Below are 56,412 nucleotides of genomic sequence, written 5' to 3' on the forward strand. Positions count from 1 at the left end.
GAGCCTGGTGTTCGGTTTCTCGCCGCTGTTTGCGGTGCTGGTACCGGCCGGTGTCTGCGCCCTGGCCGGGGTCTGGTTGCTGCGCCGGGCCGGTTGATTGTAGGAGCCGGCTTACTGGCGATTGCATCGCTGCGGTCATCCAGACCCACCGCGGCGTCCCCATCGCCAGCAAGCCGGCTCCTACAAAAGTCGCCAAAAACGCCCCTGTCGCAAGACCGGGGCGTTTTTGTAGGCGCCGTCTGACCTGCAAACGTGACGCTTGCGCCGTGGATCAGGTACAATTCCCGGCTATTTTTCGGCGGGCTATGCCTGCAGCCTTTTTGAGTGTTGATCCGTGAGTGATTTGAGTCATATCCGCAATTTCTCCATCATCGCCCACATTGACCATGGCAAGTCGACGCTGGCCGATCGCTTCATCCAGATGTGCGGCGGCCTTGCCGAGCGCGAAATGGAAGCCCAGGTGCTGGATTCCATGGACCTGGAACGTGAACGCGGGATCACCATCAAGGCCCACAGCGTCACCCTGTATTACAAAGCCCGCGATGGCATTAACTACCAGCTGAACTTCATTGATACCCCGGGCCACGTCGACTTCACCTATGAAGTCAGCCGGTCGCTGGCGGCTTGTGAAGGTGCGTTGCTGGTGGTCGATGCCGGTCAGGGCGTCGAGGCGCAGTCGGTTGCCAACTGCTACACGGCGATCGAACAGGGCCTGGAAGTCATGCCGGTGCTGAACAAGATCGACCTGCCACAGGCCGATCCGGAGCGCGTCAAGGAAGAAATCGAAAAAATCATCGGCATCGATGCCACCGACGCGGTCGAGTGCAGTGCCAAGACCGGCCTGGGCGTCGATGAAGTGCTCGAGCGTCTGGTTCACACCATTCCCGCGCCGACCGGCAACATCGAAGATCCGTTGCAAGCGTTGATCATCGACTCCTGGTTCGACAACTACCTTGGCGTTGTTTCCCTGGTTCGTGTGCGCCACGGTCGGGTGAAGAAGGGCGACAAGATTCTGGTCAAGTCCACCGGCAAGATCCACCTGGTGGACAGCGTCGGTGTATTCAACCCGAAGCACACCCCTACCGTCGACCTGAAGGCCGGTGAAGTAGGCTTCATCATCGCCAGCATCAAGGACATTCACGGTGCGCCAGTGGGCGATACCCTGACCTTGAGCTCGACGCCGGACGTCGATGTGCTGCCAGGCTTCAAACGCATTCAGCCGCAGGTGTACGCCGGCCTGTTCCCGGTCAGCTCCGACGACTTCGAAGACTTCCGCGAGGCGCTGCAAAAGCTCACCCTCAACGATTCGTCCTTGCAGTACACACCGGAAAGCTCAGACGCACTGGGTTTCGGCTTCCGTTGCGGCTTCCTCGGCATGCTGCACATGGAAATCATCCAGGAGCGCCTGGAGCGCGAATACAACCTGGACCTGATTACCACGGCGCCGACGGTAATCTTCGAGCTGCTGCTCAAGACCGGCGAGACGATCTACGTCGATAACCCGTCCAAGCTGCCAGACCTGTCTGCCATCGAAGACATGCGCGAGCCAATCGTGCGCGCCAATATTCTTGTGCCGCAAGAGCACTTGGGTAACGTCATTACCCTGTGTATCGAAAAACGTGGCGTACAGGTCGATATGCTGTTCCTCGGCTCCCAGGTACAAGTGACCTACGACCTGCCGATGAACGAAGTGGTGCTGGACTTCTTTGATCGTTTGAAATCCACCAGTCGCGGCTATGCTTCTCTGGACTACCATTTCGATCGTTACCAATCGGCCAGCCTGGTGAAACTGGACGTGCTGATCAACGGCGACAAGGTCGACGCTCTGGCGCTGATCGTGCACCGTGACAACTCGCACTACAAAGGTCGCCAGTTGACCGAGAAGATGAAAGACCTGATTCCGCGGCAGATGTTCGACGTGGCAATCCAGGCCGCCATTGGCGGTCAGATTGTGGCGCGTACAACCGTCAAGGCACTCAGAAAGAACGTATTGGCCAAATGCTACGGTGGTGACGTCAGCCGTAAGAAAAAGCTGCTGGAAAAGCAAAAGGCCGGTAAAAAACGCATGAAGCAGGTCGGTAACGTGGAAATTCCACAAGAAGCCTTCCTTGCCGTGCTCAGGTTGGATAGTTAGGTCCTATGTCACTAAATTTCCCGCTGTTGCTGGTCATCGCCGTGTTCGTCTGCGGCCTGTTGGCGTTGCTCGATCTGCTGTTCCTGGCGCCACGGCGCCGGGCTGCCATCAACTCCTATCAGGGGAGCGTCAGCCAGGCTGACATGGTAGTGATCGAGAAACTGAACAAAGAGCCGCTGCTGGTCGAATACGGCAAGTCGTTCTTCCCGGTGTTGTTCATCGTGCTGGTGCTGCGTTCGTTCCTGGTGGAACCGTTCCAGATTCCTTCCGGCTCGATGAAGCCAACCCTGGATGTCGGTGACTTCATTCTGGTGAACAAGTTTTCTTACGGGATCCGCTTGCCGGTGATCGACAAGAAAGTCATCGAAGTCGGTGATCCGCAGCGCGGCGATGTGATGGTGTTCCGCTACCCGAGCGACCCGAACGTCAACTACATCAAGCGTGTAGTGGGCCTGCCGGGCGATCAGATTCGCTACACCGCCGACAAGCGTCTGTTCGTCAATGGTGAGTCGATTGCCGAACAACTGGTCGGCTCCGAGCCGGGCACGTTGGGTAGCGCTGAGCTCTACAAGGAAAAACTTGGCGCCGCCGAGCACCTGATCCGCAAGGAAATGAGCCGCTACCGCGCAACGCCGGACCATTCGTGGACCGTGCCGGCCGGGCACTACTTCATGATGGGCGACAACCGCGACAACTCGAACGACAGTCGCTACTGGGATGATCCGAGCATTCCCAAGGATCTGCTGGGCATGGTTCCCGACAAGAATATCGTCGGCAAGGCCTTCGCAGTCTGGATGAGCTGGCCGGAACCCAAACTCGGTCACCTGCCGAATTTCTCGCGGGTTGGTCTGATCAAGTAATCACACACGGCGCTGTTGAACACAGCGCCGAATGCATTTCTGGAGTCGGCACAATCGGCGACAGGAGCATGAAAACAACGATATTCAGGACGTTATTTTTGAACACAGCGTTAATTGTCCCAAGCCTGCGCCGCATCAAGGCCCTGGCGGTGGAATCCAACCACGAACTCAGCGTGGGTAAACCGTGAGCGTCTCCTTAAGCCGTCTCGAGCGTCAGCTCGGTTACACCTTCAAGGATCAGGAACTGATGGTCCTGGCCCTGACTCACCGCAGTTTTGCCGGGCGCAACAACGAACGCCTGGAATTCCTCGGCGATGCCATCCTCAATTTCGTCGCCGGCGAGGCGCTGTTCGATCGCTTCCCGCTGGCCCGTGAAGGCCAGTTGTCGCGTTTGCGCGCACGCCTGGTGAAAGGTGAGACCCTGGCCGTACTGGCTCGTGGTTTCGACCTGGGTGAATACCTGCGCCTGGGCTCCGGCGAATTGAAAAGCGGCGGTTTCCGTCGCGAGTCGATTCTGGCCGATGCCCTCGAAGCGCTGATCGGTGCGATCTACCTGGACGCCGGCATGGAGGTGGCGCGCGAACGCGTGCTGGCCTGGCTGGCCGGAGAGTTCGAAGGCCTGACGCTGGTCGACACCAACAAAGATCCGAAAACCCGCCTGCAGGAATTCCTGCAGTCCCGTGGTTGTGAGCTGCCGCGTTACGAAGTGGTGGATATCCAGGGTGAGCCGCATTGCCGGACGTTCTTCGTCGAATGTGAAATCATCTTACTGAATGAAAAAAGCCGAGGTCAGGGTGTGAGTCGTCGTATTGCCGAACAGGTAGCGGCCGCCGCAGCACTGATTGCCCTGGGTGTGGAGAATGGCAATGACTGATTCAACCGCAACTCGCTGTGGCTATGTTGCCATCGTCGGCCGTCCCAACGTGGGCAAGTCCACGCTGCTGAACCACATTCTGGGTCAGAAACTGGCGATCACCTCACGCAAGCCGCAGACCACCCGCCACAACATGCTGGGCATCAAGACCGAAGGCGACGTTCAGGCGATCTACGTCGACACCCCGGGTATGCACAAGGGCGGCGAAAAGGCCCTGAACCGTTACATGAACAAGACCGCTTCGGCGGCGTTGAAAGACGTCGACGTGGTGATCTTCGTGGTTGACCGTACCAAGTGGACCGACGAAGACCAGATGGTCCTCGAGCGCGTTCAGTACGTGACCGGTCCGCTGATCGTGGCGCTGAACAAGACCGACCGCATCGAAGACAAATCCGAGCTGATGCCGCACCTGACCTGGTTGCAGGAACAGCTGCCGAACGCGCAGATCATGCCGATCTCGGCCCAGCACGGGCACAACCTTGACACGCTGGAGCGAGTGATCGCCGAGCACCTGCCGGAAAACGATCACTTCTTCCCGGAAGATCAGATCACCGACCGCAGCAGCCGCTTCCTTGCGGCGGAACTGGTACGCGAAAAAATCATGCGTCAGATGGGCGCCGAGCTGCCGTACCAGATCACCGTGGAAATCGAAGAGTTCAAGCAGCAGGGCAAAACCCTGCACATTCACGCTTTGATCCTCGTTGAACGTGACGGTCAGAAGAAAATCATCATTGGCGACAAGGGCGAGCGCATCAAGCGCATCGGCACCGAAGCGCGCAAGGACATGGAGCTGCTGTTCGACTCCAAGATCATGCTCAATCTGTGGGTCAAGGTGAAAGGTGGCTGGTCTGACGACGAGCGCGCCTTGCGTTCGCTGGGTTACGGCGACCTGTAAATCGTCCAGCAGCACATCGATTCAATTGTAGGAGCGAGCTTTTGTGGCGAGGGAGCTTGCTCCCGTTCGGCCGATCCGCGCCCGGGCGAAGCAGTTGTAAATCCTGGCATCGCGGTTTTACCTGAAACACTGAGGTGCATGGTTTTGGGGCCGCTTCGCAGTCCAGCGGGACGGTGCGGCGTTCCGACAAGCTCCCTCGCCACAGTGGATCTCCAGAGATTCGGAAACTGATGTCATCCAGCCCGCCCATCGGCCAACCCGCCTACGTGCTCCATTCCCGCGCCTACCGCGAAAGCAGTGCGCTGGTGGATTTCCTCACGCCGCAAGGTCGGCTGCGGGCGGTGTTGCGCAGTGCGCGGGGCAAGGCCGGGACGTTGGCGCGGCCGTTCGTGCCGCTGGAAGTCGAGTTCCGTGGCCGGGGCGAACTGAAGAATGTCGGCCGCATGGAAAGCGCCGGCGTTTCCACCTGGCTCAATGGCGAAGCGCTGTTCAGTGGTCTCTACCTCAACGAATTGCTGATCCGCTTGCTGCCCGCCGAAGATCCTCATCCCGCGGTTTTCGATCACTACGCCGCGACCTTGCTTGCCCTGGCCGAAGGTCGACCACTGGAACCATTGCTGCGCTCCTTCGAATGGCGACTGCTCGATGATCTCGGTTATGGCTTCGCGCTGAATACCGACATCCATGGCGACCCCATTGCGCCGGACGGTCTCTACCGCTTGCAGGTGGATGCGGGTCTTGAGCGGGTTTACTTGTTGCAACCAGGCCTGTTCAACGGTACCGAACTGCTGGCCATGGCCGATGCCGACTGGTCCGCGCCCGGTGCGCTGTCCGCCGCCAAGCGCTTGATGCGTCAGGCGTTGGCCGTTCACTTGGGTGGGCGTCCATTGGTTAGTCGTGAGTTGTTTCGAAAGCCGTAGTCTCCCCGTATGCTGTGCACCGAACTTCCCCCTTCTTCAGGAGCGCTTCCGTGACCACCAGCAATCGCATTCTTCTTGGCGTGAACATCGACCACGTTGCCACCCTGCGTCAGGCCCGGGGTACTCGTTACCCGGATCCGGTCAAGGCAGCGCTGGACGCGGAAGAGGCGGGCGCTGACGGCATCACCGTGCACCTGCGTGAAGACCGCCGGCACATTCAGGAGCGCGATGTCCTGCTGCTCAAGGACGTGCTGCAAACCCGCATGAATTTCGAAATGGGCGTCACCGAAGAAATGATGGCGTTCGCCGAGCGTATCCGCCCGGCGCACGTTTGCCTGGTGCCGGAAACCCGTCAGGAACTGACCACTGAAGGCGGTCTGGACGTAGCGGGGCAGGAAGCGCGGATCAAGGCGGCGGTGGATCGCCTGGCGAAGATTGGCTGCGAAGTGTCGCTGTTCATCGACGCTGACGAGCGGCAGATTGAGGCGTCCCGCCGTGTCGGCGCGCCGGCCATTGAATTGCACACCGGGCGTTACGCGGACGCCGAGACGCCAACCGAAGTTGCTGAAGAGCTCAAGCGTGTGGCCGATGGCGTGGCATTCGGTCTGGCCCAAGGCCTGATCGTCAACGCCGGCCACGGTTTGCACTATCACAACGTCGAGGCTGTTGCGGCAATCAAGGGCATCAACGAACTGAACATCGGCCATGCGCTGGTGGCCCATGCGTTGTTCGTCGGGTTCAAGTCGGCAGTGTCGGAGATGAAGGCGCTGATTCTGGCGGCTGCAAAAGCTTAAAGCCAAACACAAAACAGTGTGGGAATGAGCAGGCTCGCTCCCACAATTTTGATGGGGGGTGGCTATTAGAGCGGTGGGGTTTCCTGGCTCGGCTTGGTCTTGTCGACCCCCGGCACATGCAGGTTGCCCTCGGCGACCTGGGTGCCTTCGAGCTGCGGCTGCGTGACCCACGTCAGGATGTCGTAGTAGCGACGGATGTTCGCCACGAAATGCACCGGTTCGCCGCCACGGGCGTAGCCATAACGAGTCTTGCTGTACCACTGCTTCTGCGAAAGGCGGGGCAGTATTTTCTTCACGTCCAGCCATTTGTCCGGATTCAACCCTTCCTTGGCCGCCAGTTTGCGCGCGTCATCCAGGTGACCGCTGCCCACGTTGTAGGCGGCCAGCGCGAACCACGTACGATCCGGCTCCTGGATCGACTCGTCCAGTTGATCCTTCATGTAGACCAGGTATTTCGCGCCGCCCATGATGCTCTGCTTGGGGTCTAGGCGATTGGAAACGCCCATGGCTTGCGCCGTGTTCTGGGTCAGCATCATCAATCCGCGCACGCCGGTCTTGGACGTGACCGCCGCTTGCCACAGCGATTCCTGATAACCGATCGCCGCCAGCAGGCGCCAGTCGACTTTTTCTTTCTTGGCGGACGCCTTGAAGTGCTGTTCGTATTTGGGCAGTCGTTGCTGCAAGTGCTGGGCGAAGGTGGTGGCGCCCATATAGCCGAGTACGTCGACATGCCCGTAGTAGCGGTCTTTGAGGCGTTGCAGGGTGCCGTTTTGCTTTACTTTGTCGAGGTAGGTGTTGATTTCGTTAAGCAGGCTGTTGTCATCGCCGGCGGCCACGGCCCAGCTCTGGTTGCTGGCATCACCGAGGTCGAAGGCGACCCGCACATTGGGGAAGTAGACCTGGTTCATCGCCACTTCGTTGGAGTCGACCAGGGTCAGGTCGATCTGACCTTCGTCGACCATACGCAGCAGGTCGACGACTTCAACTGCGTCGGACTCTTCGTATTCAATGCCGGGATATTTCTTTTTCAGCTCTGCCAATTGCTCGGCGTGGGTGCTGCCCTTGAGCACGATGATCTTCTTGCCGACCAGATCGCCTGCGTCGGTCGGCCGCGACTGGCCGTTGCGATAGATGATCTGCGGGGTGACTTCGAGGTAGGAATGGGAAAACCGCACCTGCTTTTTGCGGTCCTCGCTGCTGACCAGGCCGGCAGCGGCCAGCACCGGGCCATTTGGCTTGCCCACCTGATTGAACAGGTCGTCGAGATTGTCGGCGGTTTCGATCTTGAGTTCGACCCCCAGATCGTCGGCGAAGCGCTTCACCAGCTCGTATTCGAAGCCGGTTTCACCATTGCGATCCTGAAAGTAGGTGGCGGGGCTGTTCCGGGTAATCACCCGCAGCACGCCATCCTCCTTTACGCGCTCCAGCGTGTTGGGTTTATCAACACAGCCACTGAGCATCAGGAAGAGTCCGGTTGCGATCAGCCATTTGGCGTACCGCGGACGCAAAGCCGTTGGGAAAAACATCTGCGCAGTATACGCAAAGGACCACGAGCGCCATATCTCGACAGAGAAGGGCTTGTCTGCTAGGGCTTCAAAAACCCGCTTGGAGCCCGCAGGAATGGGCCCGAACAGCATTTTTTGACAGAAAAAATAACCCCCGGCGCGCACCTGTTCAGGGCCCGAATACCCGGCCCGACGTTCGGGTGCAACCGCGTGCACCGTTTCGGGTGATGTCGCGGGCGGTTTAGGCTAGAATGCACGGCCTCAAAGCACACCCCTTCCCGAGGCTGTCCCGAAGATGTTGATCCTGCGCGGCGCTCCTGCCCTTTCTGCCTTTCGCCACAGCAAACTCCTTGAGCAACTGAGCCAGAAGGTTCCAGCTGTCAGCGGCTTGTATGCTGAATTCGCTCACTTCGCCGAAGTTACCGGCGTCCTGACCGGCGACGAACAGCAGGTGCTCGCGCGCCTTCTGAAGTACGGCCCTAGCGTTCCGGTACAAGAGCCCACTGGTCGTCTGTTCCTGGTATTGCCGCGTTTCGGCACCATTTCGCCGTGGTCCAGTAAAGCCAGCGATATCGCTCGCAACTGCGGCCTGACCAAGATCCAGCGCCTGGAACGCGGCATTGCGTTTTACGTCGCCGGCCAGTTCAGCGACGCCGAAGCGCAGCTGATCGCAGACGCGCTGCACGACCGCATGACCCAGATTGTGCTGGGCAACCTCGAACAAGCCTCCGGCCTGTTCAGCCACGCCGAACCCAAGCCCCTGACCGCGATCGATGTGCTGGGTGGCGGCCGCGCCGCGCTGGAAAAAGCCAACACCGAGCTGGGCCTGGCCCTGGCCGAAGACGAAATCGACTACCTGGTCAATGCCTTCCTTGGTTTGAAGCGCAACCCGCACGACATCGAACTGATGATGTTCGCCCAGGCGAACTCCGAGCACTGCCGTCACAAGATCTTCAACGCCAGTTGGGATATCGACGGTCAGAGCCAGGAAAAAAGCCTGTTCGGCATGATCAAGAACACCTACCAGATGCACAGCGAAGGTGTTCTGTCGGCTTATAAGGACAACGCCTCGGTCATCGTCGGTTCCGTGGCCGGTCGTTTCTTCCCGGACCCTGAAACCCGCCAGTACGGCGCGGTGCAGGAACCGGTGCACATTCTGATGAAAGTCGAAACGCACAACCACCCGACCGCGATTGCCCCGTTCCCGGGCGCATCCACCGGTAGCGGCGGCGAGATTCGCGACGAAGGCGCCACCGGTCGTGGCGCGAAGCCAAAGGCTGGCCTGACCGGTTTCACCGTGTCGAACCTGCAGATCCCGGGCTTCGAACAGCCGTGGGAAGTGCCATACGGCAAGCCCGAGCGCATCGTTACCGCGCTGGACATCATGATCGAAGGCCCGTTGGGCGGCGCTGCATTCAACAACGAATTCGGCCGTCCGGCGCTGACCGGCTACTTCCGTACCTTCGAACAGTCGATCACCACGCCCCATGGCGATGAAGTTCGCGGTTACCACAAGCCGATCATGCTGGCTGGCGGCATGGGCAACATCCGTGAAGAACACGTCAAGAAAGGCGAAATCGTCGTTGGCTCCAAGCTGATCGTGCTTGGCGGCCCGGCGATGCTGATCGGTCTGGGTGGCGGCGCGGCTTCCTCCATGGCCACCGGCACCAGCTCGGCAGACCTGGACTTCGCTTCCGTACAACGTGAAAACCCCGAGATGGAGCGTCGTTGCCAGGAAGTCATCGACCGTTGCTGGCAACTGGGCGACAAAAACCCGATCAGCTTCATCCACGACGTCGGCGCGGGCGGTCTGTCCAACGCCTTCCCGGAACTGGTCAACGATGGCGACCGTGGTGGCCGTTTCGAACTGCGCAACATTCCAAACGACGAGCCGGGCATGGCCCCGCACGAAATCTGGAGTAACGAATCCCAGGAACGCTACGTTCTGGCAGTCGGCCCGGCGGACTTCGAACGCTTCAAGGCGATCTGCGAGCGTGAGCGTTGCCCATTCGCGGTAGTCGGCGAAGCCACTGCCGAGCCGCAACTGACCGTGACCGACAGCCACTTCGGCAACAGCCCGGTGGATATGCCGCTCGAAGTGCTGCTGGGCAAAGCCCCGCGCATGCACCGTTCGGTGGTTCGTGAAAACGAGCTGGGCGACGATTTCGATCCGTCGACCCTCGACATCGCCAACTGCGTCGAGCGCGTCCTGCATCACCCGGCCGTGGCCAGCAAAAGCTTCCTGATCACCATCGGCGACCGCACCATCACCGGCCTCGTGGCCCGTGACCAGATGGTCGGCCCGTGGCAGGTTCCGGTGGCCGACGTTGCCGTTACCGCCACCAGCTTCGACGTTTATACCGGTGAAGCCATGGCCATGGGCGAGCGCACTCCGCTGGCCCTGCTGGACGCTCCGGCGTCGGGCCGCATGGCCATCGGCGAAACCCTGACCAACATCGCCGCCTCGCGCATCGCCAAGATCTCCGACATCAAACTGTCGGCGAACTGGATGTCCGCTGCCGGTCACCCAGGTGAAGACGCACGTCTGTATGACACCGTGAAAGCGGTCGGCATGGAACTGTGCCCTGAGCTGGGCATCACCATCCCGGTGGGCAAGGACTCCATGTCCATGGCCACTCGCTGGAACGACGAAGGTGTCGATAAGGCTGTCACTTCGCCGATGTCGCTGATCGTGACCGGTTTCGCGCCAGTGGCTGACATCCGTCAGACCCTGACCCCGCAACTGCGCATGGACAAGGGCACCACCGACCTGATCCTGATCGACCTCGGTCGCGGCCAGAACCGCATGGGTGCCTCGATCCTCGCTCAGGTTCACGGCAAGCTCGGCAAACAGGCACCGGACGTCGATGACGCCGAAGACCTGAAAGCCTTCTTCGCCGTGATCCAGGGCCTCAACGCCGACGGTCACCTGCTGGCTTACCACGACCGTTCCGACGGTGGTCTGCTGACCAGCGTGGTGGAAATGGCGTTTGCCGGCCACTGTGGCCTGAGCCTGAACCTCGACGGTCTGGCAGAGACTTCCGCCGATATCGCCGCGATCCTGTTCAACGAAGAACTGGGCGCTGTGATCCAGGTTCGCCAGGACGCCACCGCGGATATCCTCGCGCAGTTCAGCGCTGCTGGCCTGGGCGACTGCGTATCGGTGATTGGTCAGCCGATGAACAACGGCGAGATCAGCATCACGTTTAACGGCGATACCGTATTCGAAGGTCAGCGTCGTCTGCTGCAACGTCAGTGGGCTGAAACCAGCTACCAGATCCAGCGTCTGCGTGATAACGCCGACTGCGCCGAACAAGAGTTCGACGTGCTGCTGGAAGAAGACAACCCGGGCCTGAGCGTCAAGCTCAGCTATGACGTCAACCAGGACGTCGCCGCGCCTTACATCAAGAAAGGCATTCGCCCACAGGTTGCCGTGCTGCGTGAGCAGGGCGTCAACGGTCAGGTGGAAATGGCGGCCGCGTTCGACCGTGCCGGTTTCAACGCGATCGACGTGCACATGAGCGACATCCTGGCTGGCCGTGTCGACCTGAACGACTTCAAGGGCATGGTCGCTTGCGGCGGTTTCTCCTACGGCGACGTACTGGGGGCCGGCGAAGGCTGGGCCAAGTCCGCGCTGTTCAACAGTCGCGCTCGCGATGCCTTCCAGGGCTTCTTCGAACGTACCGACAGCTTCACCCTCGGCGTGTGCAACGGTTGCCAGATGATGTCCAACCTGCACGAACTGATCCCGGGCAGCGAGTTCTGGCCGCACTTCGTGCGTAACCGTTCCGAGCAGTTCGAAGCCCGCGTGGCCATGGTTCAGATCCAGGAGTCGAACTCGATCTTCCTGCAGGGCATGGCCGGTTCGCGCATGCCGATCGCCATCGCCCACGGTGAAGGCCATGCCGAATTCGCCAGCGAAGAAGCCTTGCTGCAAGCCGATCTGTCGGGTTGCGTGGCAATGCGTTTCGTCGACAACCACGGCAAGGTCACCGAGAAATACCCGGCCAACCCGAACGGCTCGCCGCGCGGTATCACCGGTTTGACCAGCCGCGACGGTCGCGTGACCATCATGATGCCGCACCCGGAGCGTGTGTTCCGCGCGGTGCAGAACTCGTGGCGTTCGGAAGACTGGAACGAAGACGCACCTTGGATGCGTATGTTCCGTAACGCTCGCGTCTGGGTGAACTAAGAGCGGGGAGCTGATTGCCGTGTACAAGCTCTGCTTTTTTGTTCCGGCCAGTCATGTTGAAGTGGTCAAAAGCGCTGTATTCGCCGCCGGTGGCGGGCGGATCGGGGCTTATGACCACTGTGCGTGGCAGGTGTTTGGCTTGGGTCAGTTTCGTCCGCTGGAGGGCAGTCAGCCGTTCATTGGCGAGGCTGGGCAGGTCGAGCAGGTTGAGGAATGGAAGGTTGAGCTTGTGGTCAGCGATGAGTTGATCCGGGCGGTGGTGGTGGCTCTGAAAGAGAGCCATCCCTATGAGACGCCGGCTTACGAGGTATGGCGGTTAGAGGATTTTTGATTCTCTGGCCGCTGCAATGAGAAACCCGCTGATTCTTCAGCGGGTTTTTTATTGCTCGGGATTTAACCTCTGACCTGATCCGTGATCTTCTGATCTATTTTTTCGAAGCCGACCGAAGGTAGCAGCCAGAACACACTTGATCATTCCCACGCTCTGCGTGGGAGTGATCATTATGGGGGGAAGTTACGGGCGGATTTCGATCATCGTGCCGTCCGGTACCAGGCCCCAGACTTCACGCATGTCCATGTTGCGCATGGCGATGCAGCCATCGGTCCAGTCCAGCGTGTGGAACAAGTCTTCCGGATTGTCTTCGGTGTCCGGGGTACCGTGGATCATGATCATGCCGCCAGGCTCGACGCCTTCGCGCCGGGCGCGGGCGGAGTCGCTGATGTTGGGGTAGGAGATGTGCATCGCCAGGTTGAAACGTTCGCTGGTCTTGCGCCAGTCCAGCCAGTAAAGGCCTTCGGGGGTGCGTTTATCACCTTCCATCAGTTTTGGGCCGATGGGGCGTTTGCCCAGGGAAATGCGATAGGTCTTGAACGGCTTGCCGTCGTTGATCAACTGCAACTGATGGGCAGATTTGAGAACCAGAACTTTTTCGATGACTTTGCCGTCCGGGGCGGCCGCGACGGAAGCCTGGGAGACTGCGACGAACGATAAGCAAAACAGGGCAAGCAACCAGCGCATTGAAACGATATCCCTAAGAGGTGTCGCGACTATTTTATTTATAGATGGTTTTTTACTAACAAGTGCTTAGATGATGGCAGGCTGAGCGAGTGGCGGGATCGATTCGGACCGCACGGGGTAGACCTCGGCCCGCCGGTCAGCGAAGAAGCATTCTAATGTACGGCCCACCGTGCGGAAAGCCAGTTCGCCCCAAGGAATATCGGCCTCTTCGAACAGCTGCACTTCCAGGCTCTCGGGGCCTGCGCGAAAATCCAGATCCACAAGCTCGGCGCGAAAGAACACATGCACCTGACTGATGTGCGGCACATCGATCAGCGTATAGATGCTCAGGTTGCGTACCCGGGCGCAAGCTTCTTCGGCGGTCTCGCGAATGGCGGCCTGTTCGATGGTCTCACCGTTTTCCATGAAACCGGCGGGCAGGGTCCAATAACCGAGCCGTGGCTCGATGGCGCGACGGCACAGCAATACCTTCGAACCCCAGGTCGGCACGCAACCGGCGACGATATTGGGGTTCTGGTAATGAATGGTATGACAGCTGTCGCAGACAAAACGCAGGCGCGAATCGCCTTCGGGAATGCGCTGGGTTACCGGGTTGCCGCATTGACTGCAATATTTCATGCTTGGGTTCCTGAATGCTGCGCCTATCTTGGCGTGCAGCGGTGTCGGTCGGCAAGTTGTCGTTTCGCGACATGAGGCTTTTCGGGGGTTGGGCGGCCGGTGCGATTGGTGCATGATGCAGGGTAAGGCACAGATCGAGAAGACTCATGCTGGACGAGCTACTGCACCGGGTAAGCAATCACACACCGCGTACGCTGGAAACCGACCGACGTTTCCCCGAAGCCGCGGTATTGGTGCCCATCACGCGCAGTGACGAACCTGAACTGGTCCTGACCCTTCGCGCCAGCGGGCTCTCGACCCATGGCGGTGAAGTCGCTTTTCCCGGCGGTCGACGCGACCCTGAAGACCCTGATCTGATCTTTACCGCTCTGCGCGAGGCCGAAGAAGAAATCGGCCTGCCGCCGGGGCTGGTCGAAGTGATCGGCCCACTGAGCCCGCTGATCTCCCTGCACGGCATCAAGGTCACGCCCTATGTCGGCGTGATTCCGGATTTCGTCGAATACCTGGCCAACGATGCCGAGATCGCCGCAGTGTTCAGCGTGCCTCTGGAATTCTTCCGCAAGGACCCGCGCGAGCACACCCACCGCATCGACTATCAGGGCCACAGTTGGTACGTGCCGAGCTATCGTTATGGCGAGTACAAGATCTGGGGGTTGACGGCGATCATGATCGTCGAGTTGATCAACCTGCTCTATGACGCGAAAATCAGCCTGCATCAACCGCCCAAGAGTTTTATCAACACCTGAAGCCATCGCTCGTATGGCGTGAATCCTGCTTTTCGCTAGTGAGCCAGCCTGGTCGTGAGGACAACAAGATGAAATACCGCCTGGGCGACGCCCGCGTCGAGACCCACCCGCAGAGCTGGGTCGCACCCAATGCCGTGCTGGTGGGCAAGGTCAAACTGGAAGAGGGCGCCAACGTCTGGTTCAACGCCGTGTTGCGTGGCGACAACGAATTGATCCTGATCGGCAAGAACAGCAACGTGCAGGACGGCACCGTGATGCACACCGACATGGGCTATCCGCTGACCATCGGTACCGGCGTGACCATCGGTCACAATGCCATGCTCCACGGCTGCACGGTGGGCGATTACAGTCTGATCGGCATCAACGCAGTGATCCTCAACGGCGCGAAAATCGGCAAGAACTGCATCATCGGCGCCAACTCGCTGATCGGTGAAGGCAAGGAAATTCCGGACGGCTCGCTGGTAATGGGCTCGCCGGGCAAGGTGGTACGCGAACTGACCGAGCCGCAGAAGAAGATGCTCGAAGCCAGCGCCGCGCACTATGTGCACAACTCGCAGCGTTATGCCCGCGATCTGGTCGAGCAGGAACAATGAGCACACCTGAACGTGAGCGACCGGTCCCGTCGCCGTGCGTGAACATTTGTGCGCTGGATGAGGATGACATTTGCACCGGGTGTCAACGCACGGTGGAAGAGATCACCCGCTGGAGCCGGATGGACAACGAGGAGCGGCGCAAGGTGCTGGGGTTGTGTCATGAGCGGGCGAAGTCGAGTGGGCTGATCTGGATGTTGCCTTCCAAATCCGATTCCTGATTTTTTGTGGTAGCGCGGCTTTTGTGGCGAGGGGGCTTGCCCCCGTTGCGTTGCGAAGCGGCGCTAAACCTGCGACTTCATTCTTTCAGGCGTACGGCGTTTGCTGATTTCACGACTGCTGCGCAGCCGAACGGGGGCAAGCCCCCTCGCCACAGGTTATCTGTGCGCTGAAGATGAAGTACCCTGTGCACAAAATTGACAGGTATCTCCCGTCCATGCTCTTCCTGATCGCCTACATCAGCAGCGTCGTGCTGATCAATTACGCCTTTTCCACCGCCCCGCACCTGGACATCATCTGGTCGGCCTGGGGTGGCCTGGTGTTCGTGCTGCGCGACATGGTGCAAACCCGCTTCGGCCATGGCGCGATCGCGGCGATGCTGGTGGCGCTGGGGCTGTCTTACGTTACCTCCGATCCCTCAATTGCTCTCGCCAGTGCCACGGCGTTCGCCGTGTCCGAGTGCATCGACTGGCTGGTGTTCAGCCTCACCAAGCGCCCGTTGCACGATCGCCTGTGGATAAGTTCGGCCCTGAGCATCCCGCTGGACACCTTCATCTTCTTCGGCATGATCGATGCGCTCACACCGGGCGTGATCTTCACTGCGCTGGGTTCGAAGTTCGCGGGCGTCACCGTGGTCTGGTTGGCCATGGCATGGCGCCTGCGCAAACAGGCTGTCGTCAGCTGAAGCCAAACCCTCAGGTTCATGTAAAATGCCGCGCTTTCTCCCCATGGGAAGCGCGCTTCCCTCGATGATCCGCTCCTTTGAGGACCTGAGATGACCCGTATCGGAACTCCATTGTCGCCAACCGCGACCCGCGTATTGATGTGTGGCTGTGGTGAGTTGGGCAAGGAAGTGGTGATCGAGCTGCAACGCCTGGGCGTTGAAGTGATTGCCGTGGATCGCTACGCCAATGCGCCGGCCATGCAAGTCGCCCATCGCAGCCATGTGATCAATATGCTCGACGGTGCCGCCCTGCGTGCGGTGATCGAAGCCGAGAAACCGCACTTCATCGTGCCGGAAATCGAAGCCATCGCCACCGCGACCCTGGTGGAGCTGGAGTCCGAAGGCTTCACCGTGATCCCGACTGCCCGCGCCGCACAGTTGACCATGAACCGCGAAGGCATCCGTCGCCTGGCCGCTGAAGAGCTGGACCTGCCGACATCGCCGTACCACTTCGCCGACACCTTCGAGGACTACCGCAAGGCAGTCGAAGACCTGGGCTTCCCGTGCGTGGTCAAACCGGTCATGAGTTCCTCGGGCAAGGGCCAGAGCCTGCTGCGCAGCGTCGATGACGTGCAGAAAGCCTGGGATTACGCTCAAGAAGGCGGCCGCGCCGGTAAAGGTCGCGTGATCATCGAAGGCTTCATCGACTTCGACTACGAAATCACTCTGCTGACTGTGCGTCACGTCGGCGGCACTACGTTCTGTGCGCCTGTCGGTCACCGTCAGGAGAAGGGCGACTACCAGGAATCCTGGCAGCCACAAGCCATGAGCCCGGTTGCTTTGGCCGAATCCGAGCGCGTCGCCAAAGCGGTCACCGAAGCCTTGGGCGGTCGTGGTCTGTTTGGCGTCGAGTTGTTCATCAAGGGTGATCAGGTGTGGTTCAGCGAAGTCTCGCCGCGCCCGCATGACACCGGTCTGGTGACCCTGATTTCCCAGGACCTGTCGCAGTTCGCACTGCACGCACGGGCGATCCTGGGCCTGCCGATTCCACTGATCCGTCAGTTCGGCCCATCGGCGTCGGCGGTGATTCTGGTGGAAGGGCAGTCGACTCAGACCGCTTTCGCCAACCTGGGTGCAGCGTTGAGCGAGCCGGATACTGCGTTGCGTCTGTTCGGCAAGCCTGAAGTCAATGGCCAGCGGCGGATGGGGGTTGCGTTGGCTCGCGACGAGTCTATCGAAGCTGCTCGTGCAAAAGCGACCCGTGCTGCTCAGGCTGTTGTAGTCGAGCTGTAAACCGAGGCGCGGCATTCGCGGGCAAGCCTCGCTCCTACAGGGATCACGTCAAGACGCAAGTGCGTTCGACAAATGACCCGTAGGAGCGAGGCTTGCCCGCGAAGCTTTTGGCTTCAGGCAACCCGATTCAAATCGTTATTGCGTGTCTCCTTCAGGCACAGCACTGCGATTAAGCTTAGTACTGCCGCCCCCGACACATACCCGCCGACATAACTCAAGCCACCCATCGCCACCAGTTTCTGCGCAAAGAACGGTGCCGCCGAGGCACCGACAATACCGCCCAGGTTGTAAGCCGCCGATGCGCCGGTATAGCGCACGTGGGTCGGAAACAGCTCCGGCAGCAGCGCGCCCATCGGCGCAAACGTCACGCCCATCAGAAACAGTTCTATGCACAGGAACAACGCCACGCCCCAGGTCGAGCCATGGGTCAGCAGCGGTTCCATCAAGAATCCGGACAGAATCGCCAGCACGCCGCCGATGATCAGCACCGGCTTACGCCCGAAACGGTCGCTGGCCCAGGCCGACAGCGGTGTTGCGGCCGCCATGAACAGCACCGCGAAACACAGCAGGGCGAGAAAGGTTTCCCGGGTGTAGCCAAGCGTCGACACACCGTAACTCAGCGAAAACACTGTCGAGATGTAAAACAGTGCATAGCACACCACCATCGACCCGGCGCCCAGCAGCATCGGTGCCCAGTATTGGCTGAACAGCTCGACCAGCGGAATCTTCACCCGCTCCTGGCGAGCCACGGCGTTGGCGAACACCGGGGTTTCGTGGAGCTTGAGGCGTACGTACAAGCCGACCATCACCAGCGCGGCACTGAGCAGGAACGGAATCCGCCAGCCCCACGAACGGAACTGCTCGTCGTTCAGGCTCATGGCCAGGGTCAGGAACAGGCCGTTGGCCGCCAGAAACCCGATCGATGGGCCGAGTTGTGGAAACATGCCGAACCAGGCGCGCTTGCCTTTGGGTGCGTTCTCCGTGGCCAGCAATGCGGCGCCGCCCCATTCGCCGCCCAGTCCCAGGCCTTGGCCGAAGCGCAGCACGCAAAGCAGGATCGGCGCCCAGGCGCCAATGCTGTCGTAACCCGGCAGTACGCCGATCAGCGTGGTGCACACGCCCATCAGCAGCAAGGACGCAACCAGTGTCGATTTGCGTCCGATGCGGTCACCAAAATGGCCGAACAACGCCGAACCCAGCGGCCGCGCAAGGAAAGCGATGCCGAAGGTGAGGAATGCCGACAGCATCTGCGCGGTGCCGGAGGTTTGTGGAAAGAACACCGGGCCGATCACCAATGCTGCGGCGGTGGCATAGACGTAGAAGTCGTAGAACTCGATGGCCGTGCCGATGAAACTCGCGGTAGCCACGCGGGTGGCGGAGTTCGTCGGTTGGGCAGGCGCGGTGTCGCTGAACGTTGTGCTGGTCGTCATGTCGTTATCCCTGACAGTCATGTGCCCCAGTGGAGCGAATTATTATGGTCGAATACCCAGGGATGTGGGTTGAGGATCGGTCGCTGTTCAAGGTAGGAACAGTCGCCGCAGTGGTACGGATGGTGTCGAAGATCTGGCCGGAACCTGCTGCATGCGGGGTAAGCATGTGGTTCGGTGGGAGGCTTGGGTAAGCCGGCTCGATTATAGGAAGGTGGCTAACTATCGAACAAGAGGGGCGGTTGTTTTAACCCGTTAACGGATAAACGCAGGCGCTGAGCTGGTATGCCAGATCAGCACGCGCGTGACGCGATTTTCTTCAGTCTCCAGAATCTCCAGCCGGTATCGTCCGATCTTCAGGCACACCGCGCTGTCCGGAATTGTCTCCAGCGCCTCGGTCACCAGGCCGTTGAGGGTTTTCGGACCATCGCTGGGCAAATGCCAGCCGAGGCTCTTGTTCAGTTCGCGGATGGACGCTGCGCCATCAATCACCAGTCGGCCATCGGCCTGCGGGTGAATGTGCGGGTTATCCAGGCTGTGCTGGCTTTCGAACTCTCCGACGATTTCTTCGAGAATATCTTCCAGGGTCACGATACCCAGTACTTCCCCGTACTCGTCGACCACCATGCCCAAGCGCCGCTGCTGCTTGTGGAAATTCAGCAATTGCAGTTGCAACGGTGTGCTTTCCGGCACGAAGTACGGTTCGTGACTGGCCGCCAGCAGCGCTTCCACAGTCAGGCTTGAATCCGGCAACAAATGACGGATCTGCCGGGTGTTGAGCACCGCTTCGACCTGGTTGATGTCGCTGTGGAATACCGGCAGGCGGGTGCGCCTGTTGTGGCGCAGTTGCTCGATGATTTCTTCGAGGGGGTCGTCCAGGTTGATCCCGTCGACGTCGCTGCGTGGCACCAGAATATCGTTGACCGTGATGTTATCCAGTGCGTGGATACCTGACAGTGGGCGATAAGCTGCATGTTCGTGATCGTCGTGCCGATCTGCCGGTGCCTCGTCTTCGCTTTGCTGCACCACGTTGATTTTGCGGGCGAATGGACGCATCAGCAGTTGGCTGATGCCATTAAGTAGCCATGCGGCGGGATAGACGATTTTCAGCGGTATGCCGAGCAGTGTGTTGCCCAAGGCCAGGACGGCATCCGGGTGGCGGGCGGCGAGGGCGCGTGGCAGATAGTCGGCGAACACCAGCAACATTGCGCCGGCACCGAGGCAGGCAATCCAGGGGCCGTTTTGCGCCCAGGTGAAAATCGCCAGCAAGGTGCTGATGACCACCACCAGCGCGCGGCACAAGGTGTTGCAGAGGATCAGGCTGTTGAGCGGGAAGCTCAGCTTGGCCACGGGTTTGTCGCTGGAACGCGAGGCCGTGCGCTGGGCCAGTAATTGCTGTTGCGCAACTTCGATGGCGGTAAACAGCCCCGACCATAAAATCAGCAGGGCCAGCACCGCGAGCATCGGTCCTATGGGCAAGTCGTCCATTAATGCCGCCCGTCAGATGTGCAGAATGTATTCGCGGACCAGTTTGCTGCCGAAATACGCCAGCATCAGCAGGCAGAAACCGGCAAGGGTCCAGCGGATGGCTTTGTGTCCGCGCCAGCCGAGACGGTTGCGCCCCCAGAGCAGCACGCTGAACACGATCCAGGCCAGGCACGCCAGCAGGGTTTTATGCACCAGGTGCTGGGCGAACAGGTTCTCGACGAACAGCCAGCCGGAAATCAGCGACAACGACAGCAGGCTCCAGCCGGCCCAGAGGAAACCGAACAGCAGGCTTTCCATGGTTTGCAGCGGCGGGAAGTTCTTGATCAGCCCGGACGGATGCTTGTGCTTGAGCTGATGGTCCTGAACCAGCAGCAGCAAGGCCTGGAACACCGCGATGGTGAACATGCCGTAAGCGAGGATCGACAAGAGAATGTGGGCGAGAATGCCTGGCTCTTCGTCGATGACCTGCACCGTGCCGGCGGGGGCGAACTGTGCCAGCAACACTGTTGCGGCGCCCAGCGGGAACAGCAATACAAGCAGGTTTTCCACTGGAATCCGTGAGCAGGCCAGCAGGGTCAGGGCGATGACCGCTGCGGCAATCAGGCTGGCGGCGCTGAAAAAGTCCAGGGCCAGGCCGACCGGAGTCAGCAGATAGCTGATCAGGCTGGCGCTGTGGGCCAGCACGGCCAGTACGCCGAGCGTGACCAGCAGGCGTTTGTTCGCCTTGGCACCGGTGGCCAGGCGAGTGCCTTGATAGAAGGTCGCAGCGGCATATAAGCAGGCGGCGGCGAGGGTGGTAAGCAAGCTGGGTGACAAGGGGAGCATAAATCCTGTTAGGCAGGCCCGAAAGGCGTTGAGTTTGGCATAGAACCCATACGGCACGAAAGACCATACAAGCTGACGGCGAGGTGTCCGCCAGACGCAGTCTTCGCTATAATCCGCGACCTGCCCACGCCGCAGGCTCGCCGAGCACATGTTGATTCCGGTCTGGGCCGCCATTATCCCGGTCTACACAGGGCCTGAAAGGATCGCGCAATGTTTGAAAACTTAACCGACCGTCTCTCGCAGACGCTGCGCCATGTCACCGGCAAGGCCAAGCTGACCGAAGACAACATCAAAGACACCCTGCGCGAAGTGCGCATGGCGTTGCTCGAAGCCGACGTCGCCTTGCCGGTGGTCAAAGACTTCGTCAATTCGGTGAAGGAGCGCGCTGTCGGCACCGAGGTGTCGCGCAGCCTGACGCCGGGCCAGGCCTTCGTGAAGATCGTCCAGGCCGAACTCGAAAGCCTGATGGGCGCGGCCAACGAAGATTTGAACCTGAGCGCCGTTCCACCGGCCGTGGTTCTGATGGCCGGTTTGCAGGGTGCGGGTAAAACCACCACCGCCGGCAAACTGGCGCGCTTCCTTAAAGAGCGCAAGAAGAAGTCGGTCATGGTCGTGTCCGCGGACGTTTACCGTCCGGCGGCGATCAAGCAGCTGGAAACCCTGGCCAACGACATCGGCGTGACGTTCTTCCCGTCCGACCTGAGCCAGAAGCCGGTTGACATCGCTCAAGCGGCTATTAAAGAAGCCAAGCTGAAATTCATCGACGTGGTCATCGTCGACACCGCCGGTCGTTTGCACATCGACGAAGAGATGATGGGCGAGATCAAGGCGCTGCACGCCGCGATCAATCCGGTCGAAACCCTGTTCGTGGTCGATGCCATGACCGGCCAGGACGCCGCCAACACGGCCAAGGCCTTCGGTGATGCATTGCCGCTGACCGGTGTGATCCTGACCAAGGTCGACGGTGATGCCCGTGGCGGTGCCGCACTGTCGGTACGTGCCATTACCGGCAAGCCGATCAAGTTCATCGGTATGGGCGAGAAGAGCGAAGCGCTCGAGCCGTTCCACCCTGAGCGTATCGCATCGCGCATCCTCGGCATGGGCGACGTGCTCAGCCTGATCGAACAGGCCGAAGCGACCCTCGACAAGGACAAGGCCGACAAGCTGGCCAAGAAGCTGAAGAAGGGCAAGGGCTTCGACCTCGAAGACTTCCGCGATCAGCTGCAACAGATGAAGAACATGGGCGGTCTCGGCGGCCTCATGGACAAACTGCCGAATATCGGTGGTGTGAACCTGGCGCAGATGGGCAATGCCCAGGGCGCGGCAGAGAAGCAATTCAAGCAGATGGAAGCCATCATCAATTCCATGACCCCGGCCGAGCGCCGCGACCCTGAGCTGATCAGTGGTTCGCGCAAGCGCCGGATCGCCATGGGTTCCGGCACCCAGGTGCAGGACATCGGTCGCTTGATCAAGCAGCACAAGCAGATGCAGAAGATGATGAAGAAATTCTCCGCGAAAGGCGGAATGGCCAAAATGATGCGCGGCATGGGCGGTATGTTGCCCGGCGGCGGCATGCCCAAGATGTAAAGAATTCGCGCAGGAGCTTGCTCCTGCGCCGACCCACACGGACGTGGGATCTCCAGCAAACCCGCACTTGGCGGGAGCTGACTGGCCATCTTCAGCGATGGCTCTATAGCAAATCTGGATGGCACGCCGATAGGCGCCGGAAAAAGACATTTGCAAAAGTCCGGATATTCCTTAGAATATGCGGCCTTTCGGGCACCTATGCCCGCTGTGCATTTAGATTTGCAGCACCGACTACAGGAACGATGTTCACATGCTAACAATCCGTCTTGCCCTTGGCGGCTCCAAAAAGCGCCCGTTTTACCACTTGACCGTAACCGACAGCCGCAACCCGCGTGACGGTTCGCACAAGGAACAGGTTGGTTTCTTCAACCCTGTTGCTCGTGGTCAAGAAGTTCGTCTGTCCGTGAACCAAGAGCGCGTAGCCTACTGGCTGAGCGTTGGTGCACAGCCTTCTGAGCGCGTTGCTCAGTTGTTGAAGGAATCTGCTAAGGCTGCGGCCTGAGCAATATGAACGCGACGCCAGCTGTTGCTGATGATTTGATCGTTATCGGCAAGATTTATTCTGTTCACGGCGTTCGCGGCGAAGTGAAGGTGTATTCCTTTACTGATCCGATTAAAAACCTGTTGGACTACAAAACCTGGACGCTCAGGCGCGAAGGCAGCGTAAAACAGGTCGAGCTGGTCAGCGGACGCGGGAACGACAAGTTCCTGGTCGCAAAGCTCAAGGGTCTTGATGATCGTGAAGAAGCTCGTCTTCTGGCTGGTTATGAGATCTGCGTGCCGCGCAACCTGTTCCCTGAATTGACCGATGGCGAGTACTACTGGTACCAGCTGGAAGGTCTGAAGGTCATCGATACTCACGGGCAATTGTTCGGGAAAATCGATCATCTTCTGGAAACCGGCGCCAATGATGTAATGGTGGTCAAGCCTTGCGCTGGCAGCCTGGATGATCGCGAACGCCTGTTGCCGTATACCGAGCAATGCGTGTTGGCCGTCGATCTGGCAGCGGGCGAGATGAAGGTGGAATGGGATGCGGACTTCTAAACGTGGCTAACCTGCGCGTAGAAGTGATCAGTTTGTTTCCCGAGATGTTCTCCGCCATCAGCGAGTACGGCATCACCAGTCGGGCGGTGAAACAGGGGTTGTTGCAGCTTACCTGTTGGAATCCGCGAGACTACACGACGGATCGACATCACACTGTGGATGATCGCCCATTTGGCGGTGGTCCGGGCATGGTGATGAAGATCAAGCCCCTGGAAGATGCTCTGGTTCAGGCCAAGGCAGCAGCCGGGGAGGCGGCGAAGGTAATTTACCTGTCCCCCCAAGGCCGTCAACTGACACAGTCGGCGGTGCGCGAGTTGGCGAATCTGGATGCATTGATCCTGATTGCCGGCCGCTATGAAGGCATTGACGAGCGTTTTATTGATGCTCATGTCGATGAAGAGTGGTCGATTGGCGACTATGTACTGTCTGGCGGCGAGCTGCCGGCGATGGTCCTGATCGATGCGGTTACACGACTGCTGCCTGGAGCTTTAGGGCATGCGGACTCCGCTGAGGAAGATTCCTTTACGGATGGTTTGCTGGATTGCCCGCACTACACCCGACCGGAGGTGTATGCGGATCAGCGTGTTCCCGACGTATTGCTAAGTGGCAATCACGCGCACATCCGGCGTTGGCGTTTACAGCAGTCCCTTGGTCGGACCTATGAACGACGCGCCGATCTTCTGGAAAGCCGCTCGCTTTCTGGAGAAGAGAAGAAGCTGCTCGAGGAATACATCCGCGAGCGGGACGATAGTTAACAACGTATCGATGGTAGATCCGACGATTTACCTTAGGAGCACAGCATGACTAACAAAATCATCCTTGCACTCGAAGCAGAGCAGATGACTAAAGAGATCCCTACCTTTGCCCCGGGCGACACCATTGTCGTTCAGGTGAAAGTGAAGGAAGGCGATCGTTCGCGTCTGCAAGCGTTCGAAGGCGTAGTTATCGCCAAGCGTAACCGCGGCGTAAACAGTGCTTTCACCGTTCGTAAAATCTCCAACGGTGTTGGCGTAGAGCGTACTTTCCAGACCTACAGCCCGCAAATCGACAGCATGGCTGTCAAGCGTCGCGGTGATGTACGTAAGGCCAAGCTGTACTACCTGCGTGACCTGTCCGGTAAAGCAGCTCGCATCAAGGAAAAACTGGCTTAAGTCCAGCTTCCGATGCCGAAAGCCTGGCCTGTTCAGGTTGGCTTTTCAAGAAAATGCCTCGTATCGAAAGATGCGGGGCATTTTTCGTTATGGCTGCATATATAAAAAACTGCGGCGCTCTTTCTGTAGCTGCTGCCGAAGGCTGCGTCTGGCTGTAGCAGCTGTCGAGCTCCAGCGAGGCTGCGTCCGGCTGCGAAGCAGTCGTGAATCCGGCTAATGCGGTCTGTCTGGCGTGCCGTAATCTCTGATTATGCGACTGCTGCGTCCGAGCGCAGGCTTCGCCAGCTGCTACGGATTGCGTTACGGCTTAACTTGGTCGTATTAGTCGCACAAAAGAAAACGCCCCGAACCAGTCGGGGCGTTTGCTTTAAGTGTTGCGGCTTTTTGGGCTTGGGTGCTTAGCGCTTCAGCGAAGCTGGCAGGTGTGGCTGGATCGCTGTCAGTACTGCCTTGAAGCACTTGGTGTTGCCGGCAACGACGTGACCTTTCTCCAGGAAGTCGTGACCGCCGGTGAAGTCGCTCACCAAGCCGCCGGCTTCCTGGATCAACAGGGCGCCTGCAGCCATATCCCACTCGGACAGGCCTGACTCCCAGAAGGCGTCGAAACGGCCGGCAGCCACGTAGGCCAGGTCGAGGCTTGCCGAGCCGGCGCGGCGGATGCCGGCGGTCTGGCCAACCAGGGCGCGGAACATGCCCAAGTAGTTGTCGAGGTTGTCCATCTGGTCGTCACGGAACGGGAAGCCGGTACCCAGCAGGGCGCCGTCCAGGCTGGTACGGCCGCTAACGCGCAGGCGACGACCGTTCAGTTGAGCGCCGCGACCACGGCTGGCGGTGAATTCTTCCTGGCGAACCGGGTCCAGAACAACAGCGTGTTCCAGGCGGCCGCGGTATTTGCAGGCGATGCTGACAGCGAAGTGAGGAATGCCGCGCAGGAAGTTGGTGGTGCCGTCCAGTGGGTCGATGATCCACAGGTATTCTTCGCCTTCGATGCCGGTGCCGGCGTGCAGGCCGGTTTCTTCACCCATGATCGAGTGATTCGGGTAGGCCTTGCGCAGTGCGTCGATGATTTTCTGTTCGGCGGCGCGATCCACCTCGGATACATAATCCTTGGCGTCTTTTTCGTCGACCTTGATGGTATCCAGGCGCTCGATGGAGCGGAAGATCAATTCACTGGCGCTGCGGGCGGCGCGCAGCGCGATATTCAGCATGGGCTGCATGGATGTGTCACCTAAGGTTGTTAAAGAAAGCCGGGCATTCTATCAGAAAGTTTCTACAGGAGAAGGTCGACGTTCGCTTTCATGGCTTAACGGTAGGAGGAGCTGTAAGATTCGGCTCCCCCATTCAATGTTCGAGAGCGCCTCCCTTGCTGCAAAACATTCGTGTCGTCCTGGTCAATACCAGTCATCCCGGAAATATCGGCGGTGCTGCGCGTGCCATGAAGAACATGGGCCTGTCGCGACTGGTGCTGGTCGAGCCGCGGTTGTTCCCGCACCACGAGGCCGATGCGCGTGCGTCCGGCGCCGGGGACATCCTTGAAAACGCGCAAGTCGTCGCCACCTTGGAAGATGCCTTGGTCGGCTGCAATCTGGTGCTGGGTACCAGTGCTCGTGATCGTCGCATTCCCTGGCCGTTGCTCGATCCCCGTGAGTGCGGTGCAAGGGTGGTCGAGGAGGCGGGGCAGGGTGCCGAGATCGCATTGGTGTTCGGTCGTGAAGATTCCGGCCTGACCAACGAAGAGCTGCAGCGATGTCATTATCACGTGCACATTCCATCAGACCCCGAGTTCAGTTCGCTGAACCTCGGGGCGGCGGTGCAGGTGTTGAGCTATGAAGTGCGCATGTCCTGGCTAGCGGCCCAGGGTCAGCCGAGCAAGGTCGAGAAGGAGGAAGTGGCGTCCACCAAGAGTGGTGAGCTGGCGACCATGGATGAGCTGGAGCGATTCTATGAGCACCTGGAGCAAACCCTGGTGGCCATCGAATTCCTCGATCCGGAAAAGCCACGGCACTTGATGGCGCGCCTGCGCCGGTTGTACGGACGCAGCTCGGTCAGCCGAGCGGAAATGAATATATTGCGTGGCATCCTCACGGAAACCCAGAAGGCGGCCCGTGGCGAGCTTCTAAAGCGGAAGGATTAATGATGTTCGAGCGTTTGCGTGAAGATATCCAAAGTGTTTTTCATCGTGACCCGGCGGCGCGTAATGCTTTTGAGGTCCTGACCTGCTATCCGGGCATGCATGCCATCTGGATCCATCGCCTGTCATCGCTCCTGTGGCGCACAGAGCTGAAATGGCTGGCGCGGCTGGTGTCGAACTTCGGTCGCTGGTTGACCGGGATCGAGATTCATCCGGGGGCCAAGGTCGGTCGTCGCTTCTTTATCGACCATGGCATGGGCATCGTTATTGGTGAGACTGCCGAGATCGGCAACGATGTCACCCTTTATCAGGGCGTGACCCTTGGTGGCACCAGCTGGAACAAGGGCAAGCGTCACCCGACCCTGGAAGACGGCGTGGTGGTTGGCGCGGGCGCCAAGGTGCTCGGCCCATTCACTGTCGGTGCCGGGGCCAAGGTGGGTTCCAATGCCGTGGTCACCAAGGCAGTTCCGCCGGGTGCGACGGTGGTGGGGATTCCGGGGCGGATTATCGTCAAGTCCGACGATGAGCAGGATGCCAAGCGCAAGGCCATGGCCGAGAAGATCGGCTTCGATGCCTACGGTGTCGGCGAAGACATGCCGGACCCGGTGGCCCGGGCGATTGGTCAGTTGCTCGATCACTTGCAGGCGGTCGATGGGCGTCTGGAGGGTATGTGTGGAGCGCTGAAGGATCTGGGCAGTAATTACTGTGCCAAGGATCTGCCTGAACTGCGTGAAGAAGACTTTGCCTGTGTGAAGGGCAAGGACGAAAGCAGGGCCAGCTGATTCACGGCAGGGTCGCATTCAGGCATTTGCACCGCGCTGGTTGGTGTGCCATTGCACCGTAGACCCTGCTATGATGCGCGCGCTCTTTTGCGGGTAAACCTGAGTAATACGCTAGGTCTTATAGTTGACTTAAATACTCGGGAATTGCATACTCGCCCCATTCCGAACTCCGTGGTAATTGTCCATGCGACTGACTACAAAAGGCCGATACGCCGTGACCGCCATGCTTGACCTGGCGTTACACGCGCAGCACGGGCCGGTGTCCCTGGCCGATATCTCCGAGCGCCAAGGCATCTCCCTGTCCTACCTCGAGCAGCTTTTCGCCAAATTGCGCCGTAGCAATCTGGTGTCCAGTGTTCGCGGTCCGGGCGGTGGCTACCAATTGTCCCGCGACATGCAGGGCATCCAGGTCGCCCAGGTAATCGATGCGGTCAACGAATCGGTCGATGCAACCAAGTGCCAGGGCCAGGGCGATTGCCATTCCGGCGACACCTGTCTGACTCACCATTTGTGGTGCGATCTTAGCCTGCAGATTCACGAATTTCTGAGCGGTATCAGCTTGGCTGACCTTGTAACTCGCCGTGAGGTGCAAGAAGTAGCCCAGCGTCAGGACCAGCGTCGTTGCAACAGCAAGGCGCCACGCCTGGACAAGATTGAAGCGTCCGCCGTCGAATGACAGCCAAAGAGCTAGCGGCACGCCAGCCAGCCTGATTTAGGAGATAGTCCATGAAATTGCCGATTTACCTTGATTACTCTGCGACCACCCCGGTTGATCCGCGTGTCGCGCAAAAGATGAGTGAATGCCTGCTGGTCGACGGAAACTTCGGTAACCCGGCGTCCCGTTCCCACGTGTTCGGCTGGAAAGCCGAAGAGTCCGTCGAGAACGCTCGTCGTCAGGTCGCTGATCTGGTTAACGCCGACCCGCGTGAAATCGTCTGGACCTCCGGTGCCACCGAGTCCGACAACCTGGCAATCAAGGGGGCGGCGCATTTCTACTCCACCAAAGGCAAGCACCTGATCACCACCAAGATTGAGCACAAGGCTGTCCTCGACACCATGCGCCAACTGGAGCGTGAAGGTTTCGAAGTGACCTACCTCGATCCTCGTGAAGATGGCCTGGTCACTCCGGAAATGGTCGAAGCTGCCCTGCGTGACGACACCATTCTGGTATCGGTCATGCACGTGAACAACGAAATCGGCACCATCAACGACATCGCCGCCATCGGTGAGCTGACCCGCTCCCGGGGTATTCTGTTCCACGTCGACGCCGCTCAGTCCACCGGCAAGGTCGAGATCGACCTGTCGAAACTGAAAGTTGACCTGATGTCGTTCTCTGCCCACAAAACCTATGGCCCTAAAGGCATCGGCGCGCTGTACGTCAGCCGCAAGCCGCGTGTGCGCATCGAAGCGACCATGCACGGCGGCGGTCATGAGCGTGGCATGCGTTCCGGCACCCTGGCGACTCACCAGATCGTCGGCATGGGCGAAGCGTTCCGTGTGGCCAAGGAAGACATGGCTGCCGAGAATGCACGCATCAAAGCGCTGAGCGACCGTTTCTTCAAACAGGTTGAAGGCCTGGAAGAGTTGTACGTCAACGGCAGCATGACCGCCCGCGTACCGCACAACCTGAACCTGAGCTTCAACTACGTCGAAGGCGAGTCGCTGATCATGGCGCTCAAGGATCTGGCGGTTTCGTCGGGTTCGGCCTGCACCTCGGCATCGCTTGAGCCTTCGTACGTGCTGCGCGCCCTGGGCCGCAACGACGAACTGGCACACAGCTCGATTCGCTTCACCTTCGGCCGTTTCACCACCGAAGAAGAAATCGACTACGCCGCGCAGAAAGTCTGCGAGGCCGTCACCAAGCTGCGCACTCTGTCGCCGCTGTGGGACATGTACAAAGACGGCGTCGACATTTCGAAAATCGAGTGGGCGGCACACTGATATTCAAGTCGCCGCAACCGGGCCCTGCGAATCCACGATTGGCAGGGCTTCAAGAGCGACTCCTGATGAGTGAGGATTAAGAATCATGGCTTACAGCGAAAAGGTCATCGACCACTACGAGAACCCGCGCAACGTCGGCAAGATGGATGCAGAAGATCCTGATGTCGGCACCGGCATGGTCGGCGCTCCGGCGTGCGGTGATGTGATGCGTCTGCAGATCAAGGTCAACGAACAAGGCATCATCGAAGACGCCAAGTTCAAGACTTACGGTTGCGGTTCGGCAATCGCCTCCAGCTCCCTGGCGACCGAGTGGATGAAAGGCAAGACTCTGGATGAAGCAGAGACCATCAAGAACACTCAACTGGCCGAAGAACTGGCCCTGCCGCCAGTGAAAATTCACTGCTCCGTACTCGCTGAAGACGCTATCAAGGCGGCCGTTCGCGACTACAAGCAGAAGAAAGGCTTGATCTGACTTTCAAGATTTGGCGACGAGTAAGGAGTCACCGATGGCTATCAGCATGACAGAAGCGGCTGCTCAACACGTGCGACGCTCCCTCAACGGGCGCGGCAAGGGTGATGGGATTCGTCTGGGTGTTCGCACCACGGGCTGTTCCGGCCTTGCCTATGTGCTGGAGTTTGTCGACGAGGTGGGCGCGGACGATCAGGTGTTCGAAAGTCACGGCGAGAAAGTGATCATCGACCCGAAAAGCCTGGCCTACCTGGACGGCACCGAGCTTGATTTCGTCAAGGAAGGGTTGAACGAAGGCTTCAAGTTCAACAACCCCAACGTACGCGGTGAGTGTGGCTGCGGCGAAAGCTTCAATATCTGAGGCTGCTCGTGGGTACTCCTTGTCATTTCGCTTTATTTGAGCTGCAACCGAGTTTCAATCTGGACCTCGATCAGCTGGCTACGCGCTACCGTGAGTTGGCGCGCGGCGTTCATCCGGACCGCYTTGCCGACGCTTCCGAGCGTGAGCAGCGGCTGGCGCTCGAGCAATCCGCGAGCCTCAACGAGGCCTACCAGACGCTCAAAAGCCCCCCCAAGCGCGCGCGATACTTGCTCGCATTGAGTGGTGGCGAGTTGCCGCTGGAGGTCACGGTGCATGATCCGGAGTTTCTTCTGCAGCAGATGGAGTTGCGTGAAGAGCTCGAGGATCTGCAGGACAGCGCCGACATGGCGGGTATTGCCACGTTCAAGCGCCGTCTCAAGGCAGCTCAGGATGAACTGAACCAAAGCTTCGCAGCTTGCTGGAATGATGCGGCGCAACGCGAACGGGCCGAACGCCTGATGCGGCGCATGCAGTTCCTCGACAAGCTCACCTACGAAGTGCGCCAGTTAGAAGAGCGCCTCGACGATTAACCCAGTGCCGCTCCGGTCGCACGCCTGATATACAGATAAGTCCTGATCACGATGGCCCTACTGCAGATCGCCGAACCCGGCCAAAGTCCTCAACCGCACCAGCGTCGTCTGGCTGTGGGGATCGACTTGGGCACTACCAATTCGCTGGTCGCTGCATTGCGCAGTGGTCTTTCCGAGCCTCTGGCCGATGCGCAAGGGCGGGTTATCCTGCCGTCTGCCGTGCGCTATCACGCCGATCGCGTCGAGGTCGGCGAATCGGCCAAACTGGCTGCCGCTACCGATCCTCTGAACACTGTGCTGTCGGTCAAGCGCTTGATGGGACGTGGTTTGTCCGACGTCAAGCAATTGGGCGATCAGCTGCCATACCGTTTTGTCGACGGCGAGTCGCACATGCCGTTCATCGACACGGTGCAAGGCCCGAAAAGCCCGGTCGAAGTCTCCGCCGATATCCTCAAGGTGCTGCGTCAGCGTGCCGAAGCGACCTTGGGTGGCGAACTGGTCGGCGCAGTGATCACCGTTCCGGCCTATTTCGATGATGCTCAGCGTCAAGCCACCAAGGATGCGGCCAAGCTGGCCGGCCTGAACGTGCTGCGCTTGCTCAATGAACCGACCGCTGCTGCGGTGGCTTACGGTCTGGATCAACAGGCTGAAGGCCTGGTTGCCATTTATGACCTGGGCGGTGGCACCTTCGATATTTCGATTCTGCGTCTGACCGGCGGTGTGTTTGAAGTGCTGGCTACCGGTGGCGACAGCGCGTTGGGTGGCGATGACTTCGATCACGCCATTGCTGGCTGGATCATCGAGAGTGCCGGTCTGTCGGCCGACCTCGATCCGGGCGAGCAGCGCAATCTGCTGCAAACCGCGTGTGCGGCCAAAGAAGCCCTGACTAGTGCCTCGTCCGTCGAAGTCGCATATGGCGACTGGAAGGCGGGGCTGACCCGTGAAGCGTTCAATGCGCTGATCGAGCCGATGGTTGCCCGCAGCCTGAAAGCCTGTCGTCGCGCGGTGCGTGATTCCGGCATTGAGCTGGAAGACGTTCATGCGGTGGTCATGGTCGGCGGCTCGACTCGCGTACCGCGCGTTCGCGAAGCCGTTGCGCAAGCCTTCGGTCGCGAACCGCTGACCGAAATCGACCCGGACCAAGTCGTGGCCATCGGTGCCGCGATCCAGGCCGATACCCTGGCTGGCAATAAGCGTGACGGCGGCGAACTGTTGTTGCTCGACGTGATTCCGTTGTCCCTGGGGCTGGAAACCATGGGCGGCCTGATGGAGAAGGTGATTCCGCGCAACACCACCATCCCTGTCGCCCGGGCCCAGGACTTCACCACTTATAAAGACGGCCAGTCGGCCATGGCGATCCACGTATTGCAGGGCGAGCGTGAGTTGATCAGCGACTGCCGCTCCCTGGCACGCTTCGAATTGCGCGGTATTCCAGCGATGGTTGCTGGTGCGGCGAAAATTCGCGTGACCTTCCAGGTCGATGCCGACGGTCTGCTCAGTGTCTCGGCCCGCGAATTGGGTTCGGGTGTCGAAGCCAGCATTCAGGTCAAACCGTCCTACGGCCTGACCGACGGCGAAATCGCCAAAATGCTCAAGGATTCGTTCCAGCACGCCAATGACGACAAGGTTGCCCGCGTATTGCGTGAACAGCAGGTCGATGCCCAGCGCCTGATCGAAGCAGTGCAGGGTGCTCTGGATGTCGACGGCGAACGCTTGCTCGACGCCGAAGAGCGCATGGTCATCGAATTGCAGATGCAGGAACTGACCGAATTGATGAAAGGCACCGATGGTTACGCCATTGAGCAGCAGACCAAACATCTGTCGCAAGTGACCGATGCCTTTGCTGCCCGCCGCCTGGACTCGACGGTGAAAGCCGCTCTGGCGGGGCGCAATCTGAATGAAATCGAGGAATAATTGATGCCGCAGGTCATTTTTCTGCCACACGAGAAGTTTTGCCCGGAAGGCATGGTTGTGGAGGCTGAGCCCGGCATATCCATTCTCGAGCTGGCCCATGAACACCATATCGAGATGGAAAGCGCCTGTGGCGGCGTCTGCGCGTGCACCACTTGTCACTGCATCATTCGTGAGGGTTTCGACTCGCTGGAAGAGGCTGATGAGCTGGAGGAAGACTATCTTGATAAGGCTTGGGGGCTGGAAGCCCAGTCGCGTCTGGCCTGTCAGGCAAAAGTCGGGACTGAAGACCTGACCGTCGAAATTCCGAAGTACTCGCTCAACCATGCCGCCGAAGCGCCGCACTGATTCAAGGAACTTTCATGAGCCTGAAATGGGTTGATGTGCTGGAAATCGCGATCCAGCTGGCTGAGTCAAAGCCGGATGTGGACCCGCGTTACGTGAACTTCGTCGATCTGCACCAGTGGGTGCTGGCATTGCCGGAGTTCAGTGATGATCCGACACGCGGTGGCGAGAAGGTGCTTGAAGCCATTCAGGCCGCCTGGATCGAAGAAGCAGACTGAGTCTGCACCGTACGCAGTTAGGCAATACCAAAGAACCCGCGTATAATTCGCGGGTTTAATTTTTCGCAAATTACCGTTTCTGGAGTTACACCATGGCTGTTCAACGTACTTTCTCCATCATCAAGCCTGACGCTGTTGCTAAAAATGTCATCGGCGAGATCACCACTCGTTTCGAAAAAGCAGGCCTGCGCGTTGTAGCTTCGAAACTGAAGCAACTGTCCAAAGCCGAAGCTGAAGGCTTCTACGCTGAGCACAGCGCTCGTGGTTTCTTCAACGACCTGGTTGCTTTCATGATTTCCGGTCCGGTTGTCGTTCAGGTTCTGGAAGGCGAAAACGCTATCGCTCTGAACCGTGAGCTGATGGGCGCTACCAACCCTAAAGAAGCTGCTCCTGGCACCATCCGCGCTGACTTCGCTGATTCCATCGACGCCAACGCTGTACACGGTTCGGACTCCGAAGCCGCTGCTGCTCGCGAAATCTCGTACTTCTTCGCAGCTACTGAAGTAACCACTCGCTAAGCATTGGCTTAAGAGTGAAGGTGAATCCATGACTACATCGACTGTAAAAACCAACCTGCTGGGTCTGACTCAACAGGAAATGGAAAAATTCTTCGACTCGATCGGGGAGAAGCGTTTCCGTGCCGGTCAGGTAATGAAATGGATTCACCACTTTGGCGTCGATGATTTCGACGCCATGACGAACGTCAGCAAGGCCTTGCGTGAAAAGCTCAAGGCTGTTGCTGAAATTCGTGGTCCGGAAGTGGTCAGCGAGGACATCTCCAGCGACGGTACCCGTAAGTGGGTGGTGCGCGTGGCGTCCGGCAGCTGCGTCGAGACCGTTTACATTCCCCAGGGCAAACGCGGCACCTTGTGCGTTTCGTCCCAGGCAGGCTGTGCCCTGGACTGCAGTTTCTGCTCCACCGGCAAGCAAGGTTTCAATAGCAACCTCACCGCCGCGGAAGTCATCGGCCAGGTGTGGATTGCCAACAAATCCTTTGGCAGCGTCCCGGCAACCGTCGACCGTGCCATCACCAACGTGGTGATGATGGGCATGGGTGAGCCGCTGCTGAACTTCGACAACGTCGTGGCCGCCATGCATCTGATGATGGATGACCTGGGCTATGGCATCTCCAAGCGCCGCGTAACCCTGTCGACTTCGGGTGTGGTGCCGATGATCGATGAGCTGTCCAAGCACATCGATGTTTCCCTGGCGTTGTCCCTGCACGCACCAAATGACGCATTGCGTAACCAATTGGTGCCGATCAACAAGAAGTATCCGCTTAAGATGCTGCTGGAATCGTGTCAGCGCTACATGTCGTCCCTKGGCGAAAAGCGCGTACTGACCATCGAGTACACCTTGCTCAAGGACATCAATGACAAGGTCGAACACGCGGTCGAAATGATCGAGTTGCTCAAGAATGTTCCGTGCAAGATCAACCTGATTCCGTTCAACCCGTTCCCGCACTCCGGTTACGAGCGTCCGAGCAACAATGCGATTCGCCGTTTCCAGGATCAGCTTCACCATGCAGGCTTCAACGTCACCGTGCGTACCACTCGCGGTGAAGACATCGATGCCGCGTGTGGCCAATTGGTAGGGCAGGTGCTGGATCGCACCCGTCGCAGCGAACGTTATATCGCCGTGCGTGAGTTGAGCGCCGACAACGATATGCCGCAAAACGCTGCGAACAATAATTAAGAGAGGATCTCTATGTCCCTGCGCTTCGCGCTGCTTGTGCTGTTGGCCAGCCTGTGTGCTGGTTGTGTCCTGTCGGGCGATTTCAACCCGATGAAGACCAGCAAGGGCCGTGATGAAGCGCGTGCCGCCTACGTGCAGCTGGGCCTGGGGTACTTGCAGCAGGGCATGACCGAGCGCGCCAAGGTCCCGCTGAAGAAAGCGTTGGAACTGGATGACTCGGATGCTGACGCCAACGCGGCCTTGGGGCTGGTGTTCCAGGCCGAGATGGAGCCGGAACTGGCCGATCAGCATTTTCGCAAGGCGCTGTCTTCCCGTCCCGCCGATGCGCGAATCCTGAACAACTACGGCAGTTTTCTGTTCGAAGAAAAACGTTACAAAGAGGCGTACGAGCGCTTTGAACAGGCGGCCGCCGATACTCTGTATCCTGAGCGTTCGCGGGTTTTCGAGAACCTCGGCATGACCGCTTCAAAGCTGGGCCAGCGTGACCTGGCTCGCCAGCAACTGGAAAAAGCCCTGCGTTTGAACCGCCAACAGCCACGTGCCTTGCTGGAAATGGCTGAGTTGTCATTCGAAGACAGGCATTATGTGCCCGCGCGTGACTATTACGATCGTTTTAGCCTGCTCACCGAGCAAAATGCACGTAGTCTATTGCTCGGCGTTCGGCTGGCAAAAGTGTTTGAAGATCGCGACAAGGCCGCCAGTTATGGCCTGCAATTAAAACGACTCTATCCCGGTACGCCGGAATATCAGCAATACCTGTCGGAGCAATGATGAAAGCGGCGCATCCCGAAGTTGTAGCAGCGAATCGCGTTAACCCCGGTGAGACTTTGCGCCAGGCCCGCGAAAGCAATGGCTGGTCGCTGGCCGAAGTGGCCCTCAAGCTCAACCTCACCGTCAATTCCCTGAGTAATCTGGAAGCCGGCGCTTTTGACAAGCTGCCTGGCCACACCTTTGCTCGTGGCTATATTCGCGCGTACGCCAAATTGCTGGGCATGGACCAGGCTGTTCTGGTTCAGCAGTTCGACCAATCCACCGGCACCGACTCCCAGGGCAGCAACGTCCACAGCCTGGGGCGTATCGAAGAGCCGGTTCGGGTTTCCCACACCATTTTGCGAATTGTCAGCCTGCTGTTGCTGATCGCGGTGATTGGTGGTGGTTTTGTCTGGTGGCAGGATCAAACCTCATCGCGCACCAAGGACCTGGTCAGCCTGGCTCCGGAACACGTTGAAGTCGAAGGCGCCGATGGCACCACCCAGATCCATCCGCTGGACGAGCCGGAAGACCAGGCGGTTGCGCAAGGTGAGTCTGAAGGTGAAACGCCTCTGGCGTTGCCGCAGGCGGAGGAGCCTGCCAACGCCGAAGCAAGCGCGCCGGCGCCAACACCCGCTCCAGCAGCCCCGGTAGCAACACCTGCGGCTCCGGCCCACAATACTGCTCCGGTTGTCGCGACACCGGCAGCGCCAGTTGTTGCCGCTGTACCGGCAGCGGTTGCGACGGCTCCGATTGCGCCGGCCGTTGCAGCTGCTGCTCCAGCAGCTCCAGCAGCTCCAGCAGCTCCGGTTGCGGGCCAGGGCCAGGTTCAACTGCAATTCAGCGCCGATTGCTGGACTCAAGTGACCGACGGCACGGGTAAAGTGTTGTTGAGTGGTCTCAAGCGTAAAGGCGAAAGTGTTTCCGTCAGCGGCAAGCCGCCCTTTGCCGTGCGTCTGGGCTTTGCCCGTGGCGCGCAGGTCAGCTACAACGGGCAGGTGGTTGATGTCGCTCCGTTCACCAGTGGCGAGACTGCTCGCCTGAAGTTAGGTCAATAAGTCATGCACGGCGAATCTCCAATCAAGCGTCGCGAATCCCGGAAAATCTGGGTCGGTAACGTGCCTGTTGGCGGCGATGCGCCCATCGCTGTGCAGAGCATGACCAACAGCGACACCAATGACGTGGCCGCCACCGTGGCCCAGATCAATCGTCTGGAAGCCGCCGGCGTCGATATCGTTCGGGTTTCGGTGCCGGACATGGACGCCGCCGAAGCCTTCGGCAAGATCAAGCAACTGGTCAAGGTGCCGTTGGTGGCTGACATCCACTTCGACTACAGGATCGCTCTGCGCGTAGCCGAACTGGGCGTCGATTGCCTGCGCATCAACCCAGGCAACATCGGTCGTGAAGACCGCGTACGTGCGGTGGTCGATGCCGCCCGTGATCGCGGGATTCCAATCCGTATCGGCGTGAACGCCGGTTCCCTGGAAAAAGACCTGCAAAAGAAATATGGTGAGCCGACTCCGGCCGCGCTGGTCGAGTCCGCCCTGCGTCACGTCGAACACCTCGAACGCCTCAATTTCCAGGACTTCAAGGTCAGCGTAAAAGCTTCCGACGTGTTCATGGCCGTTGAAGCCTACCGCTTGCTGGCCAAGGAAATCGTCCAGCCGTTGCACCTGGGCATCACCGAAGCCGGTGGTTTGCGTTCAGGCACAGTGAAATCCGCCGTGGGCCTCGGTATGCTGCTCGCCGAAGGGATTGGCGATACTATTCGCATCTCGTTGGCGGCCGACCCGGTCGAGGAAGTGAAAGTCGGCTACGACATTCTCAAATCCCTGCACCTGCGTTCCCGTGGCATCAACTTCATCGCCTGCCCGAGCTGCTCGCGGCAGAACTTCGATGTGGTCAAAACCATGAACGAGCTGGAAGGGCGTCTCGAAGACTTGCTGGTGCCGCTGGATGTCGCGGTAATCGGTTGCGTGGTCAACGGGCCGGGTGAAGCCAAGGAAGCCCATATTGGCTTGACCGGCGGCACACCAAACCTGATTTACATCGACGGCAAGCCGTCGCAGAAACTGACGAATGACAATCTGGTGGATGAGCTTGAACGCTTGATCCGCCAGAAAGCGGCCGAAAAGGTCGAAGCCGACGCGGCTGTAATCGCTCGCGGCTGAGCCTGACTGAAGAGCCGAACGAATTTAAGGATTTAAAGTGAGCAAGTCTCTGCAAGCCATTCGTGGCATGAACGACATCCTGCCCGAACAGACTCCCCTGTGGCGTCATTTCGAAGGCACCGTTTCGCGTTTGCTGGATAACTACGGTTACAAGCAGATCCGCATGCCGATCGTCGAGTTCACCGAGCTGTTCAAGCGCTCCATCGGTGAAGTGACCGACATCGTCGAAAAAGAGATGTACACCTTCGAAGACCGCAACGGCGATTCCCTGACCCTGCGCCCTGAAGGCACAGCGGCCTGCGTGCGTGCGGTGCTCGAACACGGCATTACCGGCGGCGGCCAGGTGCAGAAACTCTGGTACATCGGCCCGATGTTCCGCCACGAACGTCCGCAGAAAGGCCGTTATCGCCAGTTCCACCAGATTGGTTGTGAAGTCTTCAACCTCGACGGTCCGGACATCGACGCCGAGCTGATCGTGCTGACCTGGCGCCTGTGGGGCGAGCTGGGTATCCGCGATGCGGTCAAGCTCGAACTCAACAGCCTGGGCACTGCCGAATCCCGTGGTCGTTATCGCGAAGCACTGGTCGAGTACCTGACCGCTCGCCTGGATCAACTGGACGAAGACAGCCAGCGCCGTCTGAAGACCAACCCGCTGCGGGTCCTGGATACCAAGAACGCCGACACTCAAGCGGTGCTGGCCGACGCGCCGAAAATGGCCGACTACCTCGACGAAGAATCCCGCGTGCACTTCGAGGGCCTCAAGGCTCGCCTGGACGCCGCCGGCATTCCTTATGTGATCAACCCGAAGCTGGTTCGCGGGCTGGATTACTACAGCAAGACCGTATTCGAATGGGTCACCGACCAATTGGGCGCCCAAGGCACGGTATGTGCCGGTGGTCGTTACGACGGCCTGGTGGAGCAGATGGGCGGCAAGCCGACCCCGGGCGTAGGTTTCGCCATGGGCATCGAGCGTCTGGTGCTGCTGCTTGAAACCCTGGAGCAGATCCCCGAAGAGATCTCCCGTCAGGTCGACGTCTACCTCTGCGCCTTCGGTGAAGCTGCCGAGCTGGCCGGTCTGACCCTGAGCGAGCGTGTTCGTGATCAACTGCCCAACCTGCGCCTGCAAATCAATGCCGGGGGCGGCAGCTTCAAAAGCCAGTTCAAGAAAGCCGACAAGAGCGGTGCGCTGTACGCATTGATCCTCGGTGACGACGAAATGGCCCAGCAAGTGGTAGGTTTCAAACCCCTGCGTGGCCAGGGCGAACAACAAAGCATTGCCTGGGATGCGCTTGCTGCACACCTGGCCACCTGCGTCGTGCAGGGTTGAAGCTGTCAAACAGCCGATTTAGCGATTAAGGAGTATTGGGGTGTCGAGTACCGAAGACGAACATGTGGCGGAGTTGAAGGAGTGGTGGACACGCAACGGCAAGCCCCTGGTTACTGGCGGCCTGTTGGCGCTGGTCATCGTGTTCGGCTGGCAGGCCTTTCAGAAGTATCAGAGCAATCAGTCGCAAGGCGCCTCGATTCTCTACCAGCAGTTGCTGGAAACCACGCTGACGCCTGACGGCAAGCCTGATGCTGCACGTGTTTCGGATCTGGCGGGCAAGCTCAACAGCGAGTTCGGGGGCACTGCCTACGCGCAATACGGCAGCCTGTTCGTGGCGAAAGTCGCGGTCGACAGCGGCAAGCTGGACGACGCAGCCAGCGAGCTGAAAGCCATTGTCGACAAACCGGCCAACCCGGCACTGGGCGAAATCGCCCGTCAGCGCCTGGCGCAGGTGCTGGCCGCGCAGAACAAGGTCGATGAAGCCCTGAAACTGCTCGAAGGCGATGCCGACAAGGCGTTCCTGGCCACTCGCGAAGAACTCAAGGGCGACTTGCTGGTGCAACTGGGTCGTACCGACGAAGCGAACGCTGCGTATCAAAAAGCCAAGGCGGCACTGTCGGATGAAGCGGCGGTCGGTGGCCTACAAATCAAGCTGGACGACCTGGCCAAAGGGGATGCGTGACGTGATCCGTTGGAAACATGCAGCATTGCTGGCTCTGGCCATTCTGGCCGCGGGTTGCAGCAGCAACAGCAAAAAAGAGTTGCCACCGGCCGAGCTGACCGACTTCAAGGAAGAAGTGGTTCTGCACAAGCAGTGGAGTCGTTCGATCGGTAACGGTCAGGGCGAAACCTACAACATGCTGGTTCCGGCGATCGATGGCGATACCATCTATGCCGCCGACGTCACCGGTGTGGTGATGGCGATGGATCGCAGCAATGGCGACGTCAAGTGGAAGAAAGATCTCAAACTGCCTGTCTCCGGCGCCGTTGGCGTGGGTTACGGTCTGGTCATGATCGGCACGCTCAAGGGTGAAATCGTTGCCCTGGATGCCAGCAGCGGTGAAGAGAAATGGCGCGCTCGCGTGACCAGCGAAGTTCTCGCACCACCGGCCACCAACGGTGACGTTGTTGTGGTTCAGACCCAGGATGACCGTCTGATCGGTCTGGATGCCTCTACCGGCAACCAGCGCTGGTTGTATGACAGCACGCCAGCGGTCCTGACCCTGCGCGGCACCAGCGCACCGATCGTCACCAACCGCCTCGCGGTGGCTGGCCTGTCGACCGGTAAAGTGGTTGCTCTTGATGTGTCCAACGGCGTGCCGGTTTGGGAACAGCGTGTAGCGATTCCACAAGGTCGTTCGGAGCTGGAGCGTGTGGTCGATATCGACGGTGGCTTGCTGCTGTCCGGCGGTACACTGTATGTCGCCAGCTACCAGGGTCGCGTCGCGGCACTGGACCTGGAAAGCGGTCGTCAGCTCTGGCAGCGTGATGCTTCCAGCTATGCCGGCGTCGCCCAGGGTTTTGGCAGCGTCTATGTGAGCCTGTCTTCGGGCACTGTTGAAGGCGTCGACGAGCGTTCCACCACTGCATTGTGGAGCAACGATTCGCTGGCCCGCCGTCAACTGTCGGCTCCGGAAGTGTTCTCCAGCTACGTTGCAGTCGGTGACCTGGAAGGTTACCTGCACCTGCTGAGTCAGGTGGACGGTCGTTTCGTCGGCCGCGAGCGCATCGACAGCGACGGCCTGCGTGCCCGTCCGCTGGTGGTGGGTGACACGATTTATGTGTATGGCAACAGCGGCAAACTGGAAGCCCTGACCATCAAGTAAAGACTATGCTTGGGGTTTAACCCCCAAGCGGCCTTGTTCTGCAAGGCTCGCAGCGCTTTCAAGCGCTGCCCCGAGCACCAGCCGCTGCCTCGCAGCGGCTTTTGTATTTTCTGAAATAACGAAGTGGAGAGCCGCATGGTTCCCGTAATCGCCCTGGTGGGCCGACCGAACGTCGGCAAGTCCACCTTGTTCAACCGCCTGACCAGGACTCGCGACGCCATCGTCGGCGACTTGTCCGGTCTGACCCGTGATCGCCAATACGGTGAGGCCAAGTGGCAAGGGCGTTCCTACATTCTGGTCGACACTGGCGGTATCTCCGGTGACGAGCACGGTATGGACGAAAAAATGGCCGAGCAGTCGCTGCTGGCCATTGAAGAAGCGGATGTCGTTCTGTTCCTGGTAGATGCCAAGGCCGGTTTTACCGCCGCCGACCAGATGATCGCCGAGCACTTGCGCAAGCGTAACAAGCGTTCCTACGTGGTCGCCAACAAGGTCGACAACATCGACCCTGAAATGGCCCGCGCCGAATTCGCCCCGTTGGGCATGGGCCACGCGATCCCGATCGCCGGTGCCCATGGTCGTGGCATCACCCAGATGCTGGAAATCGCCCTGAGCGACTTCCCGAAAGACGAAGAAGAACCGCAAGAAGGCGAAGAGGAAGAGATCGTTGCCGAAGGTGAGGAAGCCAAGCGCATTCCTGGCCCAAGCGAAAAAGACGGTATCAAGATCGCCATCATCGGTCGTCCGAACGTCGGCAAGTCGACCCTGGTCAACCGCATGCTCGGTGAAGACCGGGTGATCGTGTATGACCAGCCCGGTACTACCCGTGACAGTATCTACATCCCGTTTGAGCGTAACGACGAGAAGTACACGCTGATCGACACCGCTGGTGTGCGCAAGCGCGGCAAGATTCACGAAGAAGTCGAAAAGTTCTCCGTGGTCAAAACCCTGCAGGCGATCAAAGACGCCAACGTGGTGATCTTCGTGATGGACGCCCGCGAAGGCGTGGTGGACCACGACCTCAACCTGCTGGGTTTTGCCCTTGAAGCCGGTCGTGCGTTGGTGATCGCGATCAACAAGTGGGACGGCATGACGCCGAGCGAGCGCGACTTCGTGAAGGTCGAACTGCAACGTCGACTGTTCTTCGTCGACTTCGCCGACATCCACTTCATCTCGGCCCTGCACGGCACTGGCGTAGGTAATCTCTACGCGTCGGTACAGAACTCGTTCAAGTCCGCGGTCACCCGCTGGCCGACCAACCGCCTGACCCAGATTCTGGAAGATGCGGTCGGCGAGCACGCGCCTCCGATGGTCAACAACCGCCGGATCAAGCTGCGTTATGCCCACTTGGGTGGTGCGAACCCGCCGATCATCGTGATCCACGGTAACCAGATCGAGAAGGTGCCGAAGTCTTACGTCCGTTACCTGGAAAACACTTACCGTCGTGTGCTCAAGCTGGTCGGTACGCCGATCCGCATCGAGTTCAAGGGCGGCGAGAACCCGTACGAAGGCAACAAGAACTCGCTCACCGACCGTCAGGTCAACAAGAAGCGTCGTTTGATGTCGCACCATAAGAAGGCTGACAAGAAGCGCCGCGACAAGCGCTGATTCAAGGCCTCACTCTTTTTGTGAGGGCTTGTTGTGGCGAGGGAGCTTGCTCCCGCTGGACTGCGAAGCGGCCCCAGTATCTGCAACCGAGATCGTTCAGTTGGAACGCATCGGTTGATTTGCGACTGCTGCGCAGCCGAGCGGGACGGTGCGGCGTTCCGACAAGCTCCCTCGCCACAAGTTATGCGGTGTACATTAGAAGAAGGGTGCCGGTTGGCGCCCTTTTTTTGTGGGCGTCGTTTGGGCTATCCTCGGGCTCTCCCGTGCCGCCGTTAGAGCCGGGTGTAGCCCAGGGAATCACCGATGATCACCAGTAAGCTGCCGAATGTCGGCATCACTATCTTCACGCAGATGTCTCAGCTCGCGACGCAAACCGGGGCGATCAACCTGTCCCAGGGTTTTCCCGATTTCGACGGCCCGCAGGCCCTGCGCGATGCGGTCGGTCGGCATATCGCCAGTGGCCACAACCAGTATTCGCCGATGACCGGCTTACCGGCGTTGCGTCAGCAGATCGCGGCGAAGATCGCTCGCAGCTACGGCGCGCATGTTGATGCCGACAGCGAAGTGACGGTCACCCCCGGCGCGACCCAGGCGATCTTCTGCGCGATTCAGGCGGTGATCCACAGCGGCGATGAAGTGATCGTGTTCGATCCGTGCTACGACAGCTACGAGCCCTCGGTCGAGCTGGCCGGTGGTCGCTGTGTGCATGTGCAACTCGGCCTGAAGGACTTCGCCATCGACTTCCAGAAGCTCGCCGAAGCCCTGAGCCCGCGCACGCGGATGATCATCCTCAATACCCCGCACAACCCAAGCGGTGCGCTGATCAGCCGTGCCGAGCTGGATCAGCTGGCGGCGTTGATCCGCGACCGCGACATCTATGTGATCAGCGACGAAGTCTATGAACACCTGGTGTTCGACGGTGTGTCTCACGCCAGCGTATTGGCCCATGAAGAGCTGTATCAGCGCGCTTTCGTGGTCAGTTCGTTCGGCAAGACGTACCACGTCACTGGTTGGAAAACCGGTTATGTCGTGGCGCCGCCGGCCCTTAGCGCGGAGCTGCGCAAGGTGCACCAGTACGTCAGTTTCTGCGGCGTGACGCCGTTGCAGTACGCGTTGGCCGATTACATGGCCGAGCACCCGGAACACGTCGAAGAGCTGCCGGGCTTCTATCAGGCCAAGCGCGATCTGTTCTGCGATCTGCTGACGCCGTCGCGCTTCAGTTTTACCCGCGTGGCCGGTACTTATTTCCAGTTGGTCGATTACTCGCAGATTCGCCCGGACCTCAATGACGTCGAGATGGCGCTGTGGATGACCCGCGAGCATGGCGTCGCGAGCATTCCGATCTCGGTGTTCTACCAGACTCCACCTGAAGGCCAGCGCCTGGTGCGTCTGTGCTTTGCCAAGCGCGAGGAGACCCTGCGTGAAGCAGCGGCAAAACTATGCCTGATCTGAGTACTCTGCCCAATCTGAATCTTGCGCTGATCCAGACCACCCTGGCCTGGCACGATCGTCAGGCCAATCTGGAGCATTTCGAGCCGTTGCTGGAACAGGCTCGCGGTGCGGACCTGATCATCCTGCCGGAGATGTTCACCACCGGTTTCTCCATGGAATCGGAAACCCTCGCCGAGCCGGAAAATGGCCCCACCAGTAAATGGATGCGGGCTCAGGCAGCGAAGCTGGGCGCGGTGGTGACCGGCAGCATCATCGTCCAGGCGGCTGACGGTAGCCATCGCAATCGTCTGTTGTGGGCACGGCCGGACGGGGAGGTGTGGCACTACGACAAGCGTCACCTGTTCCGCATGGCCGGGGAGAACAATCACTACACCCCGGGCGAGCGTCAGGTGCAGTTCGAATTGAAGGGTTGGCGAGTGCGGCCGCTGATTTGCTACGACCTGCGCTTCCCGGTCTGGAGTCGCGATCCGCAAGACACTGACTTGCTGCTGTACACCGCCAACTGGCCGGGCGCACGGCGTCAGCACTGGAACCGATTGCTGCCGGCACGGGCGATCGAAAACCTCTGCTATGTGGCGGCGGTGAACCGTATCGGTACCGATGGCAAAGGCTTCGCGTATACCGGTGACAGTCAGGTCCTGGATTTTCAGGGCGAGACGTTGCTCGGTGCAGGCGATGCCGATGGCGTATTCAAGGTCGTGCTCGACGCGGCAGAACTGGCGGCATATCGCACACGGTTCCCGGCGAATCTGGATGCGGATACCTTCGAGTTCACCTGACCGATCGTTGAGCAACAAAAAAGGCCCCGAGGTTTTCACCCCGGGGCCTTTTGCATTTGCAGCGAAGCTTACGCCGCTTTCGCTTCCGGCTGGCTCAGGGAGCGGTTCAGTGCGCTGAACAGGGCCTTGAAGCTGGCAGTGGTGATGTTTTCATCGATGCCGACGCCATGTACCGCACGCTCACCATTCACCCGCAGTTCAATGTAGGCCGCGGCCTTGGCATTGGTGCCCGCGCCGATGGCGTGTTCGTTGTAGTCCATGATTTCCACCGGGATCGGCAGGCCGGCCACCAGTGCTTCCAGGGCACCGTTGCCCTTGCCGCGCCAGTGCAGGTTGGTTTCGCCCTGACCTTTGCTGGAAACTTCGACTTCCACGGCGCTGTGTCCGTTTTCTTCCTGCAGGCGATGGCTGACCAGCGCGTACGGGGTGTTGGCCTGCAAGTACTCGCTGTGCAGCAGCGCGTGGATCTGCTGGGCGGTCATCTCCAGGCCCAGGCGATCGGTTTCACGCTGCACGACCTGGCTGAACTCGATTTGCATGCGACGCGGCAAGCTGATGCCGTATTCCTGTTCCAGCAGGTAAGCGATACCGCCCTTGCCCGACTGGCTGTTGACGCGAATCACCGCCTCGTAGCTGCGGCCGATGTCGGCCGGGTCGATCGGCAGGTACGGCACTTCCCACAGGGCGTCCGGTTGCTGCTGGGCGAAGCCCTTGCGGATTGCATCCTGGTGCGAGCCGGAGAACGCGGTGTGAACCAGGTCGCCGACGTACGGGTGACGTGGGTGCACCGCAATCTGGTTGCACTCTTCGACGACTTTGCGCACGCCATCGATATCGGAGAAATCCAGCTCAGGGTTGACGCCCTGGGTGTAGAGGTTCAATGCCACGGTGACGAGATCGACGTTACCGGTACGCTCGCCGTTGCCGAACAGGCAGCCTTCGACACGGTCGGCGCCGGCCATCAGGCCCAGCTCGGTGGCGGCCACGCCGGTGCCACGGTCGTTGTGGGTGTGCAGGCTGATGATCACGCTGTCACGACGGTTGATGTGACGACCGAACCATTCGATCTGGTCGGCATAGATGTTCGGGGTCGCGCATTCGACGGTGGCGGGCAGGTTGAGGATCACCTTGTGCTCAGGCGTCGGGTTCCACACCTCGATCACCGCGTCGCAGACTTCCTTGGCGAATTCCAGTTCGGTGGCGCTGAAGGTTTCTGGCGAGTATTCGAAGGTCCACTCGGTGTCCGGCTGCTGGGCGGCATATTTGACGAACAGCTTGGCGGCGTTTACGGCGATGGCCTTGATCCCGTCCTTGTCCTGGTTGAAGACAATGCGGCGGAAGGAAGGGGAGGTCGCGTTGTACAGGTGAAYGATGGCCTTCTTGGCACCGCGCAGGGATTCAAAGGTGCGCGCGATCAAGTCTTCACGGCCCTGGGTCAGCACCTGAATGGTGGTGTCGTCCGGGATGTGGCCGCCTTCGATCAGGGTGCGCACGAAGTCGAAGTCGGTTTGCGAAGCAGCCGGGAACGAGGCTTCGATTTCTTTCACGCCGACCTGCACCAGGGTCTTCCAGAAACGCAGCTTCTTGACCGCGTCCATTGGCTCGATCAACGACTGGTTGCCGTCACGAAGGTCCGAGCTGCACCAGATCGGCGCTGCAGTGATGGTCTTCGATGGCCAGGTGCGATCCGGCAGGTTGATGGTCGGGAACGCGCGGTATTTCGAAGACGGGTCTTTGAGCATGCTCATTGGAAAATCCTTATTGTGTGGGCCGAAAAAAGGCGGCCTGCCGGTGGATCAAATGTTCTGGTAAAGCATCAGACGAGGCACCGCGATTCAGCCTGGCAGTCGTGCACTGACGAGRCACAGGCTGCGGTGCTGGCGGAGCTGAATGAGGGTGTGAGAGGTTTTCATGCCTTCAACCCTAACCGCGGGGGGAAAGGATGGCAAGCAGTCGAAAAACTTTGAGAGGAATACTCGAAAAGCGGGTTTTTGCGAGATTTTATTGCTCGTAAGAAGCAGGATCGTTTTGTCGCTTGCGCAGTGTCTCAGCCATGCGCAATCGATAGAAGAGGGGTTGAGTGGGTTGAGAGTGTTCGGTTTGCCTGCGGGTTTCGGTGATGCTCAGGCCGTCTTCGCGGGCCTGCCCGCGAAGAGGCCATCTGCCTCAACCACTGCTTATGGCTGAAACGCACCAATGAAAATCGCCGGGTCCACCCGCGCATCGTTCAAGCTGACGTTCCAGTGCATATGCGGTCCGGTCGCGCGGCCAGTTGAGCCGACTTTCCCGACCACCTCACCACGCGCCAGTTGCTGGCCGACTTTCACGTCGATCTTCGACATGTGGCAGAACATGCTGATAAAGCCCTGACCGTGGTCGACGAACACCGTATTGCCGTTGAAGAAGTAATTCCCGATCAGGATTACCTTGCCGGCGGCCGGGGTTTTGATCGGCGTGCCGGCGGGTACGGCAAAGTCGAGGCCCGCATGGGGATTACGCTCTTCGCCATTGAAAAAGCGGCGCACGCCGAACTTGCTCGACAGCGGCCCATCGACTGGTTTGTCCAGCAACAGGTTGCTCGGGGTATTCGGGCTGAAACTGCGGTAAGCCTGGATCTGCTCGGCCAACTCGCCCTCGATGCGCTTGAGATTCGCCGGGTTCGGATTGACCTGCTGCGTATTCTTCAGGGTGATGTGCTGTTCCGGGTATTTCTTGTTGCCGACGGTGAAGCTCAGGTTGCGACCACCGCTGCTCAGCGACTGGCTGCCCGGTTTGACCGTCAGCGGCACGCCGACGATGGCCAGCCAGTTGTTCTGCTCTTTGACCACCAATACGGGTTTGCCTTGATAACTGGCTTTCGGCGCCTGGGCGGAGCTGCCCAGATCAACCACTGCCACGCCGCCCGGCACCGGTTTGTTCAACAGGCGGGTGATGTAACTGTCGGCGTGGGCGTTGAAGGTCAGGCACAGCAACAGCAATGGAGCAAAAAAGCGCGGCATGGATCAATCCAGTAAAGAAAGGGTGACAGGCGTCAGGTGATTGTCTTCGACCCGCACTTGCAGTTCGCCGTCGCCGAGTTTGGCTTTCAGGCGCTGGCCGGTGTGGGTTTGCGCGGCGCTGCGGATCGCGTTGCCGCGCTCGTCCAGCAGAATGCTGTAGCCACGAGCGAGGGTCGCCAACGGGCTGACCACATGCAGCGTCTGCATCTGACTTTGCAGTTGCAGGCGACGGGATTTAAGCCCTTCGCGCATGGCCCGGGGCAGGCGCTCGGCGAGGCTGTCGAGGCGCTGGCGAAGCATCGCCAGTTGTCGCCCGGGATGTTGCCCGGCGAGGCGGGTTTCCAGGCGGATCAAGCGCTCGCGACGGGTGTTGAGGCTACGTTCGAAAGCGCGGCGCAGGCGCATGTCCAGATCATCCAGGCGTTGCGCTTGCTGACGCAGGCGTTCGCCGGGATGGCGCAAGCGCCGAGAGATGCCTTCCAGACGCAGCCGATCGCGCATCAAGCGGTCACGCATGCGCATCACCAGTCGTCGATGCAGGCTTTCGACTCGACGCACCAGATCGCTGGAGTCAGGCGCCAGCAGTTCGGCGGCGGCGGACGGCGTCGGCGCGCGAACGTCGGCGACAAAGTCACTGATCGATACGTCGGTTTCATGGCCGACGGCGCTGACGATCGGCGTCACGCAGGCATCCACGGCGCGGGCCACGGCTTCTTCGTTGAAACACCAGAGGTCTTCCAGCGAGCCGCCGCCACGGGCCAGGATCAACGCATCGAAACCACGGGCGTCCGCCAGTTTCAGCGCGCGGACAATTTGCGCAGTGGCTTCGCGACCTTGTACGGCGGTAGGGATCAGCGTCAGTTGCACCTGCGGCGCACGGCGGCGGAACACACTGATGATGTCGCGGATCACCGCGCCGGTGGGTGAACTGATGATGCCGATGCGTTGCGGGTGCGCCGGCAGCGGCACTTTGCGTTCGGCACTGAACAGGCCTTCGGCGCTGAGTTTTTCCTTCAAAGCATCGAAGGCCAGACGCAGGGCGCCGTCACCAGCCGGCTCCACGGTGTCGAGAATCAGTTGGTAGTCACCACGGCCTTCAAACAGCGAAACCTTGCCACGAACCTTGACCGCCAGGCCATCCTTCAGCGCCTGGCGAACCCGCGCGGCGTTCTGCCGGAACAGTGCGCAACGCACCTGGGCGCCGCTGTCCTTGAGGGTGAAGTACACATGGCCGGACGCCGGGCGGGCGAGGTTGGAGATTTCGCCTTCGACCCAGATGTTGCTGAACACGTCTTCGAGCAACACCCGCGCGCGGCCGTTGAGCTGGCTGACAGTCAGGACTTCCCGGTCCAGGCCGAGTCTTGCAAAGGGATCTTTAATCATGGGGCGCAGTTTAAAGGCATTCGGCGATCAATCTCCATGATCCGGCGAAAATCCCCTGTGGGAGCCCCCTCGCCACAGGTCGCTCCCCACAGGTTTGCTTACGGCAGCCGGGTGAAGTGTTCAACGAATTGCTGAACCAGCGCGGTGGGATCTTGCCGGCAGGCGAGGGCGACGGTGCTGTGGCAATCCGGATCGGCCAAGGGGAGAAAATGGATGTCCGGCGGCGCAATGTCCTGCATCGATTCCGGTAACAGCGCGATGCCGAACCCGGCCTGGATCAATTGCAGTTGCGTGGTTTTGCGTGACACCACCCGAGCCGCCCGGGGAAAGAACCCTTGGCGCATGCACAGCTCGGCAGATAGATAGCTCAGACCGCCGCGCTGTGGATGAGGGATGGAAATAAACGCTTCATCCTTCAACTGTGCCAGATCGATGCCGTGTGCGGACTTTTCCACAGCCAGCCGATGATTCGGCGGCACTGCCAACAACAGACGCTCGCTGTACAGCGGAACAATCTGCACCCCTTCACGCTGGCGCAGCACCGGCAGGCGCAACAGACCCACATCCAGGCGACCTTCGGCCAATTCTTCCAGTTGTGCTTCCGAGGACAGCTTGACGATGTCCATCGACACCCCGGCATGCAGATCCAGATAAACGCTGATGCCGCGCAGCAGTCGACCACTCATGGGCACGGTGCTGGAATGGCTCAGGCGCAAGACGCCCAGTTGACCGGTGCCCACTTGAGTGGCCATTTCGCTGGCCTTGGTCAGTTCGTTCAGCAGGTTTCTGGCCCGAGGCAAAAAGGCTTCACCCGCTGACGTCAGGCGGGGCTGGCGGGCGGTTCGTTCGAACAGTGGCGTTTGCAGGYGGGTTTCCATGTCCTTGATCTGCCGGCTCAAGGCTGACTGAGCAATAAACAGTCGTTCGGCCGCTGCGCTGAAGCTGCCGCTCTCGGCGATTTCCACGAAGTAACGCAATTGGCGGGTTGAAAGCACCAGGTATGCCTTTTTGAGATGGGTGATCGATTTTGAAGATATTAGTCGCAACGCCCGGCGCTGGCTAAAGTCATCACAGGAATAAAAGGAAGCCGTGTCGATGAATGTGCTGGAGTTGTTGAGCCAATGGCCGTGGGGTGTGGTGGATTGGTTGGTGATCGGATTGGGTGTTGCCCTGGCCTACATCGTGTTCGGCATTGCCGGTTTTGGCACCGCGCTGGTGGCGGGGCCGATTCTGATTCTGTTCATGCCGCTGTCGAAAATCGTGCCGCTGCTGGTGCTGCTGGATTTCGTCGCCGCGTTCGGCAATCTGCTGCCCTCGCGCCGAGATGTAGAGCGGTCCGAATTGCTGCGACTGCTGCCGTGCATGGCGGTGGGTTGCACGTTGGGGGTGATTTTTCTGCTGAACCTGAAATCCGATGTATTGCTGCTATTGATGGGGCTGTTTATCAGCGCCTATGCGATTTACAGCCTGTGGATCAAAACCCGTCCGACACAATTATCCGCCGGGTGGGCGGTGCCGATGGGCACGGTGGGCGGGATGTTCGGGGCGCTGTTTGGCAGCGGCGGCTTTCTATATGCGATCTATTTGAACAGTCGCTTACCCAAGGATGAGGCCCGAGCCACCCAGAGTGCGCTGATCAGTTGCAGCACCGTGGTGCGTTTGAGCCTGTTTGCCGTCGCCGGTGTGTATGCCAAGCTACCCTTGTTGGTATTGGCGCTGTGTTTGTTGCCGGCGATGGCGCTGGGGCTGTGGATCGGTCGGCGATTGATCATGAAGTTGTCCCGCGAGGCTTTCGTGCGGTTGGTGACCTGGCTGGTGCTGGCCAGCGGGATTGCCTTGATCGGGCGTTATTTGAGCACTTGACCGGATTTCGTCAGGGATTAAGCTGCCGGCCGCCCTGACAATCGGCGCACCGCAGCAACATCCCTTTGACGCAGTAGGCTTGCACCATGAATTCGCAAAGCATCATCGTCCCGAAAATCTCCACACTGCCGGTACACGAACCCCGGGCCCGGGCGGTCGTGCGGTGGCTGGTGCGCAAGAACATTATTAAAGAAGAGCTGACCACCTGTGGCCGCACCGGCAATCACATGGCCCACGCCATCGCCGACGGCGCCCGCGCCGTGGTCCTGCACCCTGAAGCGCTGCCGTTCGGCGAGCCGATCAATGGCCTGGAGATCATCACCAAGCGTTGCATCTATACACCGGCCAAGGGTTTTCTCGAAGAAGCCGGCTGCGCCGAGTGCCGTAAGGAGATCGGTGAAGCGCTGTTCGAAAGCCTGGAAGACTGGATGCCGGGGCGCACCGATAACTTCACCTGCCCTGAGTGCGGGCATGAAGACGACATCAACGGCTTTCTGTTTTTGCAGGAATGCGGCTTTTCCAACCTGGGGTTCATCTTCAACAATTGGCTCGAGGCCGGGTTCAAGCAGGACTTTATCGAAGAGTTTGCCGATTGGCTGGATCAGCCCGTGAGTTGGGTCAAAGTCGAACTCTAAATGCCGGCGTCGGTCCCCTACGGGGGACAATGTTTCTCCGTATGTCAGTAATGCCAATAATAGACAGAGTTTTACATTGAACCCGAGGGGGTGTCTGACTATAATGGCGCGCTTCCATTTTCCCGCTCGGGAGCCCCCGCGATGCTGCGTATCAGCCAAGAAGCTCTGACATTCGACGACATTCTCCTAGTGCCCGGTTATTCCGAGGTGCTTCCTAACGAAGTCAGTCTCAAGACCCGCCTTACCCGTGGCATCGAGCTGAATATTCCACTGGTTTCCGCCGCTATGGACACCGTTACTGAAGCCCGTCTGGCAATCGCCATGGCTCAGGAAGGTGGCATCGGCATCATCCACAAGAACATGACCATCGAGCAGCAAGCTGCCGAAGTGCGCAAGGTCAAGCGTTACGAAGCCGGTGTGGTCAAGGACCCGATCACCATCGAGGCCGATGCCACGGTGCGTGAACTGTTCGAACTGACCCGCCTGCACAACATCTCCGGCGTTCCGGTACTGCACGATGGCGACCTGGTCGGCATCGTCACTTCCCGTGACGTGCGTTTCGAAAACCGCATGGACGTCAGCGTCCGTGAAGTGATGACGCCTAAAGAGCGTCTGGTCACGGTCAAGGAAGGCGCCAACAAGAACGATGTGCGTGAATTGCTGCACAAGCACCGCATCGAGCGCGTGCTGATCGTCGACGACAAATTTGCCCTCAAAGGCATGATGACTGTCAACGACATCGAAAAAGCCAAGGCTTATCCGCTGGCCAGCAAGGACGATCAAGGTCGTCTGCGCGTTGGCGCTGCAGTCGGTACCGGTAAAGACACCGGTGACCGTGTAGCTGCCCTGGTCCATGCCGGTGTTGACGTGGTGGTGGTCGACACTGCCCACGGTCACTCCAAAGGTGTGATCGACCGCGTTCGCTGGGTCAAGCAGAACTTCCCTGAAGTGCAGGTCATCGGCGGCAACATCGCCACCGGCGCTGCCGCCAAGGCCCTGGCCGAAGCCGGCGCTGACGCAGTCAAGGTCGGTATCGGCCCAGGCTCGATCTGCACCACCCGTATCGTCGCCGGTGTCGGCGTCCCGCAAATCAGTGCCATCGCCAACGTTGCCGCTGCCCTTGAAGGCACCGGTGTTCCGTTGATCGCCGACGGCGGCATCCGTTTCTCCGGTGACCTGTCCAAGGCCATCGTGGCCGGTGCCTCCTGCGTGATGATGGGCTCGATGTTCGCCGGTACTGAAGAAGCGCCAGGCGAGATCGAACTGTTCCAGGGCCGTTCGTACAAGGCTTATCGCGGCATGGGTTCGCTGGGCGCCATGTCCCAGGCTCAAGGTTCCTCCGACCGTTACTTCCAGGACTCCTCCGCGGGTGCCGAGAAGCTGGTTCCGGAAGGTATCGAAGGGCGTGTTCCTTACAAGGGCACCCTGAGCGCCATCATCCATCAACTGATGGGCGGCCTGCGTTCCTCGATGGGTTACACCGGCAGCGCCGACATCGAAGAAATGCGCACCAAGCCTGAGTTCGTGCGGATCACCGGTGCTGGCATGGCCGAGTCCCACGTCCACGACGTACAGATCACCAAAGAAGCGCCAAACTACCGCGTAGGTTGAGGCTTCAAGCAAATCGTTAAGCAACCGGGGCTGTTCTATTCAGCCCCGAGTTGTTTCTGAATCACGACTGTTTCTGAATTACTTAGACGAGACTGAATCATGGCCCTCGACATTCACGCTCACCGCATCCTGATCCTCGACTTCGGTTCCCAGTACACCCAACTGATCGCCCGCCGCGTGCGTGAAATCGGTGTTTACTGCGAACTGCATCCGTTCGACATGGACGAGGAAGCCATTCGCGAATTCGCTCCAAAAGGTGTGATCCTCGCCGGCGGCCCCGAGTCCGTGCACGAAGCCGACAGCCCTCGCTGCCCGCAAGCGGTGTTTGACCTGGGCGTGCCAGTCTTCGGTATCTGCTATGGCATGCAGACCATGGCCGAGCAACTGGGCGGCAAGGTTGAAGGTTCCGACCTGCGTGAGTTCGGTTACGCCCGTGTCGACGTGGTCGGCAAGAGCCGCCTGCTCGACGGCATCGAAGACCATATCGACGCCGATGGCCTGTTCGGCCTCGACGTATGGATGAGCCACGGTGACAAGGTCACCAAGATGCCGGAAGACTTCCACATCCTGGCCAGCACCCCGAGCTGCCCGATTGCCGGCATGTTCAACGATGACCGTGCCTACTACGGCGTGCAGTTCCACCCGGAAGTGACCCACACCAAGCAGGGCGGTCGCATCCTGTCGCGCTTCATCCTCGACATCTGTGGCTGTGAAGCCCTGTGGACGCCGTCGAAGATTGCCGAAGACGCCATCGCCCAAGTCCGTGCCCAGGTTGGCACCGACAACGTACTGCTCGGCCTGTCCGGCGGCGTGGACTCCTCGGTGGTTGCCGCGCTGCTGCACAAGGCCATTGGCGATCAGCTGACCTGCGTGTTCGTCGACAACGGCCTGCTGCGTCTGCACGAAGGCGAGCAAGTGATGGCCATGTTCGCCGAGAACATGGGCGTCAAAGTGATCCGCGCCAACGCCGAGGACCAGTTCCTCAACAACTTGGCTGGCGAGTCCGATCCAGAGAAGAAGCGCAAGATCATCGGCCGTACCTTCATCGACGTGTTCGATGCCGAATCCTGCAAGCTGGACAACATCAAGTACCTGGCCCAGGGCACCATCTACCCGGACGTGATCGAGTCGGCTGGCGCGAAAAGCGGCAAGGCGCACGTGATCAAGTCGCACCACAACGTGGGCGGCCTGCCGGAAGAAATGAACCTCAAGCTGGTTGAGCCGCTGCGCGAACTGTTCAAGGACGAAGTCCGTCGTCTGGGCCTGGAACTCGGCCTGCCGTACGACATGGTCTACCGTCACCCGTTCCCGGGTCCGGGCCTGGGCGTGCGGATCCTCGGTGAAGTGAAGAAGGAATACGCCGACCTGCTGCGTCGTGCCGACCACATCTTCATCGAAGAACTGCGCAAGGCCGACTGGTACCACAAGGTCAGCCAGGCGTTCGTGGTGTTCCAGCCGGTGAAATCGGTTGGCGTGGTCGGCGATGGCCGTCGTTACGCCTGGGTCGTTGCTCTGCGTGCCGTGGAAACCATCGACTTCATGACCGCGCGTTGGGCACACCTGCCTTACGAACTGCTGGAAACCGTCAGCGGCCGGATTATCAATGAAATCGAAGGCATCTCCCGCGTTACTTACGACGTGTCGAGCAAGCCGCCAGCGACGATTGAGTGGGAGTGATCCCGCTCTGACTGATCGTCGGTAACAACCGAAAGGCCCCGTGAATGTGAGTTCACGGGGCCTTTCGCGTTTCACGGTGCGGTGTTTCCCTACACTGGCAAGCGTCCTTCGAGTTTCATGCCCATGCCGGTGAGCGCATGGGAAAGGCTGATCAGGTTGGGGTAAGGTTTTTGATGGATGTCAGTCCAGGCGGGGCGATTGACCAGGTATTGCCCATCGGCCGTTCGTTCAACCAGAGTCTCTGTGATCAGGCCGGTTCTGCTGCGATGGACCAATGTCCAGGTTCCGTCAGATTCCTTGAAAGTGAACATTCCCTGGCGGAACAGCAGTTGAGCGATTTCGTCCGGGGTTCGTTGCAGCATGGGCATCGGTACTTGCAGGTTGATATCGGCATACAAGGTGTCGAAATCTCCATGAAAGTTAACGGGGGGCGGGCTGGCATTGCGGCCCACCTCTATGCCGTGGTCTATCTCCATATGCAGGCTGCGCTCGGGAAGTACTTCCTCGATACGCAAGCCGATACCGCCATTCAGTTCGCTGAGGCCGGCAATGCCTCTAAAGGTATTGGTGTTTTCCTGGCCCGTCAGCACGACCCATTTACCTGATCTGCCAAGCGCTTCATTGGCACGCATGATCGTGGTGGTGAGGTAGTTTTTAATGGATTGTTCCTGAACATCAATGAGGGACGATTCTGGATATCGGTAACTTGCCAGGCAATCGGTCGACTGGATCCGGATACCGTTCTCGCGAGCCACCTTGACGACCTCAAGAGGGGTGAACTGCCCGGCAGGATCGCTTTGTAACTGTTTCAAATACTTTTCGAGCATGCCGTCCATCTTTGCGCCTCTGCCGAAAATATTCAGGTCCATTTGATTGAAGTCATTGAGCAAGCGATGCATATAGATCGTCTTGACGCCTTGCCTGGCCAACGTCTGCATGTTCTCGATGAGGAACCGCATGCTGGCAATACGATCCTGGCTTTCTCCAATCACTAATCCCGGCGAAGCATCGAATATTTCCTGAATGAGTTCCGGGACAGTCATCGACGGCGTGATGACGGGTTGTACCGGGCGTGTCGGCAATGAGGCAAAAAAGTTTTCTTTG

At 59.5% G+C, this 56,412-nt stretch carries 56 protein-coding genes (1 of these 56 only partly in view); 44 read left to right on the forward strand and 12 right to left on the reverse strand.

Annotated features, from left to right (window positions below; translation table 11 throughout):
* The 7 genes from AC1DIS_RS16150 to pdxJ all read left to right on the forward strand — a co-directional run.
* On the forward strand, positions 1-97 hold a 97-nt coding region (locus AC1DIS_RS16150; protein ID WP_477780976.1), incomplete at its 5' end, for a hypothetical protein.
* 237 nt (positions 98-334) lie between these two features.
* The gene (gene lepA, locus AC1DIS_RS16155; RefSeq protein ID WP_018927092.1) at positions 335-2,134 is read left to right on the forward strand and encodes a translation elongation factor 4; all 1,800 of its coding nucleotides are present in this window, start codon (positions 335-337) and stop codon (positions 2,132-2,134) included.
* Positions 2,135-2,139: 5 nt separating this feature from the next.
* Positions 2,140-2,994: a signal peptidase I gene (gene lepB, locus AC1DIS_RS16160; RefSeq protein WP_018927091.1), complete on the forward strand. Its 855-nt coding sequence runs from the start codon at positions 2,140-2,142 to the stop codon at positions 2,992-2,994.
* Positions 2,995-3,178: 184 nt separating this feature from the next.
* A complete protein-coding gene (gene rnc / locus AC1DIS_RS16165; protein WP_018927089.1) occupies positions 3,179-3,868 on the forward strand; it encodes a ribonuclease III in 690 nt (229 codons plus the stop codon).
* Positions 3,861-4,763 carry a GTPase Era gene (era, locus tag AC1DIS_RS16170; protein WP_018927088.1) on the forward strand — a complete coding sequence of 301 codons (903 nt, stop codon included), beginning with the start codon at positions 3,861-3,863 and terminating at the stop codon, positions 4,761-4,763. The genes rnc and era overlap by 8 nt, the downstream gene beginning before the upstream one ends.
* A gap of 230 nt (positions 4,764-4,993) precedes the next feature.
* Positions 4,994-5,683 (forward strand): DNA repair protein RecO, encoded by a 690-nt coding sequence (recO, locus tag AC1DIS_RS16175; RefSeq protein WP_018927087.1) that lies wholly within the window; start codon positions 4,994-4,996, stop codon positions 5,681-5,683.
* Positions 5,684-5,733: 50 nt separating this feature from the next.
* The gene (gene pdxJ, locus AC1DIS_RS16180; protein WP_138866278.1) at positions 5,734-6,477 is read left to right on the forward strand and encodes a pyridoxine 5'-phosphate synthase; all 744 of its coding nucleotides are present in this window, start codon (positions 5,734-5,736) and stop codon (positions 6,475-6,477) included.
* Between the two features lie 65 nt (positions 6,478-6,542).
* Here pdxJ and mltF read toward each other — a convergent pair whose 3' ends face one another.
* Positions 6,543-8,003: a membrane-bound lytic murein transglycosylase MltF gene (gene mltF / locus AC1DIS_RS16185; RefSeq protein WP_477743266.1), complete on the reverse strand. Its 1,461-nt coding sequence runs from the start codon at positions 8,001-8,003 to the stop codon at positions 6,543-6,545.
* Between the two features lie 274 nt (positions 8,004-8,277).
* Between mltF and purL the strand changes: the two genes are divergently transcribed.
* Together purL and AC1DIS_RS16195 are read left to right on the forward strand one after the other, a co-directional pair.
* The gene (purL, locus tag AC1DIS_RS16190; protein ID WP_018927085.1) at positions 8,278-12,174 is read left to right on the forward strand and encodes a phosphoribosylformylglycinamidine synthase; all 3,897 of its coding nucleotides are present in this window, start codon (positions 8,278-8,280) and stop codon (positions 12,172-12,174) included.
* A gap of 19 nt (positions 12,175-12,193) precedes the next feature.
* Positions 12,194-12,505 (forward strand): YqfO family protein, encoded by a 312-nt coding sequence (locus AC1DIS_RS16195; protein ID WP_018927084.1) that lies wholly within the window; start codon positions 12,194-12,196, stop codon positions 12,503-12,505.
* 183 nt (positions 12,506-12,688) lie between these two features.
* Here the strand turns inward: AC1DIS_RS16195 and AC1DIS_RS16200 are convergent, their stop codons facing one another.
* The gene (locus AC1DIS_RS16200) at positions 12,689-13,192 is read right to left on the reverse strand and encodes a L,D-transpeptidase family protein (protein ID WP_064620154.1); all 504 of its coding nucleotides are present in this window, start codon (positions 13,190-13,192) and stop codon (positions 12,689-12,691) included.
* A 66-nt stretch (positions 13,193-13,258) separates the two neighbouring features.
* On the reverse strand, positions 13,259-13,810 hold the full coding sequence (locus AC1DIS_RS16205; RefSeq protein WP_018927082.1) for an NUDIX hydrolase: 552 nt from the start codon (positions 13,808-13,810) through the stop codon (positions 13,259-13,261).
* 146 nt (positions 13,811-13,956) lie between these two features.
* On the opposite strand from AC1DIS_RS16205, the gene AC1DIS_RS16210 reads away from it, so the two are divergent.
* The 5 genes from AC1DIS_RS16210 to purT all read left to right on the forward strand — a co-directional run bounded on the left by AC1DIS_RS16210 (position 13,957) and on the right by purT (position 17,322).
* Positions 13,957-14,556 (forward strand): CoA pyrophosphatase, encoded by a 600-nt coding sequence (locus tag AC1DIS_RS16210; protein WP_018927081.1) that lies wholly within the window; start codon positions 13,957-13,959, stop codon positions 14,554-14,556.
* Positions 14,557-14,624: 68 nt separating this feature from the next.
* Complete coding sequence (locus tag AC1DIS_RS16215; protein ID WP_007936184.1) at positions 14,625-15,149, forward strand: gamma carbonic anhydrase family protein; 525 nt, start codon at positions 14,625-14,627, stop codon at positions 15,147-15,149.
* Positions 15,146-15,367 carry a DUF1289 domain-containing protein gene (locus AC1DIS_RS16220; RefSeq protein WP_018927080.1) on the forward strand — a complete coding sequence of 74 codons (222 nt, stop codon included), beginning with the start codon at positions 15,146-15,148 and terminating at the stop codon, positions 15,365-15,367. The genes AC1DIS_RS16215 and AC1DIS_RS16220 overlap by 4 nt, the downstream gene beginning before the upstream one ends.
* 215 nt (positions 15,368-15,582) lie before the next feature.
* Complete coding sequence (locus tag AC1DIS_RS16225; protein ID WP_018927079.1) at positions 15,583-16,050, forward strand: VUT family protein; 468 nt, start codon at positions 15,583-15,585, stop codon at positions 16,048-16,050.
* Between the two features lie 90 nt (positions 16,051-16,140).
* Entirely contained in the window at positions 16,141-17,322 is a 1,182-nt protein-coding gene (gene purT / locus AC1DIS_RS16230) for a formate-dependent phosphoribosylglycinamide formyltransferase (protein WP_018927078.1), read from the forward strand.
* Between the two features lie 113 nt (positions 17,323-17,435).
* On the opposite strand, the gene AC1DIS_RS16235 is transcribed toward purT, so the two are convergent.
* From AC1DIS_RS16235 to AC1DIS_RS16245, 3 genes are all read right to left on the reverse strand, one after another.
* Entirely contained in the window at positions 17,436-18,752 is a 1,317-nt protein-coding gene (locus tag AC1DIS_RS16235; protein ID WP_019581065.1) for an MFS transporter, read from the reverse strand.
* Between the two features lie 252 nt (positions 18,753-19,004).
* Positions 19,005-20,237, reverse strand: coding sequence for a transporter associated domain-containing protein (locus AC1DIS_RS16240; protein WP_111454303.1), 1,233 nt, complete (start codon positions 20,235-20,237; stop codon positions 19,005-19,007).
* A gap of 12 nt (positions 20,238-20,249) precedes the next feature.
* Positions 20,250-21,062, reverse strand: coding sequence for a cytochrome C assembly family protein (locus tag AC1DIS_RS16245; protein WP_018927074.1), 813 nt, complete (start codon positions 21,060-21,062; stop codon positions 20,250-20,252).
* Between the two features lie 210 nt (positions 21,063-21,272).
* On the opposite strand from AC1DIS_RS16245, the gene ffh reads away from it, so the two are divergent.
* From ffh to rplS, 5 genes are all read left to right on the forward strand, one after another.
* Positions 21,273-22,649 (forward strand): signal recognition particle protein, encoded by a 1,377-nt coding sequence (gene ffh, locus AC1DIS_RS16250; RefSeq protein ID WP_007941401.1) that lies wholly within the window; start codon positions 21,273-21,275, stop codon positions 22,647-22,649.
* 250 nt (positions 22,650-22,899) lie between these two features.
* Positions 22,900-23,151 carry a 30S ribosomal protein S16 gene (gene rpsP / locus AC1DIS_RS16255; RefSeq protein WP_003198088.1) on the forward strand — a complete coding sequence of 84 codons (252 nt, stop codon included), beginning with the start codon at positions 22,900-22,902 and terminating at the stop codon, positions 23,149-23,151.
* 5 nt (positions 23,152-23,156) lie between these two features.
* Positions 23,157-23,693, forward strand: a complete 537-nt coding sequence (gene rimM, locus AC1DIS_RS16260) for a ribosome maturation factor RimM (protein ID WP_086944744.1) — start codon at positions 23,157-23,159, stop codon at positions 23,691-23,693.
* Positions 23,675-24,448 carry a tRNA (guanosine(37)-N1)-methyltransferase TrmD gene (trmD, locus tag AC1DIS_RS16265; protein WP_172901170.1) on the forward strand — a complete coding sequence of 258 codons (774 nt, stop codon included), beginning with the start codon at positions 23,675-23,677 and terminating at the stop codon, positions 24,446-24,448. Before rimM ends, trmD begins: the two co-directional genes overlap by 19 nt.
* Positions 24,449-24,493: 45 nt before the next feature.
* Positions 24,494-24,844, forward strand: a complete 351-nt coding sequence (gene rplS, locus AC1DIS_RS16270) for a 50S ribosomal protein L19 (protein ID WP_003175895.1) — start codon at positions 24,494-24,496, stop codon at positions 24,842-24,844.
* A gap of 398 nt (positions 24,845-25,242) precedes the next feature.
* Here the strand turns inward: rplS and suhB are convergent, their stop codons facing one another.
* Positions 25,243-26,061: a type III secretion system regulator SuhB gene (suhB, locus tag AC1DIS_RS16275; protein WP_007941397.1), complete on the reverse strand. Its 819-nt coding sequence runs from the start codon at positions 26,059-26,061 to the stop codon at positions 25,243-25,245.
* Positions 26,062-26,207: 146 nt separating this feature from the next.
* On the opposite strand from suhB, the gene trmJ reads away from it, so the two are divergent.
* The 21 genes from trmJ (at position 26,208) to AC1DIS_RS16380 (ending at position 45,140) form a co-directional block, all read left to right on the forward strand.
* Positions 26,208-26,978, forward strand: a complete 771-nt coding sequence (gene trmJ / locus AC1DIS_RS16280; RefSeq protein ID WP_018927071.1) for a tRNA (cytosine(32)/uridine(32)-2'-O)-methyltransferase TrmJ — start codon at positions 26,208-26,210, stop codon at positions 26,976-26,978.
* Between the two features lie 2 nt (positions 26,979-26,980).
* Positions 26,981-27,757, forward strand: coding sequence for a serine O-acetyltransferase (cysE, locus tag AC1DIS_RS16285; protein WP_026286494.1), 777 nt, complete (start codon positions 26,981-26,983; stop codon positions 27,755-27,757).
* A 184-nt stretch (positions 27,758-27,941) separates the two neighbouring features.
* Entirely contained in the window at positions 27,942-28,433 is a 492-nt protein-coding gene (iscR, locus tag AC1DIS_RS16290; RefSeq protein WP_003227911.1) for a Fe-S cluster assembly transcriptional regulator IscR, read from the forward strand.
* A gap of 50 nt (positions 28,434-28,483) precedes the next feature.
* Positions 28,484-29,698, forward strand: a complete 1,215-nt coding sequence (locus AC1DIS_RS16295; protein ID WP_007941393.1) for an IscS subfamily cysteine desulfurase — start codon at positions 28,484-28,486, stop codon at positions 29,696-29,698.
* Positions 29,699-29,783: 85 nt separating this feature from the next.
* On the forward strand, positions 29,784-30,170 hold the full coding sequence (gene iscU, locus AC1DIS_RS16300; protein WP_003443374.1) for a Fe-S cluster assembly scaffold IscU: 387 nt from the start codon (positions 29,784-29,786) through the stop codon (positions 30,168-30,170).
* A gap of 34 nt (positions 30,171-30,204) precedes the next feature.
* Positions 30,205-30,528 (forward strand): iron-sulfur cluster assembly protein IscA, encoded by a 324-nt coding sequence (gene iscA / locus AC1DIS_RS16305; protein WP_007941391.1) that lies wholly within the window; start codon positions 30,205-30,207, stop codon positions 30,526-30,528.
* A gap of 8 nt (positions 30,529-30,536) precedes the next feature.
* On the forward strand, positions 30,537-31,058 hold the full coding sequence (gene hscB, locus AC1DIS_RS16310; RefSeq protein ID WP_477780972.1) for a co-chaperone HscB: 522 nt from the start codon (positions 30,537-30,539) through the stop codon (positions 31,056-31,058).
* Between the two features lie 51 nt (positions 31,059-31,109).
* Positions 31,110-32,972, forward strand: coding sequence for a Fe-S protein assembly chaperone HscA (gene hscA, locus AC1DIS_RS16315; protein ID WP_477743268.1), 1,863 nt, complete (start codon positions 31,110-31,112; stop codon positions 32,970-32,972).
* Between the two features lie 3 nt (positions 32,973-32,975).
* A complete protein-coding gene (fdx, locus tag AC1DIS_RS16320) occupies positions 32,976-33,317 on the forward strand; it encodes an ISC system 2Fe-2S type ferredoxin (protein ID WP_018927066.1) in 342 nt (113 codons plus the stop codon).
* A gap of 14 nt (positions 33,318-33,331) precedes the next feature.
* Positions 33,332-33,532 carry a Fe-S cluster assembly protein IscX gene (iscX, locus tag AC1DIS_RS16325; RefSeq protein ID WP_007941386.1) on the forward strand — a complete coding sequence of 67 codons (201 nt, stop codon included), beginning with the start codon at positions 33,332-33,334 and terminating at the stop codon, positions 33,530-33,532.
* Positions 33,533-33,624: 92 nt separating this feature from the next.
* Positions 33,625-34,050, forward strand: a complete 426-nt coding sequence (gene ndk / locus AC1DIS_RS16330; protein WP_018927065.1) for a nucleoside-diphosphate kinase — start codon at positions 33,625-33,627, stop codon at positions 34,048-34,050.
* 28 nt (positions 34,051-34,078) lie between these two features.
* The gene (gene rlmN, locus AC1DIS_RS16335) at positions 34,079-35,227 is read left to right on the forward strand and encodes a dual-specificity RNA methyltransferase RlmN (RefSeq protein ID WP_007941385.1); all 1,149 of its coding nucleotides are present in this window, start codon (positions 34,079-34,081) and stop codon (positions 35,225-35,227) included.
* Between the two features lie 12 nt (positions 35,228-35,239).
* On the forward strand, positions 35,240-35,998 hold the full coding sequence (gene pilW, locus AC1DIS_RS16340; RefSeq protein ID WP_018927064.1) for a type IV pilus biogenesis/stability protein PilW: 759 nt from the start codon (positions 35,240-35,242) through the stop codon (positions 35,996-35,998).
* Positions 35,998-37,035: a RodZ domain-containing protein gene (locus AC1DIS_RS16345; protein ID WP_477743269.1), complete on the forward strand. Its 1,038-nt coding sequence runs from the start codon at positions 35,998-36,000 to the stop codon at positions 37,033-37,035. Before pilW ends, AC1DIS_RS16345 begins: the two co-directional genes overlap by 1 nt.
* Positions 37,036-37,038: 3 nt before the next feature.
* Positions 37,039-38,148, forward strand: coding sequence for a flavodoxin-dependent (E)-4-hydroxy-3-methylbut-2-enyl-diphosphate synthase (ispG, locus tag AC1DIS_RS16350; protein ID WP_003185136.1), 1,110 nt, complete (start codon positions 37,039-37,041; stop codon positions 38,146-38,148).
* 37 nt (positions 38,149-38,185) lie between these two features.
* On the forward strand, positions 38,186-39,475 hold the full coding sequence (hisS, locus tag AC1DIS_RS16355; protein WP_018927062.1) for a histidine--tRNA ligase: 1,290 nt from the start codon (positions 38,186-38,188) through the stop codon (positions 39,473-39,475).
* Positions 39,476-39,515: 40 nt separating this feature from the next.
* Complete coding sequence (locus tag AC1DIS_RS16360; RefSeq protein WP_018927061.1) at positions 39,516-40,157, forward strand: tetratricopeptide repeat protein; 642 nt, start codon at positions 39,516-39,518, stop codon at positions 40,155-40,157.
* Entirely contained in the window at positions 40,150-41,301 is a 1,152-nt protein-coding gene (gene bamB / locus AC1DIS_RS16365) for an outer membrane protein assembly factor BamB (RefSeq protein ID WP_064620135.1), read from the forward strand. Before AC1DIS_RS16360 ends, bamB begins: the two co-directional genes overlap by 8 nt.
* Before the next feature lie 135 nt (positions 41,302-41,436).
* Positions 41,437-42,909, forward strand: coding sequence for a ribosome biogenesis GTPase Der (gene der / locus AC1DIS_RS16370; protein ID WP_018927059.1), 1,473 nt, complete (start codon positions 41,437-41,439; stop codon positions 42,907-42,909).
* Positions 42,910-43,212: 303 nt separating this feature from the next.
* Entirely contained in the window at positions 43,213-44,361 is a 1,149-nt protein-coding gene (locus tag AC1DIS_RS16375; protein WP_018927058.1) for a pyridoxal phosphate-dependent aminotransferase, read from the forward strand.
* Complete coding sequence (locus AC1DIS_RS16380; protein ID WP_086944863.1) at positions 44,349-45,140, forward strand: amidohydrolase; 792 nt, start codon at positions 44,349-44,351, stop codon at positions 45,138-45,140. The genes AC1DIS_RS16375 and AC1DIS_RS16380 overlap by 13 nt, the downstream gene beginning before the upstream one ends.
* Positions 45,141-45,208: 68 nt before the next feature.
* On the opposite strand, the gene leuA is transcribed toward AC1DIS_RS16380, so the two are convergent.
* The 4 genes from leuA to AC1DIS_RS16400 all read right to left on the reverse strand — a co-directional run bounded on the left by leuA (position 45,209) and on the right by AC1DIS_RS16400 (position 50,517).
* The gene (leuA, locus tag AC1DIS_RS16385; RefSeq protein ID WP_477780973.1) at positions 45,209-46,888 is read right to left on the reverse strand and encodes a 2-isopropylmalate synthase; all 1,680 of its coding nucleotides are present in this window, start codon (positions 46,886-46,888) and stop codon (positions 45,209-45,211) included.
* A 429-nt stretch (positions 46,889-47,317) separates the two neighbouring features.
* The gene (locus tag AC1DIS_RS16390; protein ID WP_064620122.1) at positions 47,318-48,139 is read right to left on the reverse strand and encodes a peptidoglycan DD-metalloendopeptidase family protein; all 822 of its coding nucleotides are present in this window, start codon (positions 48,137-48,139) and stop codon (positions 47,318-47,320) included.
* Between the two features lie 3 nt (positions 48,140-48,142).
* The gene (gene xseA / locus AC1DIS_RS16395) at positions 48,143-49,522 is read right to left on the reverse strand and encodes an exodeoxyribonuclease VII large subunit (protein ID WP_018927054.1); all 1,380 of its coding nucleotides are present in this window, start codon (positions 49,520-49,522) and stop codon (positions 48,143-48,145) included.
* A 98-nt stretch (positions 49,523-49,620) separates the two neighbouring features.
* Complete coding sequence (locus AC1DIS_RS16400; protein ID WP_477780974.1) at positions 49,621-50,517, reverse strand: LysR family transcriptional regulator; 897 nt, start codon at positions 50,515-50,517, stop codon at positions 49,621-49,623.
* A 100-nt stretch (positions 50,518-50,617) separates the two neighbouring features.
* On the opposite strand from AC1DIS_RS16400, the gene AC1DIS_RS16405 reads away from it, so the two are divergent.
* The 4 genes from AC1DIS_RS16405 (at position 50,618) to guaA (ending at position 55,308) form a co-directional block, all read left to right on the forward strand.
* On the forward strand, positions 50,618-51,385 hold the full coding sequence (locus AC1DIS_RS16405) for a sulfite exporter TauE/SafE family protein (protein ID WP_477743270.1): 768 nt from the start codon (positions 50,618-50,620) through the stop codon (positions 51,383-51,385).
* Positions 51,386-51,471: 86 nt separating this feature from the next.
* Entirely contained in the window at positions 51,472-52,020 is a 549-nt protein-coding gene (locus AC1DIS_RS16410; protein ID WP_477743271.1) for a sugar ABC transporter ATPase, read from the forward strand.
* Positions 52,021-52,161: 141 nt separating this feature from the next.
* Positions 52,162-53,631, forward strand: coding sequence for an IMP dehydrogenase (gene guaB / locus AC1DIS_RS16415; RefSeq protein WP_018927050.1), 1,470 nt, complete (start codon positions 52,162-52,164; stop codon positions 53,629-53,631).
* Between the two features lie 99 nt (positions 53,632-53,730).
* A complete protein-coding gene (gene guaA, locus AC1DIS_RS16420) occupies positions 53,731-55,308 on the forward strand; it encodes a glutamine-hydrolyzing GMP synthase (protein WP_018927049.1) in 1,578 nt (525 codons plus the stop codon).
* Positions 55,309-55,397: 89 nt separating this feature from the next.
* Here guaA and AC1DIS_RS16425 read toward each other — a convergent pair whose 3' ends face one another.
* Positions 55,398-56,412 carry the end of a membrane-targeted effector domain-containing toxin gene (locus AC1DIS_RS16425; RefSeq protein WP_477743272.1) on the reverse strand. The gene runs 2,033 nt beyond the window's last position, so the window shows 1,015 of its 3,048 coding nt (coding positions 2,034-3,048); its start codon lies beyond the right edge, outside the window — the gene reads right to left on this strand; its stop codon occupies positions 55,398-55,400.

This window comes from Pseudomonas sp. 05N433 (assembly GCF_056396925.1).

What these genes read in the sequence shown, in the direction of transcription:
- ndk (WP_018927065.1), top strand. Translation starts at nt 33,625, where the DNA reads ATGGCTGTTCAACGTACTTTCTCCATCATCAAGCCTGACGCTGTTGCT.
- iscR (WP_003227911.1), top strand. Translation starts at nt 27,942, where the DNA reads ATGCGACTGACTACAAAAGGCCGATACGCCGTGACCGCCATGCTTGAC.
- AC1DIS_RS16220 (WP_018927080.1), top strand. Translation starts at nt 15,146, where the DNA reads ATGAGCACACCTGAACGTGAGCGACCGGTCCCGTCGCCGTGCGTGAAC.
- purL (WP_018927085.1), top strand. Translation starts at nt 8,278, where the DNA reads ATGTTGATCCTGCGCGGCGCTCCTGCCCTTTCTGCCTTTCGCCACAGC.
- AC1DIS_RS16215 (WP_007936184.1), top strand. Translation starts at nt 14,625, where the DNA reads ATGAAATACCGCCTGGGCGACGCCCGCGTCGAGACCCACCCGCAGAGC.
- rplS (WP_003175895.1), top strand. Translation starts at nt 24,494, where the DNA reads ATGACTAACAAAATCATCCTTGCACTCGAAGCAGAGCAGATGACTAAA.
- AC1DIS_RS16390 (WP_064620122.1), bottom strand. Translation starts at nt 48,139, where the DNA reads ATGCCGCGCTTTTTTGCTCCATTGCTGTTGCTGTGCCTGACCTTCAAC.
- lepB (WP_018927091.1), top strand. Translation starts at nt 2,140, where the DNA reads ATGTCACTAAATTTCCCGCTGTTGCTGGTCATCGCCGTGTTCGTCTGC.
- trmD (WP_172901170.1), top strand. Translation starts at nt 23,675, where the DNA reads ATGGGATGCGGACTTCTAAACGTGGCTAACCTGCGCGTAGAAGTGATC.
- AC1DIS_RS16410 (WP_477743271.1), top strand. Translation starts at nt 51,472, where the DNA reads ATGAATTCGCAAAGCATCATCGTCCCGAAAATCTCCACACTGCCGGTA.
- cysE (WP_026286494.1), top strand. Translation starts at nt 26,981, where the DNA reads ATGTTCGAGCGTTTGCGTGAAGATATCCAAAGTGTTTTTCATCGTGAC.
- pilW (WP_018927064.1), top strand. Translation starts at nt 35,240, where the DNA reads ATGTCCCTGCGCTTCGCGCTGCTTGTGCTGTTGGCCAGCCTGTGTGCT.
- xseA (WP_018927054.1), bottom strand. Translation starts at nt 49,522, where the DNA reads ATGATTAAAGATCCCTTTGCAAGACTCGGCCTGGACCGGGAAGTCCTG.
- AC1DIS_RS16405 (WP_477743270.1), top strand. Translation starts at nt 50,618, where the DNA reads ATGAATGTGCTGGAGTTGTTGAGCCAATGGCCGTGGGGTGTGGTGGAT.
- suhB (WP_007941397.1), bottom strand. Translation starts at nt 26,061, where the DNA reads ATGCAGCCCATGCTGAATATCGCGCTGCGCGCCGCCCGCAGCGCCAGT.
- iscU (WP_003443374.1), top strand. Translation starts at nt 29,784, where the DNA reads ATGGCTTACAGCGAAAAGGTCATCGACCACTACGAGAACCCGCGCAAC.
- ispG (WP_003185136.1), top strand. Translation starts at nt 37,039, where the DNA reads ATGCACGGCGAATCTCCAATCAAGCGTCGCGAATCCCGGAAAATCTGG.
- AC1DIS_RS16235 (WP_019581065.1), bottom strand. Translation starts at nt 18,752, where the DNA reads ATGACGACCAGCACAACGTTCAGCGACACCGCGCCTGCCCAACCGACG.
- AC1DIS_RS16245 (WP_018927074.1), bottom strand. Translation starts at nt 21,062, where the DNA reads ATGCTCCCCTTGTCACCCAGCTTGCTTACCACCCTCGCCGCCGCCTGC.
- AC1DIS_RS16205 (WP_018927082.1), bottom strand. Translation starts at nt 13,810, where the DNA reads ATGAAATATTGCAGTCAATGCGGCAACCCGGTAACCCAGCGCATTCCC.
- rimM (WP_086944744.1), top strand. Translation starts at nt 23,157, where the DNA reads ATGAACGCGACGCCAGCTGTTGCTGATGATTTGATCGTTATCGGCAAG.
- iscX (WP_007941386.1), top strand. Translation starts at nt 33,332, where the DNA reads ATGAGCCTGAAATGGGTTGATGTGCTGGAAATCGCGATCCAGCTGGCT.
- der (WP_018927059.1), top strand. Translation starts at nt 41,437, where the DNA reads ATGGTTCCCGTAATCGCCCTGGTGGGCCGACCGAACGTCGGCAAGTCC.
- AC1DIS_RS16380 (WP_086944863.1), top strand. Translation starts at nt 44,349, where the DNA reads ATGCCTGATCTGAGTACTCTGCCCAATCTGAATCTTGCGCTGATCCAG.
- guaA (WP_018927049.1), top strand. Translation starts at nt 53,731, where the DNA reads ATGGCCCTCGACATTCACGCTCACCGCATCCTGATCCTCGACTTCGGT.
- AC1DIS_RS16210 (WP_018927081.1), top strand. Translation starts at nt 13,957, where the DNA reads ATGCTGGACGAGCTACTGCACCGGGTAAGCAATCACACACCGCGTACG.
- mltF (WP_477743266.1), bottom strand. Translation starts at nt 8,003, where the DNA reads ATGTTTTTCCCAACGGCTTTGCGTCCGCGGTACGCCAAATGGCTGATC.
- recO (WP_018927087.1), top strand. Translation starts at nt 4,994, where the DNA reads ATGTCATCCAGCCCGCCCATCGGCCAACCCGCCTACGTGCTCCATTCC.
- rpsP (WP_003198088.1), top strand. Translation starts at nt 22,900, where the DNA reads ATGCTAACAATCCGTCTTGCCCTTGGCGGCTCCAAAAAGCGCCCGTTT.
- purT (WP_018927078.1), top strand. Translation starts at nt 16,141, where the DNA reads ATGACCCGTATCGGAACTCCATTGTCGCCAACCGCGACCCGCGTATTG.
- ffh (WP_007941401.1), top strand. Translation starts at nt 21,273, where the DNA reads ATGTTTGAAAACTTAACCGACCGTCTCTCGCAGACGCTGCGCCATGTC.
- fdx (WP_018927066.1), top strand. Translation starts at nt 32,976, where the DNA reads ATGCCGCAGGTCATTTTTCTGCCACACGAGAAGTTTTGCCCGGAAGGC.
- AC1DIS_RS16200 (WP_064620154.1), bottom strand. Translation starts at nt 13,192, where the DNA reads ATGCGCTGGTTGCTTGCCCTGTTTTGCTTATCGTTCGTCGCAGTCTCC.
- AC1DIS_RS16240 (WP_111454303.1), bottom strand. Translation starts at nt 20,237, where the DNA reads ATGGACGACTTGCCCATAGGACCGATGCTCGCGGTGCTGGCCCTGCTG.
- AC1DIS_RS16345 (WP_477743269.1), top strand. Translation starts at nt 35,998, where the DNA reads ATGAAAGCGGCGCATCCCGAAGTTGTAGCAGCGAATCGCGTTAACCCC.
- AC1DIS_RS16375 (WP_018927058.1), top strand. Translation starts at nt 43,213, where the DNA reads ATGATCACCAGTAAGCTGCCGAATGTCGGCATCACTATCTTCACGCAG.
- iscA (WP_007941391.1), top strand. Translation starts at nt 30,205, where the DNA reads ATGGCTATCAGCATGACAGAAGCGGCTGCTCAACACGTGCGACGCTCC.
- AC1DIS_RS16295 (WP_007941393.1), top strand. Translation starts at nt 28,484, where the DNA reads ATGAAATTGCCGATTTACCTTGATTACTCTGCGACCACCCCGGTTGAT.
- AC1DIS_RS16225 (WP_018927079.1), top strand. Translation starts at nt 15,583, where the DNA reads ATGCTCTTCCTGATCGCCTACATCAGCAGCGTCGTGCTGATCAATTAC.
- hscA (WP_477743268.1), top strand. Translation starts at nt 31,110, where the DNA reads ATGGCCCTACTGCAGATCGCCGAACCCGGCCAAAGTCCTCAACCGCAC.
- bamB (WP_064620135.1), top strand. Translation starts at nt 40,150, where the DNA reads ATGCGTGACGTGATCCGTTGGAAACATGCAGCATTGCTGGCTCTGGCC.
- guaB (WP_018927050.1), top strand. Translation starts at nt 52,162, where the DNA reads ATGCTGCGTATCAGCCAAGAAGCTCTGACATTCGACGACATTCTCCTA.
- era (WP_018927088.1), top strand. Translation starts at nt 3,861, where the DNA reads ATGACTGATTCAACCGCAACTCGCTGTGGCTATGTTGCCATCGTCGGC.